The organism is Micromonospora sp. NPDC005172 (assembly GCF_040608555.1).
Classification (GTDB): domain Bacteria; phylum Actinomycetota; class Actinomycetes; order Mycobacteriales; family Micromonosporaceae; genus Micromonospora.
This window is the reverse complement of sequence record NZ_JBEXIL010000012.1, coordinates 1-57,476: the sequence shown is the minus strand read 5'-3', so window position 1 is coordinate 57,476 and position 57,476 is coordinate 1. Positions and strand designations below refer to the sequence as shown.

The window sequence follows — 57,476 nt, the reverse complement described above, 5'->3', positions numbered from 1 at the left end:
AGCTGGAACACCCGGCTGGACCCCGGGTCCTCGGTCACCGCGTCGTCCAGCTCCTCGCCCAGATCCGTGCCGTCCTTGATCTCCAACCGGACGCCCATTGCCAGTCGCGCGTCGTTGAGCGCCCGCAGCCACGCCTCGGCCGCCTCGGCGTCCAGCCGCACCTCACCGCCGGCCTCGTCGGGCAGCGCGGCCAGGATGGCCCCGGCCTGGTCGATCTTCGCGGTCTTCAGGTCGCCCTCGGTGTAGCGGCGGAACTCCGCGGTGCTGGCCGTGTCCTCGGGGTACGCCGCCGGGAACAGCCGGTCGACGACCGGGTCGGTGTGGTCGAACCCGTCGGTGAGCAGACCGACCACCTCGTTGGCGACCTTGCGCAGTACCCGCACCTCGTCGACGGCGAAGGTGGCGACGTAGCGGCCCGCCTGCCGCCGGAACATACTCACGAGCGATCCACGGTTGCCCACAGGCCGTACGCGTGCAACTGCGACGCGTCGTGCTCCATGCGCTCGCGGGCACCCGTGGACACGACGGCGCGACCCTTGTGGTGCACGTCCAGCATGAGCTGTTCCGCCCTCTCCCGGCTGTAGCCGAACAGCTTCTGGAAGACCCAGGTCACGTACGTCATCAGGTTGACCGGGTCGTCCCACACGATCGTCACCCATTGCCGGTCGGGCGCCGGCACCTCGTCAGTGGCCGGCGTCTCGACCGGTGCAACCTGTGGAGCCGCCATGCCCCCCATCGTGCCACCGGTTTCCCGGAACCGAAGAACCGGAACGCCGGACGAATACGGATCGCCCGTCGTGCCCGCCGCGAAGCTGCCTCGCACCTCGTCGGATGCGAAGCGCGGAGCGGGGTCGAGCCACACGACTGTCACGCGTCAGGCGAGCAGAATGCCGTGGTCGAGCGCATCGGACAGCACCCCGTGCAGCGAGAGGCGGATCACCTCGAAGCGCCGGGAGATCTCGCGGGAGAGCTCCAACTCGACTTCGCGCAGCGCCCGCTGGGACCAGGCCCGCGCCGCGCTGTGGTTGTCGTTTCCCGGGGTGCGCCACTGCTGCCAGCACCCGCCGGAGAGCGCGACCGCGACCGGCGGAAGCACCTCGTCGCGGGTCGCCGTCGGATAGCCGGCGAGCGCGTCGATCGCCTCGGTGCCGGTCAGCCCGGCGACACCCGCCGTGCTGGTGACCAGCAGGACCCGGTCCAGGTCCCGCCCCGCGCGATGGTCGGCCAGGCCGTACTGCACGGCGGTGACGATCCGACGGCGAACCCCCTCCGCTGGTGCCCCGCCGAGGACCTGGGCGGTGGCGTCGGACACGATGCCCCGCACCGCCTGGTCGCACTGCGCGGTGGCCAGCAGCGACAGTGCCGCCATCTCCCGGTCGAGCAGATCCGGCAGTCCGGCGCGGCCGACCCCGAAGACGATCTCCTGGACGGCCCGCAGATGGATGTTCGCCAGTTCCAGGGCGAGGTGCTGGCGAATCCGCTGGGAGCACGAACGGGTCCGCCGGTCGAGCCGTTCGGACCAGTCTCCCGGGTCGGCGGCCACCGTCACGCGATCGTGCTGGCCAGGGAACACCGGGGGCTCGGCGCTGGCCCGCTGCAACCCCTCCGTCGCCGACCAACCCACCAGCGCCCGACGCAGGTCGGCGGCCGCCTCGGGACCGTCGACAGGGAACCAGCGCGCACCGGCGAGGGACGGGACGGCCGCGAGCAGCGCCGCCCGGTGCGCCTCGACGGTCACCGCGACCGGGTCCACCTCGCCGGCCCGACCAGCCGCCGACGCAACGGACGCCCCCGTGTCGTCCGTCGCCGCGCCGTCGGTCAGAGGAGCCCAACCGGCCGTGCCGGCCGTCACCGCGAAGACGACCTCCACCGGGGCTGCGGCCACCTCGGCGAGCAGGTTCAGCTCCTGGGCGGTGAACGCCTGGTCGGCCGCGATGACGAAGAGCAGCGCGCCGGCCCGGCCGACGGCGTCGCGTAGCACCCGGACGCCGGCCACCCCGAGCGCGCCGGTGTCCGGCGTGTCGATCAGGGTGAAGTGACGCAGCAGCGGCTCGGGCACGCTCAGCTCGACCCGCCGTGGCGGGCGGGCCAACGCCGGACCGGCCGCGTCCCGGTCGGCGCCGTACGAGTGCGGCTGGCGGTAGCCGGGGACGAACGCCGCCCGCGTCGGCACCTTGGCGTGCCGGACCACCAGCCAACTGCCCGCCGGCACGGTGAGCATCACCGGGTCGAGGCCGACGAGGGTGGCGAGCACGGCACGCCGGTCGGCGCCGGCGGGACCGACGGCGACCACGCCGAGCGGCTCGTCCGCCCGGGGACCGGGCACTTCGAGCTCGGTGGGCAGCGGGCCACAGCTGGGCAGATCGGCTGAGCTGGCCATGTCGCCGGACGAGTCGAGCGAGGGGAGAGGGCCCTGCTGCATCGGGTGGCCTCCCGGGGCTGGCGACCGGCGCGCCGGTCGCATGGAAATTCCGGTGACATCAGCCGGATGCCCGAAGAGTACTTTGGGCCGGCCGACCAGGACGAATACCGCAGATACTCACCGGTAATTGTGCGACTACTCAACTTCGGTGCGTGACGATACGGGCGCGGACGGAATTCGATGGATATGCTGCGCGGATGAGTCGATGGAAGTTCGTCGGCCGCACCGATGAACTCAACCGCCTGCTGGCGGCGGTTACCGGCGAGGCCGGCCGGGGGCTCTTCTTCAGCGGCAGCGCCGGCATCGGCAAGAGCCGGTTGTTACGCGAGGGCGTCAACACCCTGCCCACCGATCGGTACGCCATCTGGTCCATCGCGGCCAGCGCCACCACCGCGGCGCTGCCGTTCGGTGGGCTGGTGCAGGTCCTCCCCGCGGAGCAGCCACAGGGCCTCTCCCCCGCCGGGATTCTGCGCTGGGCCTTGGGCGTTCTGCAACAGCAGGCCGCCGGCCGCCGGATCGTGCTCGCCATCGACGACGCACACCTGCTCGACCCGCCCTCCGCCGCGCTGGTGCACCTGGTCGCCCGCGCCGACAACGCCACCGTCGTGGGCACCCTGCGCGACGGCGAGCAGATCCCGCTGCCGATCCGCGCACTCTGGACCGACGATCTGGTCGAGCACGTCGAGCTGACCCCGATGCCACCGTCGGAGACCGCCGGCCTGCTGGCCGCGATCCTGGGCGGCCCCGTGGACGCCAACTCCGCCGACCGGCTCGGCCGCCTGTCGGCCGGCAACCCGCTGCTGCTGCGCGAGCTGGTGCACGCCGCCAACGGCAGCGAGGAGCTGAAACGCACCTACGGCCTCTGGAGGTGGACCGGGCGGCTGGAGCTGGCGCCCAGCCTCACCGACCTGATCGACACCCGTGTCGGGAAGCTCACCGACGGCGTCCGTACGGTCGTCGAGCTGGTCGCCTTCGGCGAGCCACTCGGGCTGCACCTGCTCAACCAGGCCGCCGAGCAGTCCGATGTGGAGTTCGCCGAGGAGCGCGGACTGATCAGCGTGGTCCAGCACGACCGACGGACCAACGTACGCCTGGCGCACCCGCTCTACGGCGAGGTGATGCGCCGCCGCTGCCCGGTCAGCCGCACCCGACGTCTGCAGGCGCACCTCGCCGAGCTGTTGGAGCAGGTCGGCAAACGGCGTCGCGACGACCTGCTGCGGGTGGCGGTCTGGCGACTCGACTCGGGCACCGCACAGGACGCCGCCCTGCTCGTGGACGCCGCGATGCAGGCGTTCACCCGTTACGACGTACCGTTGGCGACCCGGCTGGCCCGAGCCGCGCTGCACGCCGACGGCGGCCCGGACGCGGCGGAGCTGCTGGCCACCATCCTGATGTTCGCCGACCGCCCGGAGGAGGCACTCACCGTCCTCGACGCGGTGACCCTGGAGCCGGACGACGAGCACCGCCTGTGCCGGTGGCTGACCGTCCGCGGCATGGTCAGCTACTGGGGGCTCAGTCGAGAGTCCACGGTGGAGGAGATCGCGAGCCGGGTCGAGCAGCTCGGCGACTCCGCCGACCGGGCCCGGGCGCACGCCTTCGAGGCGATCATGCGACTGCACCGGCTCGACACGGCCACCGCCGTGCGGCTCAGCCAGGCCGTGCTCGATCGGCCCGCGGCCAGCATCGCCGCCCGCGAGCTGGCCCGCAGCACCATCGCGTACGTCCAGGCCGCCGAGGGTCAGCTCACGCGCAGCGGCGCGGCCATCGCCCAGGTGCACTCCGCCGCGGCCAGCTGGCGCACCGACATGCCGTACCTGCAACTGGCCCTGGAGCTGGCCCGTGGCACCCGGCTCATGCTCACCGGCGACCTCGTCGGGATCGACGCGATCGTGGCCGACGAGTTCGCCGACCTCGCCGGCGCGGGTGACTTCCGGCTCGGCACCGGATACCTGGCGATCCTGCAGGCGTACGCCGCGCGGCTGCGCGGGCAGAGCGACGCGGCGATGCGTACCTCGTTGGGCGCCTGCGCGGTGCTGGCCACCAGCCGGGTCTACGCCGGCCTGGCCCAGGCCGAGCGGGCCCAGGCGGCGGCGCTGCGCGGCGACGCGGCGCAGGCCACCGAGGCGATGGCCGAGGCCGACCGCACCCACGCGCCGGGCATGGCGGTGCTCTACCCGTGGCTGGAACAGGCCCGGGGGGCGGTGCTGGCCGCCTCGGGTGACCTGCCGGGCGCGGTCAAGCAGCTCAGCGACCTGGCCGACCGTCTGCGCGCGGACGGCTTCGCCGGGCACGAGGTGCACGTCCTGCACGACCTGGTGCGGTTGGAGCAGGCCGGCTCGCCGGTCGGCCCCACCTGCTCCGACGGCGGTCGGCGTACGGTGGCGCAGCGCCTCGCCGAGCTGTCCGAGCGGGTGGACGGCGTGCTTCCCCCGCTGCTGGCGCGGCACGCTCGGGCAGCGGTGACCGACTCGGCCCCGGATCTGCTGTCGGTGGCCGACGACTACGCCGCGCTGGAGTTGACCGTGTACGCCGCCGAGGCCACCGCCCAGGCCCTGCACCGGCTGCGCCAGCAGCACTCGGGGGCCGCCGGCGAGGCGCGCGAACGGCTGGCCGGATTGCTCGGGCGGTGCGACCTGATCCGGACACCGGCGCTACGGGCCGGAGCGCCGGTGCTGACCGAACGCGAGTGGCAGGTGGCGCGCCTCGCCGCCCACGGCGCGACCAGCAAGGCCATCGCGGAGCGGCTGTACCTCTCCGCCCGCACCGTCGAGAACCACCTGCAAAGGATCTACACCAAGCTCGGCGTGACCGCCCGGACCGAGTTGTGGGCCGCGTTGCGATCGATCCCGGGCCACGACGGCGGCGACTCGGGCTGAACCTTAGGCTGGGGCGGTGAGCACCCTCCGCCCCGCGCTGCTGACCGACCACTACGAGCTGACCATGGTCAGCGCGGCACTCAAGGACGGCACCGCCGACCGCCGCTGTGTCTTCGAGGTGTTCAGCCGTCGGCTGCCCACTGGCCGGCGGTACGGCGTCGTCGCCGGCACCGCCCGGCTGATCGAGCTGATGCGCGACTTCCGGTTCGACCCGGCCGAGGTCGACTTCCTGCGCCGCACCGGAGTGGTCGACGAGGCGGCGGCGGCCTGGCTCACCAACTACCGCTTCACCGGTGACATCGACGGGTACGCCGAGGGTGAGCTGTTCTTTCCCGGTTCGCCGATCCTGACGGTCTCCGGCGGTTTCGCCGAGTGCGTGGTGCTGGAAACGGTCGCGCTGTCCGTCCTCAACCACGACTGCGCGGTGGCGGCCGCCGCAGCGCGGATGGTCACCGCCGCCCGAGGTCGTGCGCTGATCGAGATGGGGTCGCGCCGGGCACACGAGGAGGCGGCCGTGGCGGCGGCGCGAGCCGCGTACCTGGCCGGCTTCCGGTTCACCTCCAACCTCGCCGCCGGCGAGCGCTACGGCATCCCCACGGCGGGCACGGCGGCGCACGCGTTCACCCTTCTGCACGACGACGAGCGGGCGGCGTTCGCCTCGCAGGTCGCCACGCTGGGCAGGGACACCACGCTGCTGGTCGACACGTACGACATCTCGCAGGGCATCCGCAACGCCATCGCGGTGGCCGGACCGGAGTTGCGGGCGGTCCGGATCGACTCCGGCGACCTGGCGGTGATCGCGCAGCAGTCCCGGGAACTGCTCGACTCCCTGGGTGCCACCGAAACCAAGATCATCGTCTCGGGTGACCTGGACGAGTACTCGATCGCCGCCCTGGCCGCCGAGCCGGTCGACATGTACGGCGCGGGTACGGCGGTGGTCACCGGCTCCGGAGCGCCCACCGCGGGCCTGGTCTACAAGCTCGTCGAGGTGGACGGCCGGCCGGTGGTGAAGCGCTCCGAGCACAAGGCCACCATCGGGGGGCGCAAGGTGGCGGTCCGCCGGCACAAGCCCACGGGCACCGCCACCGAAGAGATCATCGTCCCCCAGGGCGTGCCCGACCGGCAGGCCAACGACCGGACGCTTCAGCGTTCGTACGTGGTCGATGGCGAGCCCGTGGCCCTGCCCACCCTCGACGAGTCCCGGGAGCACCTGCGGGAGTGCCTCATCTCCATCCCGTGGGAGGGGCTGAAGCTCTCCGCCGGTGACCCCGCCGTGCCGGTCACCGTCGTACCCGCCGGCTGAACCGGGAGCACGATCGAGCCCTTGGGCGCATCCCGTCGTTAGGCAGAACGGAGCTTCCAGCGACAGGTTAGGGCGGGCCACCATGCCATCGACGCGGCGCGTACTCATCGCGATGCTGCCAATCTTGACGATGGTGAGCACGCCGGCGGCAGCGCAGTCGCACAGGCCAGTGGTCCCGGCAGAGGTTCCTCCCTGGCCGGTCGTCACGAGCATCGACCCCTCGGAGGGCCCCGAGTCGGGCGGGCAGCAGGTCCTCATCCGGGGGGCAAACTTCGGGAACGGCACCTACCTGATCGTGACGTTCGGCGACACACGGGCGCCCGATCCGCAGTACAACCCCGACGGATCGGTGAGCGTGCTGACACCACCGCATCCAGCCGGGGTGGTGCTGGTGAGGGTGGACACCGGGATACCGAACGGCTCCGGCAAGTCCTACACCTACCTGCCGGACACCGACGAACCAGAGGCCCAGCCGCCACCCGCCAACCCCGGGCCGGCACCGAGCGTCCAGCCGCCACCCGCCAGCCGTCCGGGCGCGTAGGCTTGCCGGGCGACCCGGCCGGGCCCGCGCTCGTTTGAGGCCCCGGCAGCCGACCCCCGAAGGAGCGCTCCGGTGGGCACTGCCCTGATCATCGTGGACGTGCAGAACGACTTCTGCGAGGGCGGCTCGTTGGCCGTCGCCGGCGGGGCGGGGGTGGCCTCGGGCATCTCCCGGCTGCTCGCCAGCGAGCCGGACCGGTGGACACACGTGGTCGCCACCAAGGACTACCACGTCGACCCGGGTGCGCACTTCGGCGATCCGCCGGACTTCGTGGAGTCGTGGCCCCGGCACTGCGTGGTCGGCACGAGCGGCTCGGAATTCCACCCGGAGCTGGAGACCGGGCCGGTCGAGGCGATCTTCCACAAGGGCGAGCACGCCGCGGCGTACTCCGGCTTCGAGGGGCACGCCGACGACGGCGAGTGCCTGGCCGACTGGCTGCGGCGGCACGACGTGGACCGGGTCGACGTGGTCGGCATCGCCACCGACCACTGCGTCCGCGCCACCGCGCTCGACGCCGCCCGCGAGGGCTTCGCCACTACGGTCCTGCTGGAGCTGACCGCTGCGGTCGCCCCGGAGACCACCGACGTGGCGCTGCGCGCGATGGACGGCGCCGGGGTGGTCCTGCACGGTGAGCCTGTGATCAGGGCCGCATGAGGCGGTAATTGGTTGGCCAACGGTCCGCCATCCGTCGAGGATGTCGCCGGAGGTACGGACCAACGTGAACATCAAGCCTTACCGGACAGCGCTCGCCCTGCCCGGCCTGCAGTCACTGCTGCTGGTCGCCGTCCTCGCCCGCATTCCGCTCACGGCCACCGGGGTCACGCTGACCTTCCACGTGGTGCTCGACCTGGACGGGAGTTACGGCGCGGCAGGCCTCGTGGGTGCCGCGATCACGGTGGGCGCGGCGATCGGCGGGCCACTACTCGGCCGTCTGGTCGACCGACGCGGCCTGCGTCCCGTGCTGGTGCTCACCGGGATCGCCGAGGCGGTGTTCTGGACCACCGCGCCGTCGTTGGCGTACCCACTGCTGCTGCCGGCCGCCTTCGTGGCCGGCTCGTTGGCCCTGCCCATCTTCTCGGTGGTCCGCCAGTCGATCGCCGCGCTGGTCCCGGAAGATCAACGGCGGCCGGCGTACGCGTTGGACTCCATGTCCGTCGAGCTGTCCTTCATGATCGGCCCAGCGCTGGCGGTGGCCCTGGTCACCGCCATCTCGGCGCAGACCACCATGTATCTCGTCGGTGGCGGCATCGCCGCCGCAGGCACCGCCCTGTGGTTCCTGAACCCGCCGATCCGTGGCGCGGCCGAGCCGGTCGGCCCACGACGCCAGGTGCCCCGCCGGGAGTGGCTGACGCCCCGCCTGCTCGCCGTACTGGCGGTCAGCACCGCCGCCACCCTGGTCCTCGGGGGTACCGACGTGGCGGTGGTCGCCGTCCTGCGCGCCAGCGGCGAGGTCGGCTGGACCGGCGTGGTGCTGGCCTGTTGGGCGATCGCCTCGTTGGTCGGCGGCTTCGCCTACGGCGCCGTGCACCGCTCGCTGTCGCCGCTGGCGCTCACCGCAGCGCTCGCGCTCTGCACCATCCCCGTCGGGCTGGGCGGCGCACACTGGTGGCTGCTCTCTCTCGCGCTGATCCCGGCCGGTGCGCTCTGCGCGCCGACCATCGCGGCCTCCGCCGACGCCGTCAGCCGGCTCGCCCCGCCCGAGGTACGCGGTGAGGCGATGGGCCTGCACGGCTCAGCCGTCACCGTCGGCATCGCAGTCGGCGCGCCACTCGCCGGCGCAGTGATCGACGCCAGCGCCCCGCTGTGGGGCTTCGTGGTGACCGGGGCGCTCGGCGCTCTGGTCACCCTGGCCGTGCTCCCCATCGAACTGCGCCGCCGACGCAACGCCGACGCGGTCACTCCACCTCCGGTCGAGGCCGACCTCACCCCCGTCAGCCACTAGCCAGGCGGATCAGACCCCCGAGCGCGTTGGCTGCTCGCCAGCCCGCCCGCCCGCCGACGAGACTCCGTGGCCAGTCCCACCCCGACACCCCGACACCCCGACACCCCGACACCCAGCACCAAGATCCGAACAACTTCCCTGATGTTGCTGCTTCACGGGCATGAGAGGCAGCAACATCCCTGATGTTGCGTGGATCTTGCCGGCAGGGCACACCCACGAGCCAGAAAGCCCCACGTTCCGCGCGCCGATCTTGCACAAACTGTCGCCGATTCGCCAGCTTTGACCCGTTTGGTGATGACAGAAAGTGCAAGATCGACGCGGAGCATGGGTGCGCGCGGAGCATGGGTGCGCGCGGAGCACGGGTGCGCGGAGCACGGGTGCGCGGAGCACGGGTGCGCGGAGCACGGGTGCGCGGAGCACGGGTGCGCGGAGCACGGGTGCGCGGAGCATGGGTGCGCAGGGCACCCAGGGCCAGGGTAGGCACGGGGTGGGGGTAGCGCGACGGGCGCCGCTCCCGGTGTTCCGGGGGCGGCGCCCGTCGTACAGGCTCAGTCGAGCGTCAGTGCCGGTCGATGTTGCTGGCGGTGTCCTCGGTGTAGGTGGCGCCGCCGTCCGACTCGCTGGTGAGCGGCTTCGCGCCACCCTCCGGCGGGCCGGCCACGCTCTGGCCGGCGGCCAACTCCGGGAACTTCATGTCGAATGCCGGGCGCTCGGAGCGGATTCGCGGCATCCGGTCGAAGTTGCGCAGCGGCGGCGGGCTGCTGGTCGCCCACTCCAGCGAGTTGCCGTGACCCCAGGGGTCGTTGACCTCGACCACCGGGCCGGTCTTGTACGACTTCCAGCAGTTGTAGATGAACGGCAGCGTGGAGATACCGGTGACGAACGCGCCGATCGTGGAGATCGTGTTCAGCGTGGTGAAGCCGTCGCCGGGCAGGTAGTCGGCGTACCGGCGGGGCATGCCCTCGGCACCCAGCCAGTGCTGCACCAGGAAGGTGGTGTGGAAGCCGATCATGGTGAGCCAGAAGTGCACCTTGCCCAGGCGCTCGTCGAGCATCCGGCCGAACATCTTCGGGAACCAGAAGTAGATGCCGGCGAAGACGGCGAACACGATGGTGCCGAAGAGCACGTAGTGGAAGTGCGCGACCACGAAGTACGAGTCCGACACGTGGAAGTCGAGCGGCGGGCTGGCCAGCAGCACACCGGTGAGACCGCCGAAGAGGAAGGTGACCAGGAAGCCGACCGCCCAGAGCATGGGCGTCTCGAAGCTGATCTGGCCCCGCCACATGGTGCCGATCCAGTTGAAGAACTTCATGCCGGTCGGCACCGCGATCAGGTAGCTCAGGAAGCTGAAGAACGGCAGCAGGACCTGACCGGTGGCGAACATGTGGTGCGCCCAGACGCTCATGGAGAGCGCGGCGATCGCGACGGTCGCGGCGACCAGGCCCTTGTAGCCGAAGATCGGCTTGCGGGAGAAGACCGGGATGATCTCGCTGATGATGCCGAAGAACGGCAGCGCGACGATGTAGACCTCGGGGTGCCCGAAGAACCAGAACAGGTGCTGCCAGAGCATCGGTCCACCGGTCGCCGGGTCGTACACGTGGGCGCCGAGGATGCGGTCCGCGGCCAGCGCGAACAGGGCGGCGGCCAGCAGCGGGAAGACCAGGATCACCAGGAGGCTGGTGACCAGGATGTTCCACGTGAAGATCGGCATCCGGAACATGGTCATACCGGGCGCACGCAGGGTGAGCACCGTCGTGATCATGTTCACCGCGCCGAGGATCGTGCCCAGGCCGGAGATGGCCAGACCCATGATCCACATGTTGGCGCCGACGCCGGGCGAGTGCTCGACGCTGCTCAGCGGCGCGTACGCGAACCAGCCGAAGTCGGCCGCGCCGCCCGGAGTGAGGAAGCCGGCGGTCGCGATCGTGCCGCCGAACAGGTACAGCCAGTAGGCGAAGCTGTTCAGGCGGGGGAAGGAGACGTCGGGCGCGCCGATCTGGATCGGCACGATGTAGTTCGCGAAGGCGAACACGATCGGCGTCGCGAAGAACAGCAGCATGATCGTGCCGTGCATCGTGAAGAGCTGGTTGTACTGCTCGGGCGACAGGAACTGCAGCCCGGGTCGGGCCAGCTCAGCCCGCATGACCAGGGCCATCAGGCCACCGATCAGGAAGAACGCGAACGCGGTGACCATGTACATGATCCCGATCTGCTTCGCGTCCGTGGTACGCAGCAGCCGCGCGATGGCCGACCCCTTGACCGGCTCCCGGACCGGCCAGGGCCGGGTCACGACCGGCTTGGGTGCGACGGTGGTCACGAGTGGCCTCCGGTTCTCGGTTGTCCCGCTCGGCTCACGCTGGTTATTCGGCGGGCCGTCATCCGCAAGGAGGATAGTCCCCGGCAGGTCGCAGCGCCGCGTGGGGTGGCGTGACACGATCTACAACGGGCCTACAGCGGGCCGACCAGTAACCGGTAGTGCTCCCCGAAGATCCGTCCGCCGCGTCCGCGCAGCAGCGGGTCGCGCAGCGCCGGCGGCACGTCCCTGGTCCGGTCGCGGTCCCGGGTACGGTCGGCCACCCATCGGGTACGCGGGCGACGACGACTCTCGTACGCCATCAGCGCTGCCTCCACGCTGCCGGCCGCGCGCAACGATTCGGCCAGCACCACGGCGTCCTCGAGAGCCATCGCCGCACCCTGCGACAGGGTCGGCGCGGTGGCGTGCGCAGCGTCGCCGACCAGCAGTACCCGCCCCCGGTGCCAGCGACCCAGCTCGACCTCGTCGGTGATCCCGACGTGCACCTGGTCGAGCGTCTCCAGCACCTCGGGCACCGGACCGCGGTAGTCGGCGAAGAGTTCCCGCAGCCGGGCGAGGGGGTCGGCGGGCGGCTCGTTGCCCGCCTCGTCGGCGTAGCAGTGCAGTCGACCCTCCCCGATGGGCACGAGCAGCAGGCCGCAACGCTGCCCGAGCAGGGCGGTCCAGTCGGTGACCGTCGGCCCGTCCCGGAGGACGGCCCGGTAGACGACGTGCCCGGTCGGGCGGGGCGGCCCGCCGAGCGCGGCCAGGGTCCGGACCGACGAACGCGGTCCGTCGGCACCGATGACCAGGTCGTACTCGGTGTGGGTGCCGTCGGTGAAGGTGACGCCGACGGCGCCCGGGAGCAGCTCGAGCGTGCGGACCTCGGCGCCGTGCCGGACGGCGCCGCCGGCGCCGCTGAGCAGCACCCGGTGCAGGTCGCTGCGGGGCAGCGCCCGGCACTCACCGACGCCGGCCCAGAGCACGTCGAGGTCGACCTCGCAGAGCGGGGCCCCGGCGGCGTCGAAGAAACGCTGCCGGCGGATCACCTGCCCGAGGGGGCGGACCGGATCGTGCAGGTCCAGCCGGTGCAGCGCGCGGGCGGCGTTGCCGGGCAGGTAGAGGCCGACCTCTGTCGACTCCCCCACCGGCAGCTTGTCGGTCACGTCCGGCCGGAAGCCCGCCAGGCGCAGGGCCCGGGCCACGGCCAGGCCGGCGATGCCCGCGCCGACGATGAGAATGCGCAGGGGGGAGCTACGCATGGTGGTGTACGCCTCCGGAGGGGAACGGCACGCGTTGGAGGCAACACGCTACTCGGAGCGATCGGTGCGCACCAGAGCCTGATTGGCCCGCCCGGACGGCTCCTCAGCCGTCCGCGTCGCTCAGCTGGCCGGCCGTCGACGCCCATTCGGCGGGTGCGTGGCATTCCTCACAATTCACCAGTTTGTCGCGGACGTTATTCAGTGCCCTCGATCCATGCCCGGGGGCAGGGCGCAACCGCCAAGTGGCGGGTCGGAGACCGTCCGACCCGCCACTTGGGCGTCTACCCCGAGGTGCTCATCCGCAGTCGCGGGCTGGTACTGCTACGACACGGGCTCCTTGACGACCTGGGAGTTGTACAGGGCCAACACCTGCGCGTCCGTCATGGCGCCCTGGTAGGTGGCGACATCGTCGACCCGACCGAACATCGGGTTGAAGTTGCCCCAGCCACTGCCCACCCGCAGTGGACCGTTCGCCTGCCAGGGCTGCCAGGCCGCGCTGAACGGAACAGCAGACGGCTTCTGGCCGCCCGGAGCCACATACAGATCCCCGTCGACATACAGCCTCAGCTGGCGCTGGCCGACGTCCGACACACCGACCAGATGGTGCCAACTCGTGTCCACGTCCAGAGCGGGCGTGACCGCGATGGTGGGATCAGCACCGCCGTCGGGCGTAGCGGCGTCCTTCAGAATCTTGAACTTCCACTCGCCGCCGTTGGCGGGCAGGTAGTAGAGGTAGAAGCCGTTGTTGACGGTGGCTTCCTGGGACAGCACGAACTGCGTCACGTCGGTCCGGTCCAACTTCACCCACGCCGACACCGTGAACGACTGGTCGGTCCGGACCACCGGCGTCTGCTGCCAGACCGTGTACTGGTTGCCCTGCGAGTCCGGCGCGGTGACCCCGCTCTTGTACGCCGACCGGGCCCACTCCCGCGTGACCTCGGTCGACCCGGTCTGCTCCGGGTAGAACGAATCGTCGAGGCCGAGGCCGAGGCCGTTGTCCCTGTTGCCTGCGACGTCCACGTCAGCGCCTCGTTGCAGAGCCAGGTAGCGATTGAAGCCGGTGCTGTCCGGGGCTTCGCACGCGTCAGCGAGGTCCTGGATGAAGCACACTGCGGCCCCTGCGAAGCTCCACTGCCCGACCAGGACCGGTGCCAACATGCCCGGCTCGTCGACGCCACCGGAGTTGCCGTCCGAGGCGAGCTGGCCGGTGAAGTCACCGCTCACCACCACCCGGTCGAAGATCTGCACATCGGCCAGGTTGCCCTGCCACCACGTGCTTCCCGACCGGCCGACCAGGACGGGCCATGCGGCGTCGTTGAAACCTGTGACGCCCGAAACCGTCGCCTCCGCCTTGCCGTTGACGAAGAGCGTCAGAGTGTGTTCTGCGGCGTCGAAGGCCGTCGTGAGGTGGGTCCAGACTCCGACCTGCGGAACTGAGCTGGACCGGGCGTTCCACCAGGTGACTGAGCTCCCCGACGTGGCCGAGGGCATCTGGGCCAGCCATCTGTCGGTGCTCTTCTGGTACTGGAAGTACAGCGAGGCATTGCCGACCGCGTCCTTCGTCAGGACCGTCCGGTCCGCAGACTTGTCGGTCAGCCGGACCCACGCGGCGACGGAGAAGCTCTTCGCGGTGTTCAGTGCAGCAGCCGTCGCGATGAGGGACGACGACGTTCCGTTGAAGCCGGCGGACTCTCCGCCGAGCAGCCGGACGTCCCGAGTCCAGCCGATGTTGGTGGGCGTGAGCGGTGTGTCACCACCGAGCGCCGGTTGACTGTCCGCGACCGCCTGCGACTGATTCTGCCCTGGATAGCTCTCCAATCCCCACCGGGCGACAGCCGGACTCGCCCGTCCGACGAGGAACTCCCTGCTGCCATAACCCTCGTTGAAGGTGGCGTCGACCGCGGACACAAAGAGAACGTTCCGGCCGTACTTCGGCGCGGTGAGCGTGATCGTGGCGCTCTTCGGCGTGCCACTGGCCGCGATCGTGGTGGTGGGCCCGGTCCAGCCGTACTTGAAGGTGGTCACGTCGGTGGCACTGGACTCGATCTTGAAGGTTCCCGGCTGGCCCGGTCCGGTCGGCGCCGAGACGACCGTGACCGTGACCGGCGGCACGGTCGTGTCGACCTTGAACTGACACCAGGCCGACCACGGACTCCACTGCCAGTACGGCGAGGGATCCTGCACGGCTACCCGGAACGCGAACGTCTTGTTCTTGGCTGCGCTCACCGCGGCCGTGGTTCCCCGACCGTTGGCCGGCGCGGAGACCTTGGGTGGAGGGGTTAGTCGGGCAGGGTAGGTGTCCGTGAGCGTGCCGACGCCCCCTGCGGGCACCTCGACCCATTCATAGGTGCCGACCAGCGCCTGCGTGGTGTCGGCATCAGGGTGGATGGCGGAGAAAGTAGGTGTCAGGGTGCCGGTGGTCATCACGCCCGATGCCGGGCAGGCCACCCCGGCGAGCTGGAGGTTGCTCGGCGTACCCGGCCGGGAGTCGTAGTCCACGATGAGCTTCGCCTTGCTCGGCAGGAACTTCTTCCAGCGGTCCTGGGCGGTCTCCCAGGCGCCGTCCTGGTTGCAGGCGCAGAAGCCGATGGTGATGCTGTTCCAACTGCCCGTCGCGGCGGTCTGCACCTGACTGGTGACGATCGAACCGGTGAAGTTCATGGTCATGTCGGGTTGCGGCGAGTCGGAACAGCCGCTGCCCTTGTTGGCGTGCCCCTCGGCCGAGTCCAGCCAGGTCTTGAGCTTCATGGACGAGAACGACGCCTTCATCGTCGCGTTGATCACCGGAGTGAGGTACATGTGGGTCCAGGTGTTCCCGCACGACCACGAGTGGTACAGGCTCATCTGCACGTAGGCCGACTCGATGTGCTTGCCCTTCAGGGACACCACGCCGTTGGTCGTGGGGAACTCGAAGAACGAGCGGAACCGCGACCCGACACACGGTCCGTCGGGGCTGTACCCGACCCGTGCCACCCCGTAGTCGGTATTGGTGCAGCCGTCACTCGTCGCGTAGGCCCACTTCGACTTCCCCACCGACCATGTCGGGTCGACATAGACGGGGTAGGTCGCGGAGCGGAGCAGATCGGCGTCCGGCACGAGCGTCAGCCCGCGGCCGTCCATCCGAACCACCACTGGCGCGGTACGAGCACCGTCCCCGGCTGCCACCGCATCGGACTTCAGCAGCGCTGACTCCTGCGCGGTGGACGTCGTGCGGGCCGGGCGCGACGAGTCCCACATCACGGCCCGTTCCGCGGATGCGATCGGAGTGGTTCCGACGGAAGCGCGCAGCGAGCCGTTGTCCAGCAGGGAGATCTCCGCGTCCCCTCCGGATTTCAGCGCGATGGCTCGTACGGCCGGATTGGAAGCGGCCTCCGGGGTCTTCAGCACCAACACGTGCGTGAAGCCGGTGTGGGTGGCGCGGACGACGAGGTCGACGTCCGGCAACACGCCCGAATAGGTTGCGGAGTCGCCGGTCACCACCGGCGCGGGCAGGCGGCCGGGCCAGGAGAGCGTCATCGTGCGGCCAGCCCGCCGCAGAGTCACGAGTGGTGTGCTGCCACCGCCGGAGAAGGCCACGTCCGCCACTGACGCGGCCGGTCGCAGCAGGCCGTCACCCGCCTTGCCCAGCCGTAGATCCACCTCGGCCCACCGGCCGTCGGCACGGCGGGTGCGCTGCGGTTCCACCGCCGTCTCCAGCCGCAGCCGGCCATCCGGCTGCGCCACGACCTGGGTGTACTCCGAGCGTGAGGCATCGACCGCGACCGGTCGACCGCAGGCCATCGCGGTCTTGACCGCGTCCTCCTCGGACGTCTTCGTCGCCGCACAGGCTGGTGCGGCGTGAGCGGGTGCTGGCGCCGGGCCGCCGATGGCCACCACGCCGGTCGCGGCGGTCATCGCCACGACGGCGATACCTGCCACTTCACCGCGTATCCGCCGTGGCCGAATTCCTGCCCACCCGAATCTGGGCAGCGTCCATTGTCTCGCCATCGCAGCACTCCCCCGTGTCCGTTGGTGATCAGCGGAACGCATAGAGGCGCGGGCAGGCCAACAATCAGCCGTTCAGCGCTGCGCCGGGGCACGGTTCGGCAGGGACCGGACAACCTGTGGCGGTCAGTTCGGCACCCCCTCACCCGGCATGCGCGCGCGCTCGACGTGAACGCCGCCGTTGCGGAGGGCTTCGATTCATGTCAATGTAAGTTGAGCGTGGGAGCGCTCCCGCACACCACCCCACCACCCTGAGACCCGCCTTCGGAGTCAAGGAGCATCATGCGCCGTCCCTTAAGGTCCATCGTGGCCGCTGGCCTGCTGGCCGCCGGCACGATCGTCGCCGTCGCCGTCGGCGGCAGCGCCTCCGCCGACACACAGATCTGCGAACAGTACGGCTCGACAGTCATCCAGGGTCGCTACGTCGTGCAGAACAACCGCTGGGGCACCACCGCCCAGCAGTGTCTCAACGTCACCAGCAACGGCTTCGAGATCACCACGCAGAACGGCAGCAGCCCCACCAACGGCGCGCCCACGGCGTACCCGTCGATCTTCCTCGGTTGTCACTACACCAACTGCTCCCCCGGCACGAACCTGCCGATCCAGGTGAGCCAGATCAGCAGCGCTACCAGCAGCATCTCCTACCGGTACGTCGGCGGCGCCACCTACGACGCGGCGTACGACATCTGGCTGGACCCGTCGCCCAAGCGCGACGGGGTGAACCAGATGGAGATCATGATCTGGCTCAACCGGCAGGGTCCGATCCAGCCCATCGGCTCGGTGGTCGGCACGACCAACCTGGCCGGCCGGACCTGGGAGGTCTGGCGGGGCAGCAACGGCTCCAACAACGTCATCTCGTACGTCGCGTCGTCGGCGATCTCCAGCCTGAACTTCAGCGTCATGGACTTCATCAACGACACCCGCAACCGGGGCGCGATCACGAACTCCTGGTATCTGACCAGCATCCAGGCCGGCTTCGAGCCGTGGCAGGGTGGCGTCGGTCTCGCGGTGACCTCGTTCTCGGCCAACGTCAACGGCGGCGGGGGCAACCCCACCAACCCGCCGCCGACCACCCCGCCGCCGGGCGGCAACTCGGGCTGCGCGGTGAAGTACACGGCCAACTCGTGGAACAACGGCTTCACCGCCGACGTGCAGATCACCAATACCGGATCCAGCGCGATCAACGGCTGGACGCTCAGCTACAGCCTGCCCAGCGGGCAGACGGTCACCAACGCCTGGAACGCCACGGTGAGCCAGAGCGGGTCCGCGGTAACCGCCCGGAACGTGAGCCACAACGGGTCCCTCGCCCCCGGCGGTACGGCCAGCTTTGGCTACCAGGGGACGCTGAACGGGTCGTACTCGTCCCCGAGCAGCTTCTCGCTCAACGGGAGTACCTGCTCGCGTAGCTGATCCGACACCCCGACGGCGGGGGCGTGACCTGGACGGTCACGCCCCTGCCGGAGTGAAAGAATCACGCTTAACTATGCATTAATATTATCTCAGTACCTTCCGGAAGATGTCGGCTATAGCGTCATTTCGGCACGATGTCCCCTCGTCGATCGTCGTCTTCCTGATCGCGATCCCGTTGTCCCTGGGCATCGCCGCCGCCTCCGGAGCGCCCCTGCTGGCCGGGCTGGTCGCCGCCGTCGTGGGCGGGATGGTCGCCGGCGCGCTCAGCGGCGCGCCGCTCCAGGTCAGCGGGCCGGCCGCCGGGCTCACCGTGATCGTCGCGGGCACCATCGCCGAGTTCGGCTTCGCCGGCACCGCCGCGATCGTGACCGTCGCCGGGCTGCTGCAGATCCTGCTGGGCATCACCCGCCTCGGGCGGGCCGCGCTCGCCCTGTCGCCAACTGTCGTACACGGGATGCTGGCCGGCATCGGCCTGGTCATCGCGCTGAGCCAGGTGCACGTCGCGCTCGGCGGCGAGCCCCAGAGCTCCGCGTGGGCGAACCTGCGTGACCTACCCGGCCAGGTCGCCGACTACCACAGCGTGTCCGTGCTGCTCGGTGCTCTGACCATGACGCTGTTGCTGCTCTGGTCACGTCTGGTCAAGACCACCCTGCTGCCGGCGACCCTGGTGGCGGTGGTGGTCGCCACCGTGGTCGCGACGGCCGTGGGCGCCGACGTGGAGCGGGTGGATCTGCCCGCCGACCCGTTGGGCGCGCTCACCTTCGCCCGCTGGCCCGACTCACCGCTGTGGGAGGTCGTCCCGGCAGTCGTCACCATCGCCCTGGTGGCGAGCGTCGAATCTCTGCTCTCGGCGGTGGCCGTCGACCGGATGCACCACGGCCCACGGGCGAACCTCGATCGGGAACTCATTGCGCAGGGTGCCGCGAACGCCGTATCCGGGACGCTCGGCGGCCTCCCGGTCACCGGCGTCATCGTGCGCAGCTCGGCCAACGTCGCGGCCGGAGCACGCACCCGCGCCTCGACCATCCTGCACGGACTCTGGATCGCCGGATTCGTGATGGCCGGCTCGGTACTGCTGGAGATGATCCCGATGGCCGCGCTCGCCGCCGTCCTCGTGGTGGTCGGCCTGCGGCTGGTGAGCCTCGCCCAGATCCGCACGTACGCCCGGCACCGGGAGCTGCCCATCTACGTGGTCACCGCGGTCGGCGTGGCCGCGACCGACCTGCTCATCGGGGTCGGACTGGGCATGGCGACGGCGGCGCTCCTCATGGTGCGACGGCTGGCTCGGTGTGACATCCAGGTCACCGAGCCGAAGTCCGGCACCTGGCTCGTGTCGATCACCGGAACACTCGCGTTCGTCGCCTCCGGACGGCTCACCCGCCGACTCGCCGCACTGCCCCCGGGGCAGCAGGTCGAACTCGAACTACACCTGGACTACCTCGACCACGGCGCCTACGAGACCATCCGCGACTGGCAGGCGTCCTACACGCGGGCCGGTGGCACCGTCCAGGTCAGCGAGGTGCACGGCTCGTGGTTCCATCGCGCGGGCACCGACGGGCTCGGCACCGGCAAACGCCTCGTTCGGTGCCCGACCCAGGAGATGGTTCGGCACGAGTTGCCGCCGCCTCGATCCACTCCGATTCCGTGAGGTCGGGGCATTTCGCGCCGGGGACACCCCGACTTTCATGAAGTCGAGTCGATCAACCAGAGCCAGAGCCAGAGCGGGTCAGCGGAGGCCGCCTCCGTAGCCGAGGGCTTCGCGCAGGAGCGCGAGGACCGTGGCGCAGAAGGTGTCCTCGGTCGGAGCGGCATGGGAAACCAGCGTGAGGGTGGTCGCCACCGGCAGGGCCAGTTCGACACCGGTCCATCCCGACAGCGGACCATCGTCCGGGCCGCCCTCGCCTGCGACATTCACCTGCACCACCAGACTCCGATGAATCTCGTAGAAGAGTGCGACTGGCCCGGGGCCGTCCGACATGGGGGCGTATCCGCACTCCTGCCAATGCTCGTCCATCGACCCGTCGCGCGCGAACGTCAGCTCTCCGTGCGCCGGAAAGCTGGTGGCGTCGGCTAGGTCGGTAGTCGTCGTCCCCTCGCCGTCGTCGAAGCCGACGAGGGCGGACGGCCACAGTCGCCGCATGAGGTCGACGAACGCGGCCACGGCCGGCCGCGCGTCGAACGGCACCACGACGGGCGTGTCCACTCCAGTGATCTCCACGCACCACCCCGTTCATCCGCCGGCCCCGGGAGATCCTCCACCCTGCCGAGATCCACTCGGGATCCTTGACGTCGGGGCATCCTCGCAGAGGGACACCCCGACTTCCGGGAAGTCGAGTCGATCATGCAGGAATCCTCAAACCCGGGTCAGGCGTACGGCGTCGGCGATGACCAGGCCCGTCGCGTTGCTCCACCTGCTGACAGCCACCCGGTTGGCGTCCCCGGCCGGCAGGGTGAACGCGCCGAGGGTGCGCCACTGCCCGCCGGTCACCCGCTGGTCCACGTACACGGTCCTGTTGCCGGTGGTGGTGGCGACGATGTACGGGGTGGCGCTGTTGTAGCCGGTGTTCGTCGGCCACCACGCATCGACCCGGTAGGTGCCGGTCGCCGGCACGTTGAACCGGTACCAGGCCGGATCGCTGGCCGCGACCGGGTCGGCGTAGCGGTAGTCGGCGCCGTACCGCTGACTGGAGAACGTCGACACGCCCCAGTTCGCGCTTGCGGTGAAGCGGCCGGAGGTCGTGTTGTCAACGGTGGACGACCATGCCGTGCTGCCGCCGGCCATCTTCGTCGCGACGTCGGCGCGCATGACGTTCAGGTCGATGAAGGACGGGTCGATCTTGCCGGTGGTGCTGGTCTCCCGGTGGCCCCGGGCGTAGCTGCTGTCCCGGCCGAGGCGGGTGAGTACGGCGGCCGTCGCGGCGATCGACGAGTTGTACTGTGCGGCCGTCATCTCCTGGTCGACGCCGTTGTAGTCGATCTCCCACCCGATCATCAGGGTGTTGCCGTCGCCCGCGGGGATGGGCCCGCTGCCGCCGCTGACCCCGGCGTGGTTGCAGCGGCCGGCGGAGATGACGTGGAAGACGCCGTTGTAGTCGACAAGCGCCTGGCAGAGCGGGCCGGCCAGGTCGGAGCGACCGTTGATGCAGATGCCGAGCGCCGGGTGCGGGTTGCTGGCGCTGGAGGTCGAGGCCGTGTGGTGCCAGAGCACCCCGATCGGGTCGAAGGAGCCGGGCCGCATCCGGTTGAGCCAGTCACCCTCGACGACGACCTGGACCCCGGCGCCGCGCAACACGTCCACGAGCCACGGGATCGTGGCCATCAGGATTCGCCGAGCAGGTCGGCGAGGCACTCGGGGGCTTTCGGCGCGGCGCTCGCCGGGGTGGGCCGGACCACGACGGTGAGGGCGGCGGCCACCAGCGCGGGGATGCCGAGCACCCCGCGGCGGCGCAGACGGATGGACGGTGGTCGGGCCATGGCGATCCTCCAGCGAAGGCGGGTTCGAAACGGATCGACGAACGTGATGACGGCACGCTATACCGTCACGTGTGTCGATGTCGATAGCCTTCGCCGACAGGTCGCTGCTTGAAGGAATTCGCCGTATCAGGCGTCGCCGAGTGCGTCGATGTCGCGCATCTCCTCCGCCGTCAGAGAAAAGTGGAAGACGTCGAAATTGGCGGTGATCCGCTCCGGGGTCACCGACTTGGGGATCACCACGATCTCGTGGTCGATGTGCCAGCGCAGCACCACCTGCGCCGGAGACACGCCGTGGGCGGCGGCGATCCTGGTCAGCACCGGATCGCTGAGGTCGCTGGTCTTGAACGGGCTGTACCCCTCCAGCACCACCCCACGGTCCCGGTGCTCGGCGTGCCGCTGCCGGTCGTACAGCGCGGGACTCCACCGGATCTGGTTCACCGCCGGGTTCTCCTCGGTCGACTGGATCAGCTCGTCGATCTCGCCCGTGCTGTAGTTGCTGACCCCGACAGCCCGGGTCAGGTTCTCGTCCCGGGCGGCCAGCAACTCACGCCACAGCGGAATGCTGTCCGCTGGCGACGACGGCGGCCAGTGGATCAACCAGAGGTCCACCTGGTCGACGCCGAGCGCCTCCAGGCTTGCCTCCAACGTCTCGCGCTCCCGGCCGATCCGGTCCGGCGGGAGCTTCGTGGTGAGGAAGATGTCCTCCCGACGCAGCCCGCTCTCCCGGACCGCCCGGCCGACCTCGCGTTCGTTGCCGTAGACGGTGGCGGTGTCGAGGTGCCGGTAGCCGGTGTCGAGCGCGGCCAGCACGGCGTCGTAGCCCGCCTGACCGGTGGCCTGCCAGGTGCCGAAGCCGAGCAGGGGCATCTGCACGTCACCCGGGAGCGGGGCGGTGGGCTGGTCGCTGAGGTCCATGGGATCCGTTCTACCCCTCCGGGCCCCCGTACGCCGAGCGAACCGGACACTCCGGCAGCCAGCGCGATGGCCCGAATTGCCGGAGAATACGGGTGTGACGGACCGGCTGGACGAGTACCGACGCCGGCGCGACGCGGCCCGTACGCCCGAGCCGGTGCCCGCCCGGAGCCCCACGGCAGCCGATGCCGGCGGCGACACCGCCCGCTTCGTCATCCAGCAGCACCACGCCCGCAGCCTGCACTGGGACCTGCGGTTGGAGCACGAGGGCGTGCTCGCGTCCTGGGCGGTGCCACGTGGCCTGCCTCGCGACCCGGGCCGCAACCACCTCGCCGTGCACACCGAGGACCACCCGATGGAGTACCTCGACTTCTCCGGCGAGATCCCCGCCGGCGAGTACGGGGGCGGCCGGATGGTCATCCACGACCGGGGCACGTACCGCTGCGAGAAGTGGCGCGACGACGAGGTCATCGTGACGCTCTCCGGCGACCGCACCGACGGCCGGTACGCGCTGTTCGCCACCGGCGGCCGGGACTGGATGATCCGCCGCACCGATCCCGCGCCGCCGGGGTGGACGCCGATGCCCGAGCTCGTCCGCCCGATGCACGCCACGCCCGCCGCCAGGCTGCCGCGCGACGGCGCCGCCTGGGGGTACGAGCTGCGCTGGGACGGCGTCCGGGCACTGGCGTACGTCTCGGGTGGGCGGTTGCGGCTGCTCTCCGAGACCGACGAGGAGATCACCGGCGGGTACCCGTGGCTGCGCGCGATGGCCGAGGCCCTGGCGCCGACCGAGGCGGTGCTCGACGGCGTGCTCGTCCGCATCGACGGCTCAGCAAAGGTGCGTCCGGCCCGCCCGACCAGCGGGACGCGGGTCCCGACCGGTGCGCAGTTCCTGCTCGTCGACCTGCTGTGGTTGGAGGGCGTGAGCAGCGTCGACGTCCCGTACGCGCAACGCCGGGAACTGCTCGATGGGCTGGCGTTGGCCGGTACGCACTGGCAGACTCCGCCGTGGTTCTCCGGTGCCGGCGACGAGGCCCTGCGCACCGGGCGGGAGCAGGGGCTGCCCGGTGTGGTCGCCAAGCGGCTGGACTCGGTCTACCAACCGGGCCAGCGCAGCCGACGGTGGCTGAGCATCGACGCGGCCTGACGGCGAGGAGCGACGTGTACCTGACCCACCTGGACTGCCCGCGCTGCGGCCTGGAGTACGCCGCCGACACGGTGCAGAACCTCTGCGACTGCGGCTCCCCGCTGCTGGCCCGCTACGACCTGCCGGCTGTCGCGAAGGCAGTCACCCCGGAACGTTTTCCGCTGCGCCCGGCCGACCTGTGGCGGTACCGGGAGCTGCTGCCCGTCGCCGACCCTCGGCACGTCACCACGCTCGGTGAGGGCTGGACGCCGCTGCTGCGGGCACCCGCGTACGGCACCGAGATCGGCATCGCCGATCTGATGGTCAAGGACGAGGGGCTGATTCCGACCGGCTCGTTCAAGGCGCGTGGCGCGGCGGTCGGCGTGAGCCGCGCCCGCGAGCTGGGCGTGCAGCGGATCGCGATGCCGACCAACGGCAACGCCGGGTCGGCGTGGGCGACGTACGCCGCGCGCGCCGGGATGGGCGCCACGATCGTCATGCCGCTGGCCGCGCCGACCATCTGCCGGCGCGAGTGCGTGGCCGCCGGCGCCGACCTGCGCCTGGTGGACGGGTTGATCAGCGACGCCGGCCGGCGGGTGGCCGAGCTGATCGCCGAGTCCGACGGGGCGATCTTCGACGCCGGCACGCTGCGCGAGCCCTACCGGCTCGAGGGCAAGAAGACGATGGGGTACGAGATCGTCGAGCAGCTCGGCTGGCAGGTGCCCGACGTGATCATCTATCCCACGGGCGGCGGGGTCGGCCTGATCGGCATCCACAAGGCGCTGCACGAGATGCGCGAGCTGGGCTGGGTCGGCGACAAGCTGCCCCGGCTCGTGGCGGTCCAGTCGACCGGCTGCGCGCCGATCGTGCGGGCCTTCGCCGCCGGTGACTCCCGGGCCCGCCCGTGGGAGGACGCGCACACGGTGGCGTTCGGCATCACCGTGCCGTCGCCGCTGGGTGACGAGCTGATCCTGGCGGCGCTGCGGGCATCAGCCGGCACCGCCGTCGCCGTCGACGACGCGGAGATCCTGACCGACCTGCGGGACTTCGCCGCCCGGGAGGGGCTGCTGCTCTGCCCGGAGGGCGCGGCCTGCCTGACCGCCGCACGCCAGCTGCGTGCCGGTGGCTGGATTCGGGCTGGGGAACGGGTGGTGGTGCTCAACACCGGCGCGGGGTTGAAGTATCCGGAGACGGTCGACGTCTCCGGCGTACCCGTGCTGGCCTGAGCCGGCATCCCGCGTGGCGCGGGATGCCGGCGGGCCGCGCTACTGGTAGGTGATGTCGGACGGCGCGTAGAAACAGTTGACGCCGTCGGCGCCCTCGCCGATCTTGGTCGGCTCGCTGCCCTTGGGTACGCCCTTGTACTTGACGCAGATCGACGTCTCCCGGTCCGGGTCGCCGACGATCGTGACGCGGCTGAAGCGTGCGGTGTCGCCCCAGTTGGTGTTGATGCCGGCGATCGTGTCGGTGTCGCGGACGACCACGTTGTCGATCACCACGTGCCGCTGGTACGACGTGGAGCAGTTGCCGCAGGCCCGGTAGAGCTTCCCGGAGTTCTCCACCCGGAAGTTCCTGATGTAGACAGTGCCCGCGCCGTTGTGCTGGAAGACCTTGTCGCTGGCCGACCGCGCCCCGCCGCCGTCGACGGTGTACGTGGTGCCGCCCCGGAAGGTGGCCGCGTCCTCGCCGACGTCCTCCCACCACACGTTGACGAGCGTGCAGTTGCCCTCGCAGTGCACGCCGTCACCGGCGGGCGCACCGATGATCACGTTCCGCAGGGTGGCGCCGGCGGCCAGCTCGAACATCGGGTCCTGGCTTTCGCTCTGCCCGCCGTCGCCGATGCCGTAGTAGCGCCGGAGTCCACCGTCGAAGGTGCCGGAGACCGCAATCGTCGCGTCCACCTTCTGGCTGCTGGTGGGTGTCGGCCAGCCCGAGGGCGGCGGGGTGGTCGGGCCCGACGTGGTGGGCGGTGGGGTGCTGGTGGCCGGTGGTGTGGTCGGGGTGCCACCGCCGGACGAGTCGACCACCACGTCGTCGAAGCCGCCGCTGGCGTACGCGGTGACCAGACCGATCCGACCGGCGCCGACCAGGCTGTTGCTGCCGGAGGCGATCTGCGTGCCGTTGACGAAGCCGCGGATGGTGCTGCCACTGGCCTCGATGCGCAGGGTGTACCAGGTGCCGGCGGCGACGCCGAGCGACGCGGAGCCGATCGCGGTGATGCTGCTGCCGTTGACGGCCTGGAGTTCGGCCCGTCCAGAGCCGAGCAGGGCCAGGCGATACATCTTGGTGCTGCTGCTGGCCCGGGCGGCGAGCCCGACCAGGCCGCTCGACGAGCCGAAGCTCGTCGGCCGGACGCGGGCCTGCACGGAGTAGGTGGTCCACCCGGCGTCGCCGGCGAACTGCCGGGCCAGCTCACTGCCGGCGTTGGACTGGTTGAACACCCCCGCGCCGTCGACCGCCCAGGTGCCGCCGGACTTGGACCAGCCGGAGGCGTCGCCGTCGGTGAAGGTGTCGGTGAAGATGGTGGCCGCGAAGGCCGAGGTCATGCTGGCGGCGAGGGCCGCCACGGTCACGCCGGCGCACACCGCCAGCACCAGTGGTCGTCGTCTCCTGTGCACGGTTGTCCTCCTTGACGCGTGTGGTGGCGATCCGTGGATCCGAGCGCGCGGGGACGTGCCGGCACGGCGCGCGGCCTCGAAGGCGGGATCGGTGTGCCCCATCGGATGCCCGGATCCGACAGCGGGGTGAAGCGGGACGAAAGCCGTGGGAAAGGGCTTTCCCCGCCTCTTCGAGGCTAGGACTGGGCACGCATCAGCGTCAATGCCTGGCGCTTGCAGGTCTGTTGCAGGATTTCGGCGGGCCGATCAGAAGCTGTTCGGCTCGGTCAGCCGCCAGGCCGCGTTGATCAACCCGATGTGGGACAGCGCCTGCGGCATGTTGCCGAGCTGCGCGCCGGTGGACAGGTCGATCTGCTCACTGAACAGGCCGACGTCGTTGGCGTGGCCCACCACGCGTTCGAACAGCTCCTCGGCCCGCCGTGGCTCACCCGCCATCACCAGGCACTCCACCAGCCAGAACGAGCACAGCAGGAACCCGGCCGGGTCGCTCGTCCAGCGTCGGACGAGCCCGTCCTCCGTACCCAGCTCGCGCTCCACCATCTCGATGGTCGACCGCATCCGCGGATCGGTCGCCGGCAGGAAGTGCGCCACCGGCAGGGCGAGCACCGAGGCGTCCAGCTCCGCCGAACCGAACGAGCCGGTGAACGCACCGATCCGGTCGTTCCACCCCTCGCGCAGCACCGCCTCGCGGATCTCGTCGCGCACCGCGGCCCAGCGACGCGGGTCGGCCCGCTCACCGAGCCGGTCGGAGAGTCCGACGGCCCGATCCAGGGCCAACCAGCAGGAGACCTTCGAGGAGAGGTAGTGCCGCTCCTCCTCCCGGGTCTCCCAGATGCCCCGGTCCGGCAGGTGCCAGGTCGCCGCCACCTGCTCGGCCAGCCCGAGCACCATCTCCCGCAACTCCCCGTCGAACGTCGTACCGAGGTGGTCGCGCAGCCTCCACACCGCCGACAGCACCTCGCCCGGCACGTCGAGCTGCCGCTGCTTCCAGGCGTCGTTGCCGACGCGCACCGGCCGGCTGTCGTGGTATCCGCGCAGGTGGTTGCAGTGGTGCTCGGAGATGTCCCGTTCGCCCTCCAGTCCGAAGAGCACCGGCACCGGTTCGTCGCCGAACTGGCCGATCGAACGGGCCACCCAGGCGAACAGTCTCGACGCCTCGTCCGGGCAGGCAGCCACCCAGAGCGCCCGCATCGTCAGCGAGAAGTCCCGCAACCAGGAGTAGCGGTAGTCGTAGTTGCGGTCGCCGCCGATCTGTTCCGGCAACGAGCTGGTCGACGCCGCCGCCACCGCGCCGCTGCGGGCGTACGTGAGGCCGGACAGCACCGTGGCACTGTGTCGGACCAGCTCCGGGTACCGCCCCGTGTACCGGTGCGACTGCCGGAACGCCTCCCACGCTCGCGTCGTGTCCGCGAGCACGGTCAGCGGGTCCAGTCGGACCGGCGGCTTCCCGTACGACTGCCCGAACGCCACGTCGATCCCCACCACCTGACCGGTCGAGACCTCGAACTCGTGGGTCACCCGGTCGCGGCCCGCCCGCAGTGGCATACCTCCGACGCGCAGCACCAACGTCACCGGGCCGGCATCGGCCACCACCGCCCCGTCGGGCTGCTCGTGCAGGTACGGCGTGAGCAACCCGTACTCGGGGCGGGGGGCGAAGTCCAGCGCCATCCGTACCCGCCCGGACAGTCCCTCGACCACCCGGATGAGCACGGCGGGCGAGTTCATGCCCAGTTCGTGCGCACGGGCGCCGTCCTCGGCGGCGAGCGCGTCCGTCACCGACACGCTGCCGTGCGGCGTGTGGTGCACCGTCCGCAGCACGAGCGTGTCCGGTCGGTACGCCCGCTCGACGCGGTAGCCCGGGCCACCGACGCCGACCGGCGCCAACCGGAAGTGCCCGCCGTCCGGGTCGAGGAGCCGTCCGAAGACGGACGCGCCGTCGAACCGGTCCGGGCACCACCAGTCGATCGAGCCGTCGAGGTCGACCAGCGCTCCGGAACGGGAGTCCGAGAGGAACCCGTAGTCGGAAATCGGCGGCTGCGTCACCAGCCGCGCGTACCCACAGCGACCCGGTTCAGGCCGGCGTCACGCGGTGGGCGGCTCGTCCTCGCCGGCCTCCTCGGCCCTGTCGGCCTCCTCCTTGGTGTGGTGCACGGCCTGGTCGGCGTGCTCCGGAGGACCGTAGACGGTGTAGAGGACGAGCGGATTCGGGCCGGTGTTGACGAAGTTGTGCTTCGTGCCGGACGGCACGACGACCAGGTCGCCTGCGACGACCTCCCGCTTCTCACCGGCGACTCGGGCCTCACCCGTCCCGCTGACGAACGTCAGGATCTGGTCGATGCCCTCGTGCACCTCCTCGCCGATCTCCCCGCCCGGCGGGATGGTCATGATCACCAGCTGGGTGTGCTCGCCGGTCCACAGCACCCGCCGGAAGTCGGGGCTCTTCTCGGCGACGGTCGCGATCGTGAAATGCTCCATGGCCCGGTCATACCCCGTTCGATCACGCGTCACGCCGGGACTGGCAGATGGTGGAATTCCCCACGCTCGACAGGTTTGAGTCCGCGCCCAGCGGGGATCGTCAACTCCGACCGGCGCGAACGGCCGGTCGAGCCAGGTCCCCGCTGGCGTACCGCCGAACGGCTGCGGTGGTGGGAGACGGCCAGAGCGCGGCGACGTTGCGACCACGGTCGAAGCGGCGCCGCGCGCTCGTTTCCGCGTATGCCCCAGAGGTCGCGGTGTACACGGCAGGCGTCGCGGTGTACGTCTCAGGCGTCGCGGTGCAGCCAGGCGAGAAGATCCGGTGGGGCCAGCGCCCGCGCCCGCTCCTCGTAACGGGCCAGACCGGCCGGGTCCAGCAGGTCGCGCCCCTGACCCGAGCCGCCCCGACGGAAGAACGCCCGGCGGTCCCGCAGGACGCCCAGCGTGTCCGGGGCGAGCTGATCGGCACGCTCCCGCATCCGGCCGAAGGTGGCCGCCTCGACCAGATCGGGCCACCGCCCGGCGGGCACCGCGACACCCCACCGGTCGGCCAGAAGGCGCATCTGGCCACCCAGGTCGGCGCGAAGGTCGTCGTAGTGCACCAGTTCGACGTTCGGCTCGTGCCGGCGCGCCCAGGCGTCGCCCAGGTGCCAGAACACCCCGGGCAGCGAGTCCAGCTCGACGCGCGGGTCCACCTCGTGGTCGATCCAGCTCGGCAGCCACGCCGCGAGCGGCGGACGGACCCGCGGCGGCCCCGCCGGCGCGGGCTGGCCGGTCAGCTCGGCGACACGGGCACGGTCCAGGTTGCCGGCCTGGTGATAGAGGGAGACCGCCATGTCCAGCGGATGCCGCGCCACCACCACGTAGTGCGCCCGGGGATCGAGCGGTACCCCGTCCAGCGGAGTGTGCGTCTTGACGAACCGGCGGTGCGGCTGGGCGGCCAACCGCTGATACACCACGTCACGTGGCTCACCGAGCCAGTCCAGCCAGGGCGACAGCTCGGACAGCGGCGCCGGCAGCTCCGGGGTGCCCAGCACCAGCAGCGCGCAGATCATCTGCATCCAGGTGGTGCCGCTCTTGGAACGGGTGCTGATCACGATGTCGCCGGCACGGAACGGAAAGCCGACCCAGCGGGCGCTGTCCTCGTCGTCGGAGCGGTAACGGTGGGGCGACGTGGACATCGGGCGAGCGTAGTCGCCGAACCGACAGCCAGACAGCAGATTTTCGGTACCAGAAGTGGGGAGGCATGCGAATGCCTGACTAGATTGAAGTATGGTGCCCGCCCACGGGGGCCGGGCAGTGGCACCGGTCTACCGCCCCATCCTCGCCAGCCGCCGACGCGGCGAGCTGGAGGCGTTGAATCACCTCGATCCGGCGGCTGCCCCGCTCGTCGCCCCGATCCTGGAGGTCAGCGCGGTCGACCGTTCCATCTCCGACGCCCTGCGTCGGCTGCCGACCGGCCTGCTACCGGCCGTCGACGTGACAGCCCTGCCCGACTCGACCGACACCGAGCTGGCCCGGTGGGGCGTACCGCTGATGCCCGTCGTGGGGCTCGCGGAGAGCGAGCGGCGGCTCATCGCGCACGGTGCGGCAGCCCGGGCGTACGCGCGGCGGGCGCTGGTCCGGGTGCGGGTCGCGCACGACCGGGCTGGTCCGGACGCGGACACGACCGCCGTGGAGCGGATCTGGCGGTACACCGGCCTCGCGCCGGAGGAGTGCGATCTTCTGGTGGACGCGGGTGACGTCTGCTGCCCGGCGGACGTGCGGGTGGCGGAACCACGGGTACGCCGGCTGCTGGACTGGGCCCGTCGCCACGCCTGGTGCTCGGCGACGGTGGCGGCGGGCGGTATGCCTCCGACGCTGTCCCGGTTGCCCACCGACGAGCCGGTGCGGCTGGGACGCTGGGACTGGCAGCTCTGGCAGCGGCTGGCGGACGTCGGCGTCGACTACGGCGACTACGGCGTCGGCTCGGCGCTGCCCGACTCGGGCGACGCCGGCGACCGACTGCCCACGGTTCGCTACACCGCCGAGGACGGTTGGTGGGTCTACCGCTGGTCGCGCCGGGGCGGCCGGGGCGACGAGCGCTTCGCCGACCTGTGTCGCACGCTGGTGGCGACATCGCACTGGTCGAGCGCCGGAGCGGCGTTCTCCTGGGGCGACCACGAACTGCTGCGGCGCGCACGCCGCGGGGCGGGGGCCGGGTCACCCGCCAACTGGACGGCGTGGAGCACGTCGCACCATCTGGCGCACGTGCTCGCCGCGCTGCTCCGGCCCGACGACACCGACGGGCCGGGCTGGCGCCCGCCGCCGGGCCCGCCGCAGCGAGGGCGATCGCTGCGGTGAGACCCCTTCGGGGCGCGTGTCTACTGCTTCTCGGTGAAGCCGAACTGGATGATGCCCTCGTCGTCGACGGTGGCATCCACCGATGCTTCGCCGAGCAGTTCGGCGGCGTCGGGGTCGAGGAAGATCCGCGCGCCCTGGTTGTCGACGACCTGGTCGCCCTGCTCCGGCTCGGGCACCAGCTCCACGGTGAGCGATCCGGCGTCGGTGTCGGCCGCGATCCGTACGCCACCGTCCTGGGCCACGTCCTGTTGGCTGGCGAGGTCACGGATGACGAGCACGGCGTTGTCGGTCATGGTGAGCATTGGTGGAACTCCTCGTGGTTTCTCGGCTCGCGGTCGGTTGTCGCGCAGACCGGACAATCGGCCCGCGTGCGAGCACGCGTGGGAGGCGACGGGAGGGACGGACGGTCATCGCCGTCGCATCGAATCGGGGCGGCTGAGAGGCCCCTTCTCTGCCCACCGTGCCCCGTGCCCGGCGATCCGTCAAATAGAGCGGAGTCAGTCGAGCGCTCGCTCCCTGCCTGGTCACGAACCTGATTTGCCCGCTAGCGGGCGGAACTATCCTTACGCTGAGTACATGGATGACGCCCGTCGCGCAGCCGCGGAATTTCTCGGCACGCTGTTGCTGGTCTTCTTCGGCGTCGGCGCTGCGGTCGCCGCGCGGGTCCAGGGTGGTGTGGTGGTCGTCGCGCTGGCCTTCGGGTTCGTCATGCTGGCCCTCGTCTACACGATCGGTCCGCTCTCCGGTAGTCATGTCAACCCGGCGGTGACGCTCGGTGTCCTGCTGTCCGGCAAGATCTCGGTGATCGGCGCTGTCGCCTACTGGATCGCGCAGTTCGCCGGGGCGACGGTGGCCGGTTTCCTGCTCTGGGCGCTGACCCGTTGGGGTGACGTAGCGGACCAGACCGGGGCGCTGGGCTCGAACGGGTACGGCGCTCACATCAACCGGGGTGGCGCGGCCGTGGTGGAAATCGTGCTGACCTTCCTCTTCGTCCTGGTCGTCCTGGTGGTCACGAGCCGTACCGAGAATCCGGGCACCGCCGGGTTGGCCATCGGACTGGCCCTGGCCGCCACCCAGCTCGTCGGCGTGACGCTGACCGGCGCGGCGGTCAACCCGGCCCGAGCCTTCGGTCCGGCCGTCTTCGAGGGTGGAACAGCGCTCCGCCAACTCTGGGTGTTCATCGTCTTCCCGCTGCTGGGCGGTGCGCTCGCGGCGCTGGTGGCACCGCTGGTGATGGGCGCGCAGCGGCACTACTGGGGCGGACACGAGCGAGCGGTCGGCAGACCGGGACACCACGAAGGGCAATAACCTTCGTCCGGGGCTCTTTTCCGGCGATTACCTTCGTGGCAGCATCGACGCATGCATCGTCGTCTCTTTCCGCGCGCCGTCGCGCTGCTCGCGCTGGTCGCCACCGTGGCCACGGTCGGCGCGTCCGGCGCCACCGCCGAGTCGCCGACCCCCGCGACGACCCGCCTGCGCGCCACCATCGACGCGATCCTCGCCGACAACCGGCTGACCGGCGCGCAGACCTCGGTGGTCGTCGTCGACACCAGCACCGGCGAGACCCTCTACGACCGCAACGGCGACCGGCGGCTGATCCCGGCCTCCAACACCAAGTTGCTGACCTCCACCGCCGCCCTCGGGCTGCTCGGTTCCGGCCATCACTTCAGCACCGACGTGCAGGCCACCGGAGCGCGCCGCGCCGGGTTGCTCTCCGGCAGTCTCTACCTGCGGGGCGGCGGTGATCCGACCATGCTCGCGGCCGACTACGACGCGCTCGCCGCACGGGTGGCCGCCGCCGGCGTCCGGGTCGTCACCGGCAACCTGGTCGCCGACGACACCCGCTACGACCGCACCCGGCTGGGCCCCGACTGGACGTGGGACGACGAGCCGTACTACTACGCCGCGCAGGTCTCCGCACTGACGGTCGCTCCGGACACCGACTACGACGCGGGCACCGTGATCGTGCACGCCGCTCCCGCCGACCGGGCCGGCGCCCGCCCGGTGGTCACCACCACGCCGCCCACCAGTTACGTCCGCATCGACAACCGCGCCGAGACGGTCAGCGAGGGTGAGACGTCGATCTCCATCGAGCGCGAACACGGCGGCAACACGGTCGTGGTGACCGGCCAGATCGTCGTCGGCGACGAGCCCGCGAGCGACTGGGTGACCGTTTGGGAACCCACCGGCCTCGCAGCCGAGATCTTCCGGGCAGCGCTGTACCGGCACGGCGTCCGGGTGCTCGGCCGGACCGTGCTCGGCGAGCCCACCCCGGAGACGGCCCACCCGGTGGCCAGACACGACTCGATGAGCCTCGGTGAGCTGATGACGCCGTTCCTCAAGCTTTCCAACAACGGGCACGCCGAGGTCCTCACCAAGGAGATCGGCCGCGTGCTGTCCGGCACCGGCACCTGGTCCGCCGGTCTCACCGCGATCAGCGAGTACGTCGCCGACACCGGAATGGACACCGGAACGCTGCGCCAGCGCGACGGCTCGGGACTGTCCCGCCGCAACCTGGTGCCGGCGGCCGAGTTCGTCGACCTCCTGGCCGCCGTGCGTACCCAACCCTGGTTCGCCGCCTGGTACGCGGCGCTGCCCATCGCGGGGCAACCGGAGCGTTTCGTGGGCGGCACGCTGCGCAGCCGCATGGCCGGCACCCCGGCGGCGGGCAACGTCCACGCCAAGACCGGCAGCCTGACCGGCGTGTCCGGGCTGTCCGGCTACGTCACCAGCGCCGACGGTCACCTGCTGGCCTTCTCCATCCTGCTGAACAACTACCTGACGGCGTCGGTCAAGGCGCTGGAGGACCAGATCGCCGTGACGCTGGCCGGTCACCGCGAGGACGCCGCGAGCACGGCACGGATCGCGCGGCCCGAGGTGCCCCAGGCGCCGCGTACGCCCGAGGGCGTGGAGTGCTCCTGGGTCAAACCGATCACCTGCTGAGCGGCGGAGGCGGGTCAGGCCGGGTGCTTCGGTGTGGGGGGCACCGCCGCAGGGTCGCCGCGCTCGATGAGGGCGGCGATCTCGGCGGCGTGCAGGCCGCGGAGCGTCAGGACGCGGGTGCCCCAGCGGTGCAGCCGGCAGGGGTGCGGGCTGGCGTCGTTGCGACAGACCACTCCGCCGGACCAACGGCGGGGCGCGTGCACGACCACCGCACGCACCGCGAACTGGGCATCCTCGCCCGTCACGTACGGCGGCAGGGGAATGTCGCGGAGCGCCTCCGGCTCGTCGGCGCCGGAGGAGACGGCGGGACGGAGGCGGTGGGCGGTACTGCTGCTCATCTGCACTTCCTCCACAGTGGAAGGTGAGACGGGGACAGCAGAAAGCTACGTCGACGTGGCCGGAGGGCGACGGACAAACTGTCCCGCTCAGCGCAGCGCGACAGCCTGGAGGCCGACGTTGCCGCAGTGTTCGGTGAAGACCTTCTCGACCGTCCAGGTCACCACCAGCCGGGCGTCCTTCGGCGCCGTGAACCGGATGACGAACTGGGCGCTCTGACTGGTGTACGGGTCCTCCAGACGCACCGTGCTCACCGGCCCTCCGGTCGACAACCGCACGTCCAGCCGGCCGCGTGCCATCCAGATTCCGGCGTAGACCTGGACGGTGCGCGACGTGCCGCTGCCGGCGACCGACAGGCTGAATCCGTTGCCGACGCCGCAGGTGTAAACGCCGTCGGAGCTGCCCCGATCCCACCGCTCGGGCGCACCGTCGGACCAACGGACAACCTCCTGGTTGCCGTCCCAGCCGACCCGGCGGCCCTTGCCGCCCCCGTCGACGATCTCCCCGGAGCCGGAGCGCTTGCGGACTGTCGAGTCACCGCCGCGCAGCCCCCAGTGCATCCAGTCGCGGGTGCCCACGGCGGTCAGGTCGACCTCGGCGGGCACCTCGGCGCGGCTCACCGACAGCAGCGACGTCGACGGTTTCTCCGCAGGAGGGGTCGTGGGCGGGCTCGTCGACGGGGTCGGCTCGGGCGAGGGTGGGCGCTGACGGGGCCGCAGACCCGGCAGCGCCGGGCCGGCATCGGTGCGCCCGTCGGCGCCCGGCAGACCCGTCGGACGGACTGCCCCGGCGGGCACGCCACCCGAGCCGCCGGCCCTGCCGTCACCCGAGTCCGGGTCGGACCGGGTGCCGAGGTACGCGACGAGCACCACGAGGCAGACGGCCGCGCCGGCGCCTTCCAGCGCCCAGCGCCGCCGCTGTCGGGCGCGCGTGAGTCGGCGCAGCGCGCGGTGGTTCAGACCGGCGGCGTCGGTTCGCGGCCGGTGCGACGCAGGTCGGTCTGCCGGGTCGTCTCCGGCCCGCGAACCATCCCGCGTACGGTCCTCGTCCGCCACCGACCCCTCCACGTTGCCGCCCGACCGCCACCGCACCTGACGGATCGACCGTCCACTGTGGGTCGTTCACGATTGCACCGGCGTGGTCGACACGCTAAATCGGGACAGCATGACGTGTCCAGTCCGGATCGGGACGGTATGGGACAGGGGTTGGTCGATCCCAGCTCAGCCGATCCGGAAGCCCAGCGCCTGGGCGATGACGAGAGCCTGCTCGGCGTCCACGATCGCGCCGGCGCACTCGGCCGACGTCGGGTCGAGCGCGGTGAGGTCGCTGCGCCGCAGGTCGGCACCGCCGAGGCGGCAACGCTGAAGCTGCGCGCCGGAGAGGTCGACACCGGTCACGGCGGCTCCGCCGAGGTTGGCGCCGGTGAGGTCGGCCTCGCGCATCCGCACGTCGCTGAGCCGGACGGCGCGCAGGTCCGCGCCGGGTAGCGCGACGAACGACCAGTCGCCGCCGTCGACGCGCAACGGGCGCAGCTCGCACTGGACGAAGGTGCTGCCCACCAGCTTGCAGCCGGTGAACTCGGCCTCGAAGAAGTTGCAGCGCTTGAAGACACAGCGGGTGAACGCCGAGTCGAGGTGCCGGGACGCGTTGAACCGCACGTTGCCGAACGTGCAGCCGGTGAAGACCGCGCCCCGGGTGACCGCCTCGGTCAGGTCCACGTCGTAGAACTCGCAGGCCACGAACTGACGATCGGTCAGCTCCTCGCCGTACCAGTCCTCGTGGCGGAAGGTCACGTCCTCGGTCAACTCCGGCATCCGGCCAGGCTAACGACGCCACCGGGGGCGGCCTCTTCCGGTAGCGGCGTACCGGCGAGTAGTTTCGGCGGCGTGAGTGTGGCGCGGAGCAATGACCCGGATGAGATCGGCTTCGACCCGGCGCGGCTGGCCCGGATCGACGAGCACTTCGGCAGGTACGTCGACGACGGCCGGCTGGCCGGCTGGCAGGTGGTGGTCACCCGCCGCGGCGAGGTGGCGCACTCCTCGACGTACGGCGTTCGGGACCGCGAGTCGGGGGCGCCGGTCGAAACCGACACGCTCTGGCGGATCTACTCGATGACCAAGCCGGTCACCTCGGTCGCGGCCATGATGCTGTGGGAGGAGGGCCGCTTCGAGCTGACCGACGAGATCAGCCGCTGGCTGCCCGAGTTCGCCGACATGCGGGTCTACTCGAAAGGCTCGACGCTCAAGCCGTACACGGTGCCGGCGACCGAGCCGATCCGGGTCTGGCATCTGCTCACCCACACCGCCGGCCTGACGTACGGCTTCATGCAGACGTCGGTGGTCGACGGGCTCTACCGGGCCGCCGGCTACGACCTGTACCCGCCGGCGGACGTCGACCTGGCCACGGCCTGTGAAGTCTTCGGCGGACTGCCGCTGCTCTTCGAGCCCGGTACGGCCTGGGGTTACTCGGTCGCCACGGACGTGCTCGGTCGACTGGTCGAGGTGGTCTCCGGGCAGAGCCTCGACGCCTTCTTCGCGGACCGGATCTTCGCCCCGCTGGGCATGACGGACACCCGCTGGTGGGTCGAGGGCGACGAGGCCGAGCGGCTGGCCGCGCTCTACGCGCCCGATCCGCGCAACGGGCGGGCGACCCGCTACGACCGGCTCGGCACCCTCGCGCACCACAAGCCCGGCCTGCTCTCCGGTGGCGGTGGCCTGATCTCCAGCGCGGCCGACTACCACCGCTTCACCCAACTGCTGCTGCGCGGCGGCGAGTTGGACGGCGTACGCCTGCTCGGGCCTCGCACGGTGCGTTTCATGACCCGCAACCACCTGCCCGGCGGGCAGGACCTGGGCACCCTGTCCTCCGGTGGCTTCGCCGAGAGCACCCTGGACGGGATCGGCTTCGGCCTCGGCTTCGCGGTCGTCGAGGATCCGATTCCGAGCCGGGTGCCGAGCAGCGTCGGCGAGTACTACTGGGGTGGGGTCGCCAGCACCGCCTTCTGGGTGGACCCGGCCGAGGAGATCACCGCGCTCCTGTTCACGCAGCTCATGCCGTCGAGCACCTACCCACTGCGCTCCCAACTGCGCCAGCTCGTCTACGCCGCCCTGGTCGACTGACCGGGATCGCCGTTTGACGGGCGGGCGGCCGGCCCGGTCCCTAGCCTGGGCTGGTGAGCACCATCGTCGTGTTTGGCGCGGGCGGCACCGCCGGATCGCGGGTCGCCGCCGAGGCGGCCGACCGGGGGCACCGGGTGATCGCCGCGGTCCGTCGTCCGGAGGCGACCTCGTACCTGCCGGACGGCGTGCGGACGGTCACCGGCGACGCCACCAGCGAGCGCAGCGTCCGGGAGCTGGCACCGGACGCGGACGCCCTGGTGGTGGCCATCGGTGGTGGCGAGCGTGGGCTATGGCGCAGCGCCGCCGAGACCCTGGTGACCACCCTGCGGGCCATGCCGGCGGCGCCCCGGATCATCCACCTGGGTGGCGGTTCCACCCTGCTCACGCCACGCGGCACCCGGTTCCTCGACGAACCGGACTTCCCCGAGCAGTACCGGGAGTCGGCGATGGGCCAGGCCGACGCGCTGGACTACTACCGCAGCTCCGCCGACGGGGTGCGCTGGACCTACGTCTCGCCCCCACCGCTGGAATTCCACCCCGGCGACCGCACCGGGCACTACCGGACGGGCACCGACGAGCCGATCACCGACGACCAGGGCCGCTCGGTGCTCACCTATGAGGACCTCGCGGTCGCGATCGTCGACGAGATCGAGCAGCCCCGGTACGTCAACACGCGGTTCACCGCCGCGTACTGAGCGACAGCGCGATCAGTCGGCGAGGCGGGCCGGGAAGCCGCCGGTGGCGATCGGACCCCAGGCGTCGATGGTGACCCGGATCAGCGACTTGCCCTGACGCACCATGGCCGCCCGGTAGTCGTCCCAGTCCGGGTGCTCGCCGGAGATGCTGCGGAAGTACTCGACCAGCGGCTCCAGCGCCTCGGGCAGGTCCAGCACCTCGGCGGTGCCGTCGAGCTGCACCCAGGGGCCGTTCCAGTCGTCGGAGAGCACGCAGGCCGAGACCCGGGGGTCGCGGCGGATGTTGGTCACCTTCGCCCGCTCGGGGTAGGTGGACACGACCAGCCTGCCCTCGCCGTCGATGCCGGCGGAGACCGGGGAGGACTGCGGGCGGCCGTCGGCCCGGGTGGTCATCAGCACCACCCGGTGTCGCGGGCGGAGGAAGTCGAGCAGGGCGTCCCGGTCGACCCGGGTGTTCTTCGCGATGCTTGGCGCCATCTCTCGTTCCTACCAGGGCGGCGGCGGGTCCGGGGGCGGTGGGGGTCAGCGGGGGCGGGCAGCGGTGGGTGGCACCGCCTGGCTGGGCACGCGAGGTCGCCCGGCCGGGCGCCAGGCCCGGCCGTTGGCGTAGATCACCCGAAAGCCGAGGTACGAGGCGAGTGGCGCCCAGTGCGCCGAGCCCATCCGCAGTTCGGCGGCGTTGTGCCGCTGCCCGTTGGCCAGCACGTCGAGCAGGACGGTTTCGAAGGCGGCCGATTCGACCCAGTCGACGTCCCGGGTAAAGCCGCAGATCAGCGCCGCGCCGGTGACCTCCAGGAACTCGCGCAGCACCGCGTCCGACGCGCGCAGCACGGAGCAGCTGCCGAAGTAGAGCCTGCGCCCCTCGCAGCGGCCGGCCATCAGCTCGGCCACCTCGTTCAGCTCCACGGACTGCCAGTCGGTGAGGCAGAGGCGACTCGGCTCGCCGTGCATGGCGAAGAAGCCGACGCGGTGGTCGGCGTACTGCTTGAGCAGCCAGCGGTCCAGGAAGTAGAACAACTCGTCGCGGGTGGCCGCGTCCTTGTGGATGAACCGGATCTTGCCCAGCCGCTCCAGCAGTTCGAGGGTGGGCAGCACGGAGCCGCGTTCGTTGAGGTCGCGGTGCCACTGACCCTCGACACAGAAGACGCCACCGCGTGCCACGTGCACCTCCGCCCGTCCGCCGCCCGAGGCTGACGTTACCGGCTGCTCGTCGGCGAGGAACATCACCCTGGGTGTGGCTGATTGCGACGTTCGGTGCAGTTCTCGCGCTACCTGCGCGATCGGGGGAAATGGCTGTTTCACAAATCAGCCGAATTCACAGGCGACGCCCAGGAACGGGCGATTCGTGAGGACAATTCTCGTTATTGCCGCCAAGCGCCCTGATCAGTGCGAGGGTGGAAATCACGGGACGTCCCGGTCGATGTCCCAGAGCCCACCCCATTCGCTCTCCTATCGGGAGGACTTCTGTGCGCGTAAACACCTTGAAGCGAGTCGCAGTCGCTTTCGCCCTGGCACTGCCCGGGGCAGCGATCGCCGCGGTGGTCGCCGCGCCGGCAGCGTACGCGGACGGCTGCTACACCTGGAACCGCAACCTGTACCAGGGACGCTCGGGCGACGACGTCCGTCAGTTGCAGATCCGCGTCGCCGGCTGGGCCGGCTCCCGGGACATCGTGGAGAACGACGGCCGCTACGGACCAAAGACCGCCGCCGCGGTGAAGCGGTTCCAGCAGGCGTACGGGCTACGCGCCGACGGCATCGCCGGCCCGCAGACCTACGCCAAGCTGTACCAACTCCAGGACAACGACTGCACCCCCGCGCACTTCAGCTACGGCGAGCTGGACAACGGGTGCGGCGGCAGCGGCTGGAGCGGCGGCCCCCTGTCGGCGGCCCAGACGAAGCAGAACGCGCTGCGCACCATGTGGAAGCTGGAGGCGCTGCGCAAGAGCCTCGGCGACAAGCCGCTGAACGTGTCGAGCGGTTACCGCAGCCGCGCCTGCAACAACCAGGTCGGCGGCGCGTCGGACAGTCAGCACCTGTACGGCAACGCGGCCGACGTCACCTCACGGACGTCGTCGCTGTGCCGGGTGGCGAAGGACGCCCGTAACCACGGCTTCAGCGGGATCTACGGGCCGGGCTACCCCGATCACGACGACCACGTGCACGTCGACTCACGGCGCGAGAACAACAGCGACAACAGCTCGAACACGACGAGCTGGTCCGCGCCGGACTGCGGGATCGGCGGCTGACGACTGGACCAGCCGGTCGGCGTGACGTCGGCCCGGCGCGGGTGGGGAACCCCGCGTCGGGCCGGCGTCGTGTCGTCCCCTAAAGGGCGGCTCGGGGTAGGCCGTTCAGCTCGCCCGGGGCCAGCGCGGCGCGGTGACACCGGGAGCCGCCGGTCGGCCGGCAGCGGCAGCAGGTCGTACCCCCGTGGGGGTGACCCGCGCGGCCTGGTGCCGCGCCGGCAGTCCGGCCCGGCCGGGTGGCGGCGCCGCGTGGCCGGCGGTCGTCGCCGGCCGGACGCCGGTCGGCCGCGCGGACGACGGCCCGGTCGCGGTGAACGGGAAGGGCACGTGCACGAACGGGTTGCCGTGCCGGATCAGCGCCTCGATCTGCCGCTCGTTGAGCCCGTGTGTCTCCAGGACCCGCCGCCCCCACCGATGCAGGCGGCACGGATAGGAAGCGCCGTCGTTGCGGCACAGCGGCCCGGTCGGCCACTCCTCGGCGGTGTGCACGACCACCGCCCGGACCGCGAGCCGGACATCCTCGGGGGTCAGTGGCGCCGGCATTGGCACCTCACCCAGCACCTGGTCGATGGGATCCGTCGACTGCTCACCAACTCGCACGGCAGGCCTCCCGCAGTTCGGCAGCGGTACGGCGGACCCACCGCACCGACATCCTCGGGCAGTGGTACGGCCGGCATCGGACGAAAGTTCAATCCCGGTACGCGCTGAGCAGATCCTCTGGCGACAGCACGTGGATTCCGTCGACGGCGGTGCCGCTGCGCGACACGGCAACGGTCGGCACCGATTCGTCCGCTCCGGGCAGCCGGGACCGGTGCAGAAGCAGTCTGCCCAGGTCATGGGCATCGAAGGGGCGGTTCTCCTGCCACTTCACCGAGCCGACGAAGCAGATGCGCTGAGCGACCGGCCCACGATCGGCACCGACGATGTCGATCTCGGGGTCGTTCGTACGGGTCCAGTAGCCGCCGATCACCGATGCTTCGGCCGGCAGCGTGCCTCCGGGCAGCCGGCGCATCGTCTCGCGGACGACAGGTTCGATCGCCCGACCTCGCCAGGACGTCCACGATCGCAGAATCCGCTCCAAGGTCAGGTCACCTCGCCCACGCTCGATCTCGGCCAGGTGGGGCCCCAGGAACGACAGCCAGAAACGCAGGTACGGATCAGCCACCGCATACCTCGTCTCCCGCGACGGCTTGGTCGACAGCGGGACGGCGACCTCCACGGCCCGCTTCTGGGTCAGCAGACCCAGGGCGCGGTTCAGGGACGCCTGCGGTAGATCCCCCGCCGCGCGGGAGATCAGCGTGAAGGTCCGCTCACCGGTGCCGATGGCTCGCAGCACCAGGCCCGCCTGGGACTGGGGTGGGAACTCCGCCGCGAGCGCGCGTTCGCCGCTGACCAGCAGGGCCGAGGTCGGGTCGCGTACCGCGTCGGCCAGATATTCGTGCACCGACGCGCCGGTCGGCCACTCGTCGAGGATCAGCGGCAGACCGCCGGACACCAGATAGGCGTCGAACGCGTCGGCGGCGGCCAGATCGAGCATGTCGCGGACGTCGGCCGGGCTCAGCGGAGGGATGACCATCTCGGTGGCCCGCTGGTGGAACGGCCGACCATAGTCGTTCAGGGCTTCCATCATGGCCAGGTCCGAGCCGACGCAGATCAGCAGGACCGGCCGCCGGGACAGCTCGCGATCGAAGACCTTCTGGAGCGTGCCCTCGAAGCCCGGATCGCTCGCGATGAGATACGGCATCTCGTCCAGGACGACGACGCTCGGCCGGTCGGTCGGCAGCGCGGCGGCGAGGAGGGTGAGCGCGGCGTCCCAGGTCCGTGGATGCTGCTCGCTCAACAGGTGCGCTCCGGGCAACGTGGAGGCGGCCGCCGCTTCCACGAAGAGGGCGAGATCGGCCGCGGCGGTCGGCTGCGCGGAGGCGGTGAAGAAGAGGTGTGGGACCTCAGCTCGCTCGACGAACTCCTCCACGAGCCGGGACTTGCCGACCCGTCGGCGACCGCGCATGAGCAGGGCGCGACCCGGGCGACCAGCCCGGCCGCCTCGCTGCACACGGGAGAGCATGCCGCTCAGGAGGTCGAGTTCCCGGTCCCTCCCCACAAAGCCGTCCACGATCACCCCTGATACTGCCAACGATGGAACAACCAGAAATGAGTGTAACCTCATCCGTGTTGTTCAGACGAGGTCGGCGTCGTGCACGAGCAGGGCCACCTGGACCCGGTTGTTGAGGTCGAGTCGGGTCAGCAGGCGGGAGACGTACGCCTTCACCGTCGCCACGCTCATGAACAACTCCCCCGCGATCTCCGCGTTGGTGCGGCCCCGACCGAGGGCGATGGCGACCTGCCGCTCCCGTTCGCTGAGCCCACCGAGCAGGCGCAGCGCCCGCTCCTGACGCGGATCGGGGCCGGGCAGACCCGGATTGGCGGCGGTCACGTGCTTGATCAGCGTGCGGGTCACCGTCGGAGAGAGCATCGCCTCGCCCGCGGCGACACGGCGTACCGCGTGCACGATGTCCGCCGGCGGGGTGTCCTTGAGCAGGAAACCGGCCGCGCCCGCGCGCAGTGCCCGCAGCACCTGCTCGTCGGCGTCGAAGGTGGTGAGCACCAACACCTCGGGCGGGTGCGGTTGCGTGCGCAGCGCCTCGGTGGCGGCCAGCCCGTCCACCCGGGGCATCCGGATGTCCATCAACACCACGTCGGGGGCGTACGCGGCGACCGCAGCGGGCACCTCGCCGCCGTCGGCCGCCTCGCCCACCACCAAAAGGTCCGGCAGGCCGCCGAGGATCATCGAGAGCCCCGCCCGGACCAGCGCGTCGTCGTCCACGATCAGCACCCGTACCGGCTCCGCCCCGCCGGCCGGGCCGGACCCGTCGCGGGCGCCGCGCACGTCAGGAGAGCCAGGCCCGCCGGCCGGCCCGGTCACGCCGGCCACGGCAGCCAGGCTGCCAGCCGGAAGTCGCCGGTGTCGTCCCGACCGTAGGCGAGTCGCCCGCCGGCCAGGGTGACCCGTTCGCTGATGCCGACCAGGCCGGTGCCCGCGCCCGGAAGTGTGCCGCCGACCGGAGCGCCCACCGGCCACCGGTTGGCGATCGCCACGGTCAGCCCGGTGCCCGGCCCGCCCGCGACGTCCACGGTGACGGCCGCGCCGGCCGCGTGCTTGCGGGCGTTGGTCAACCCCTCCTGGACGATCCGGTACGCGGCCCGCCCCAGCGCCGCTGGCACCTCCTCCGGCCGGGCGACGCTGTCGCTGACGTTGACCCGCACCCCGGCCGTCCGCGACTCGTCCACCAGGGCCGGCAGGTCGGCGAGGGTGGGCTGCGGCGGCTCGGGCGCGTCGCCGGTGGCGTCGCCCTCGGCCCGGAGCACCCCGATGACCTCCCGCAGGTCCTGCAGGGCGGCGTGCGCGCTGGCTCGGATCACCCCGGCCGCCCGCCCGACCTCGTCGGCCGACGCGTCGGGGCGGAACTCCAGCGCGCCCGCGTGCAGGCTGAGCAGGGAGATCCGGTGGGCCAGCACGTCGTGCATCTCCCGGGCGATGCGGGTGCGTTCGAGGTGGCGGGCCTGGGCGACCCGCAACTGCTGCTCGGCCTCGGCACGCTCGGCGCGCTCGCGCAGCGACACGATCAACTGCCGCCGGGCCCGCACGAACATCCCCCAGGCCAGCACGGCGAACGTGATCACCACGCCCCACGACACGGTGGCCCAGTACGGCCAGCTCGGATCCGGGCGTGCCCAACTGAAGATCAGGTTGGTAACGAGGCCGGCACCGGTTAACGCGATCGCGACGGCGGTGCGGCGGTGCACCACGACGGTGAAGTACAGAATCAGCAGCGGGACGGCAGCGGCCAACGAGAAGGCGCTCAGCGGCAGGGTGGCCACCGCCAACCCGAGCGGCCACCGTCGCCGCACCCAGAGCAGCCCGCAGGAGGCCAGCCCGAGCAGCGCGTCCACGCCGGCCATCCAGTCGTGCGGCAGCGGGATCGCCGTCTCCGGAGCGGGCGACAGGGCGTCCACGGTGGCGAACAACACCCAGAGCAGCCCAGCCAGGAACGCAAGGCTGTCCACGATCCAGTCGCGGGTGGTGCGGCGCGGGTGTGCCCGGTCACGTTCGCCCGGCACGACCAGCTCCCCTGGCAGCAGCCAGGGGTGTTCCGGGACGGCGAGGCTGGTCACGCGCCCATGCTAGGCAGCAACGGGCACCGGCAACCAGCTACCAAAGTATCGTCCGGAGCGTCGACCAAGGTCGACGCGACGCCGACCGGTGGCCGCAGCGGATGACCGGACGGCGCGGGCAGGCTCGACCGCATGATCAGCGTGGAGAACCTCACCAAGCGGTACGGGCCGCACCCGGCGGTGGACGACGTGTCGTTCCAGTGCGAGCCGGGCACCGTCACCGGCTTCCTCGGCCCCAACGGCGCCGGCAAGTCGACAACCATGCGCATGATCTGCGGGCTGACCACACCGACCGCCGGTCGCGCCACCGTCTCCGGACACCCCTACCGGGAGCTGCCCAACCCGGGACGGGAGGTCGGCGTGCTGCTGGACGCCTCCGCCCAGCACGCCGGGCGCACGGGCCGCGAGGCGTTGACGCTGTCCGCGTACACCCTGGGTCTGGACAAGCGCGAGGTCGCCGCGAAGCTCGACCTGGTCGGGTTGAACGCGGTGGCGGCGAAGCGTCGGGTACGGGCGTACTCGCTGGGCATGCGCCAGCGGCTCGGCCTGGCGCAGGCGCTGCTCGGTGACCCCCGGGTGTTGATCCTCGACGAGCCGGCGAACGGCCTGGACCCGGAGGGGATCTTCTGGATGCGGGGTCTGCTGCGCGACTTCGCCGACCGGGGCGGCACGGTGCTGCTCTCCTCCCACCTGCTCCGCGAGGTGGAGGCGGTCGCGGACCGGCTGGTGGTGATCGGGGGTGGCCGGATCGTGGCCCAGGGCAGCAAGGACGAGTTGCTGGCCGGTGGCGGCACGGTGGTGCGGGCGCGCGACGACGTGGCGCTGCGTCGGGCGCTGGAGGCGGCCGACCTGACCGCCGCCGACAGCGCCGACGGCCTGCTCGTGCAGGCGGACGCCGAGACGGTCGGCCAGGCCGCGTCCGACGCCGGAGTCGCGCTGACCGAGCTGCGCCCGGCCGGCAGCGGCGGCCTCGAACAGCTCTTCCTCACCCTGACCGCCGGCGAATCCACCAGAGAGGCCGTCCGATGACCACCACCACCGCGCCCACCGCCGGCGCCGTCGCGCCCCGGCACCATTCCCCGGTACGCCGACCGTCACTGCTCCGGCTCACCGCCGTGGAACTGCGCAAGCTCGTCGACACCCGGGCCGGCCGCTGGTTGCTGATCACCATCGGCCTCGTCGTCGTCGCGGTCGTCACCCTCCTGCTGATCTACGCGGAGGACGCCGAACAGACCTTCGGCACCTTCTTCGTGACCTCGCTGCTGCCCGCCAACGTGCTCCTGCCGGTGCTGGGCATCCTGTCGATCACCAGCGAGTGGTCGCAGCGCACCGCCCTCACCACGTACGCGCTGGTGCCCCGGCGGGAACGGGTGGTGGCCGCGAAGCTGATCGCGGTGGTGCTGGCCGCGGTCGCCTCTGTGCTGGTCGCCGTCGCCGTCGCCAGCGTCGGGACGCTCGTGGCGTCGGCCACGGGCGGTGCGGGCACCTGGCAGGTCGGCGCGACGCTGATCGTCAACGGGGTGATCGTCCAGGTGGCCGTGGTGCTGATGGGTGCCGCCTTCGGCCTGCTGCTGCTCAACACGCCGTTGGCGATCGTCGGCTACCTGCTGCTGCCGACGCTCTGGTCGGTGCTCGGCGAGATGGTCCGGCCCCTGCGCGGTCCGGCCGAGTGGCTGGACACCAGCCGGACCATGGAGCCGTTGTTCAGCAGCGATGCGCTCACCGGTGGACAGTGGGGGCGGCTGGCGGTGTCCCTGCTCGTCTGGATGGTCCTTCCGTTGGCCGCCGGCCTGGTCCGGACGCTGCACCGCGAGGTGTCCTGACCATGGACGCGGCCGACTGTCGCCCCCACACGGTGGTCACCGGTGGTCCGCTGGAACTGGTCGTCCTGTGGGGTGGCTTCCCGCTGCTCGGCGCGGGCGCCGGTTGGCTCCTCGCGGCGTCGACGGGGTGGCTGGCCCGGTTGTCGTGGGTACCGTTCGGCGACCTCGTCAGGTGGTTGGACCGGCTGCCCGAGCCGCAGGCGACCCTCGGCGCGATCGCCGTGGGCGTCCTCGCCGGCCTGGTCGTCGCCGGCGTCGGCACCGCCGAACGGCTGATCGTCACCGTGGACGGGGTGCAGGTCCGGCTGCGCCGCGCCGACCAGATCCGCACCGCCGCGCGGGCCGACACCCGGGTGGTCTTCCTGGCCGACAAGCACCTGGTGCTGCTCGACGGCCACGGCGCGGAACTCCTGCGGGAGTCGACGGACCTGCCGGCGGTCCAGTTGGCGGAGGCGTTCCACGCGCACGGCTGGGCCTGGGCGGACGACGACCCGCACCGGTCCGCGTACCGGCTGTGGGTGCCCGACCTGCCCGGCCTACCGGCCGGCGCGGACGCGCTGCTGCGCGCCCGCGACCGGGCTCTCGGACGGGACCGCCGCGACGACGTGCGGGAACTGCGCCGTGAACTCGGCCGGCTCGGGGTGGTGCTGCGCGACGAGGGTGGACGCCAGTACTGGCGGACCGTCGCCCCCAAAGCGGGACAGCCGACTTCGGCCGAGCGGGAGCCCGAGGGCAGGTAGCGTCAGTCCCAGGAGATCCTGGGAGCGCACGATGACCGAGCAGCAGCCGTACCGGGTGGTGTCCCGACACCCCGGCTTCGAGTTGCGTCGTTACCCGGCCCACCTGGTGGCCGAGATGCAGGTCCAGGCGTCGTTCACCCGGGCGCCGATCGAGGCGTTCCGGCCGCTGGCCGCGTACGTCGGTGGCGCCAACCGGGCCCGGCACCCCGTCGGGTCCGGCGTGCCGGCGACGTCGACGGCCAGCGACTCGGAGAAGATCGCGATGACCGTGCCGGTCGTCCAGATCGAGGGCGAGCGGCCGGGCGCGTACCTGATCCAGTTCGTCCTGCCGGCCACCGTCACCACCGCGACGGTGCCCGAGCCGGTGGACGCCCGGGTGCGGATCCGTGCGGTCGGGGCCCAACTGGCGGCGGCCGTGCGCTTCTCCGGTCGGTGGACGGAGCAGGCGTTCAGCCGGCGGGCCACCCTGCTCGGCCGGTCGGTGACCGCCGCCGGGCTGCAACCCACCGGGGCCATCCGGTACGCGCGCTTCGACCCGCCGTGGAAGCCATGGTTCCTGCGGCGCAACGAGGTCGTGCTGCCGGTCGTGGAGTGAACGGGCGGTGGCCCGGCAGGCGGTCATCCGACCGTGCCGAGCGGGGACCGCGCGGGGCGGTGCCGCAGTGCCCGCCACGTCGGCAGCACGCTCGCGAGGACGGCCAGCAGCAGGCACAGCCCCACCACCGCGCCGACGACCGTCCACGGCACCACCAGGTCGACGGGTGCGCCCACCTGCTCGGCGAGGCCGGCACGGATGCTGAGCAGACCGACGAGCGCGACCGTCCCACCGAGCAGCGCGCCGATCAGCACCACCAGGGCGGATTCCGCCGTGACCAGCCAGACGACCTGCCTCCGGGTCGCCCCGGCCAGCCGGATCAGCCGCAGGTCCGCGGCCCGACCGGCGGCGGCCAGCAGCAACGTGTTGGCGACCGCGATGGCCCCGTAGCCGGCGGACACCCCGATGAGCAGCAACGTGAACAGCCACACCAGGCGTTCCTCGGCGGCGTCCGCCTCGGCAGCCCAGGTGGCGACGTCGACGACCCGCCCACCGACGGGTGGTCCGATCCGGTCCCGGACGTACACCGTGGACGTCAGGGCCGACGGGTCGTGCGCCCGCACCACCGCCCGGGGCACCAGCAGGTCACCGGGGAGCGAGCCGTCGGTGACCACGGCGACGACGCGTAGCGACACCGTCCTGCCGTCGGCGAAGACCACCTCGTACGGTGCGGACGGGCGCAGGTTCGTCGCGGCGGTGACCACCACCGTGTCGTCGCCCCGCAGGTCGTCCAGCGAACCGGCGACGACGGTGAGCACCCGGTTCGCGGCGGCGAAGCCCACCGGGTCCACGCCGAGAGCGGTGAGTGGACGGTTCGCCGGCAGCGCCCGGGGGTCGGTGCGGTAGACCGTGGTCGGCAGGAGGGCGGTCCCGCCGGTCTCGGCGACTGCCGCGTCCGACAGACCCGGTCCCCGCTCGGGCACGACGATCCAACCGGCGTTCACGTTGTCCGCCCGACCTGCCGCGTACGCGGCGGTCGTGGTGCGCACCATCCCGGACACCAGCACCGCGAACGCGACGGTGAGCAGAACCGGCGCGGCGATGGAGGCGGTCCGTCGGGTGGCGGTCAACGCCCCGCCCCGGACCAGCATCCCGATCGCGCCCCCGGGCCGCCGCACCGGTGACCGCAGCAGCCGTACGACCGGCCCGACCACCGCCGGCGCGAGCACTGTGGCACCGGCCACCAGGGCCATTACCGCGTAGAGGGCGTACTGCGCGGCGATCCGGGCCTCGTCGGCCGTCGCCGTTCCGACGCTGAGCGCGAACCCGGCCGCGACCAGGAGCACACCGGTGGCGACCCGCACCCGCCCGATCGGCCGCTGCTCCACCGCGGCCTCGCGCAACGCCTCCAGCGGGCGGACCCGTGCCGCCCGTCGGGACGCCGACCAGACGGCCAGCAGCGCGATCACCGGTCCGGCGACGAGCGAGACCGCAACCGGCCAGAGGCTGTAGCGGACCGCGAAGGTCGCCGGCTCCAGACCGGCGTCGACCAGCAGCCGACCCAACGCCGGGGCGAGCGCCGCGCCGACCAGCAGGCCGACGACTCCACCGCCGGCCCCGACGGCGAGCGCCTCGGCGTACACCAGGCGGCGGACCTGACGCCCGGTGGCGCCCACGGCGCGGAGGAGACCCAGCTCGCGGCGGCGCTGCGCGACGGTGAACGCGAAGGTGGAGGCGACCACGAACACCGTGACGAAGCCGGCGAGGGCCGCCGTGGCGGTGAGCACCTGCATGCCGATCCACCGGGTGCGGGCGTCACCACGAGGCTCCAACGCGCCACGCGCGTCGCCGGTCAGCACCCGTCCATCGCCGCCGACGACACCACGCGCCGCCAGGGCGACCTGTTCCGGGTCGGCGTCGGGCGCGAGCAGCAGACCGATCGCCCGGACGCCGGGCGCGAGCACGGCGGCCACCTCGTCCGCGACGTGGACGCCGGGTGCGGCGACCAGACCGCGCACGGTGTACGGCTCCGGACCCGAGGCGGTGAGGAGGGTGATCGACGCGCCGACCGGCAGCCCGAGCGCACGGTCGACGGCCACCTCGCCGGCCCTGCGGGGCGGACCGCCGGCCGTGGTGCGCAGTCCACCGAGCTGGGCGCTGGACCACCCGTGCCCCTGGTGGGCGTCCTCGCGCCGACTGTCGACGGCCACGGGGTGACCGTCGACGAGCGGCTGGGCGTAGAAGGTCCGGTCCGGAACGGCCGCCACGACGCCCGGCAACTCGGTCAGCTTGCCGACGAGGTCCGCCGCGACCTCGGCGGACCAGGGGCGGGTCGGCACGAACGAGTCGGGAGAGGCGCCCGCCTCCGGGCTCTGCACCACCACCGCCGCCCGCGCCAGCCGGTCCGGCACCTGCGGCCGGCCGGAGGCGAGCAGCAGGGTCGCCGCCGCGACCAGCGCGACCCCGAGAGCGACGGCCACGAACGCGCTGGCCGAACGCCGGACGCTCACCACGACGGCTCCCCGACGGTCTCCCGCTCGGCGATCCGGGCGGCGACGACGGCGGCGGTGATCCCGTCGGTCAACTCGTGGACCACGCGCCCGTCGGCGAGCAGGAGGACCCGGTCGGCGTACGCGGCCGCGCCCGGATCGTGGGTCACCATCACCACGGTCTGCCCGTGGTCGTCGACAAGCGCGCGCAGCAGCCGGAGCACATGACGCGACGCCCCGCTGTCCAGCGCGCCGGTCGGCTCGTCGGCGAAGAGCACCGCCGGACGGGTGATCAACGCTCGGGCCACGGCGACGCGCTGCTGCTCGCCACCGGACAGCTCACTCGGCCGGTGCCCGGCCCGGTCGGCCAGTCCGACGGCGGCGAGCGCGGCGGCCACGTCCCCGGCCGGTGGACGGCGACCGGCAAGGCGGGACGGCAACTCCACGTTCTGCGCGGCGGTCAGTGTGGACACCAGGTTGAACGCCTGGAACACGAAGCCGATCCGGTCCCGCCGCAGTCGGGTCAGCTCGTCCTCGCCGAGGTCGTCCAGTCGGACACCGTCGATCGTGACGGTCCCCTCGGTCGGGGTGTCCAACCCGGCCGCGCAGTGCAGCAGGGTGGACTTCCCCGAGCCGGACGGGCCCATCACCGCCGTGAACGTACCGCTCGCGAAGCTGGTCGTCACGCCGTCGAGCGCCGTCACCGGCCGTCCCGGGGTGCCGTACACCGCGCGTAGTCCCGTCAGGGTCACCGTGTCTGTGGTCATGGCCGTCACAGTGCCGCTTCCGGCCGGTGTCAGGCGTCGTGCCAGCGCGGACACTCTCTCGCCCGCCCCTGGGCGGACCTCGGGAGCGGGAGGCGACCCGGAGTCGTACCCGGGGATGACGGCCCACGGGTGGACGCGCCCGCCGCCGCTTGTCGATAGCGTTCGTGGCGTGATCGCTCACCTGCTGTCCCGGCGACTGCGGCCGGCGGACCTGTACGTCGTGGACGCCGTCCTGGCTGCGGCGGTCGGCGGGCTGCTCTGCCCGTACGCGGCGTTGGAGTCGCCGCTGCACGGCGGCGTCCGCGAGCCACTCTGGATTTCCGTGCTGGTCGGAATGGCCCTCGGGCTGCCGTTGGCCGTCCGGCGACGCTGGCCGGTCGCCGTCGCCGCCGTCATCAGCGCGGTCACCACCGTCGCCCTGATCACCGGCGTGATCCCCAACTTCGCCGCTGCCGCGCCGGCCCTCGCCATCGGCCTGTCCTTCTACACGGTGGCGGTGTCGACGACCACGCGCCGATCGATGCTCAGCGCCGCCGCCTGCCTCGCCCTGGTGAGCGTCGCGCTGGTGGTGACCGCGGGTGACCTCTGGTCGCGGACCGGGGCAGTCGTCTACGCCCTCGTCATGATCGCGCCGGCCTGGCTGATCGGCTGGCTGGTCCGGGAGCGGCGTGCCCTGGCCGCCCGGCAGAGTGACCACCTGGTCCGTCAGGCGGCCACCGAGGAACGCCTGCGGGTGGCCCGCGAGCTGCACGACGTGGTGGCCCACACGCTGAGCCTCATCGTGGTGAAGGCCGCCGTCGCCAACCACGTCGCCGAGGCCGACCCTCGGGAGGCGGGTGCCGCCCTACGGGTGATCGAGGAGACCGGCCGTGGCGCGTTGACCGACGTACGTCGGGTCCTCGGCGTCCTGCGCGACGGCACCCCGTACGCCCCGACGCCGGGGTTGGACGAGCTGCCGGTGCTCGCCGAGCAGGCGGCGATCGGCGGCGTCGACGTACGGCTCGACGTACGGCGGGAGGAGCCGGCCGCCACGGTGCCGGAGTCGGTGGGCCTCGCGGTCTACCGGATCGTGCAGGAGGCGGTGACCAACGTGGTGAAGCACGCCGCTCCGGCCGCCTGCCTTGCCACGGTGACCGTCCTGCCCACCGAGGTGCGGGTGGAGGTGACCGACGACGGCCGGCGACCGGTGTCGACGGTCGGCGAGGGGCACGGGTTGATCGGCATGCGGGAACGGGTGGCGCTGCACGGCGGGGAGTTCCGGGCCGGTCCCCGCTCCGACGGTGGCTTCGCGGTGAGCGCCAGCCTGCCCTACCGGGTGGCCGCGTGATCCGCGTGCTGATCGCCGACGACCAGGCGCTGCTGCGCGGGAGCTTCCGGTTGCTGGTGGACCTCAGCGGGGACTGCACCACCGTCGCCGAGGCGGGCAACGGGGTGGAGGCCGTGGCGTTGGCCGGGCAGCACCGGCCGGACGTGGTGCTGATGGACGTCCGGATGCCGGAGATGGACGGCATCGAGGCGACGCGTCGGATCTGCGCCGACCCGGCCACGGCCGGCAGCCGGGTCATCATCCTGACCACGTTCGACCTCGACGAGTACGTCTACGGGGCGCTGCGCGCCGGTGCCAGCGGATTCCTGCTCAAGGACACCCCGCCGGCGGACCTGTTGGCCGGAATCCGGGTGGTCGCCGCCGGTGAGGGGCTGCTCGCGCCGACGGTGACCCGCCGGCTGATCGACGAGTTCGCCCGGCGGCCGGAGCCGAGCCGACCCCTGCCCCGACAACTCGACGGGGTGACCGAACGGGAACGGGAGGTGCTCACGCTGATCGGCCGTGGTTTGTCCAACACCGAGCTGGCGGGGCATCTCAACCTCAGCCAGGCCACGGTCAAGACCCACATCGGGCGGTTGTTGACGAAGTTGGCGGTGCGCGACCGCGCGCAACTGGTCATCGTCGCGTACGAGACGGGACTGGTAGGGCCGGGCGGCCTACGCTGAGCCGGTCGGCCGTACACCCAGGAGGAGCCATGACCCGGTACGTCGCCCTGCTGCGGGGGGTCAACGTCGGCAGCACCGCCTCGCGATGGCCGACCTGCGCCGGATCGTCACCGACCTCGGGCACGACGACGTCACGACGTACCTGCAGAGCGGCAACGTGGTCTTCGGCAGCAGTGTGCGCGACGCGGAGAAGCTGGCCGCCGGCATCGAGCGGGCGCTCACCGACGAGCTGGGGCTCACCGTGCCGGTGCTGGTGCGCAGCGGCCGGGAGTTGGCGGCGGTGGCGGGCGGCAACCCGTACGCCGAGATCGACGACGACCCGAAGCGGCTGCTGGTGGCCTTCCTCGCGGTAGCGCCGAAGAAGTCCCTGGCCGACGCGCTCACCGTGCCCGGTGGTGAGAACGCGGCGTTCACGGTGACCGGCCGCGAGGTCTTCCTGCACTTCCCCGACGGTGGCTACGGCCGGACGAAGTTCACCAACGCGTACCTGGAGAAGAAGCTCGGCGTGGTGGGCACCACCCGCAACTGGAAATCGGTGCGCACCCTGGCGGAGCTGGCGGCCGGCTGACCGGGCGGGCGCGGACGCCCGCCCGGGACCGGTCAGAAGTGGTACGCGGTCTCGTACTCGGGCACCAGCACCCGGCTGCGGGGCGAGATCCGACGCACCGCCGCGATCATGTCGTCGAGGCGGGCGCGGTCGGCCGGCGCGACGACCGGCGGGTTCCGCAGCGGCGTCTCGAAGTTGTCCCAGTGCACCGGCACCACGACCTTCGGGTAGTCCAGACCGGCCAGCAGCCGGGGCAGGTAGTCGGCGGTGGTGGTGGCGCTCTGCATGGCCACCATCGCCACGTCCGGCGCCAGGCCGGTGAGGTTGCGCTCGGCGACGTCGCTGGCCCCGGTGAGGTAGACCGACGGGCCGCCCTCGACCCGCAGCAGGTAGCCCAGCGTGTCGCCCTCCGGCAGGTCCGCGATGGTCGCCGGCTGCGCCGGCTGGCTCACCCGCACCCCGGGAAAGGCCACCGAGTACGACGCGTTGCGGCTGTGCAGCGAGCCGACCACCTCGACGGTGTGGTCGCCGAAGTCGAGCACCTCCCCGCCCCTGACGGCGCTGAGCTGCGCCGACGGCACCCCGTAGGCCAACCCGAGGTGGTACGCGGTGAGCGTGCCGAACACCCGCGCGCCGGTACGCCCGGCGATGTACGGCACGTCCATGAAGTGGTCCCAGTGGGTGTGCGTGACCAGGACGGTCGTGGCCTTGTCGACGCGCGGGTCGATCACGTCGGTGCGCACGGCCAACGGGGTGTCCGTCTTGAAGGCGCCGGCGAACAGGCCGGCGTCGATCCGGCTGAGGAACGGGTCGACCAGGATGGTCCGGTCGGCGATGTCGATGCGCCAGCCGGCCGTACCCCACCAGCGGAAGCTGACCGCGCCCCTTGGACGGCCGGTCGGCGTGGGTGCGGCGGGCGGAGGCGCGGCCTGGGCAGGGGTGGTCGAGGCGGCGAGGCCACCGGCGGAGACCAGGGCGGTGGTGGCTGCGGCGTCGCGCAGGAAGCGACGGCGGTCGAGGTTGGGCATGTGGAGCTGCTCCCCGTGTTCGGGTGATCGGTCGAGACGAGCCAACCAGCACCGCCACGCTCCGGTCCAAGATCGAAAGCGCTCACCACCGATACGTCACCGCATATCGAGCCTGCTCAGCGCAGGTTTCCACCGCCGGAGGTCGCGGGAAACTCAGTCGCCGCGCAAGGCCTCAACGGCCGTGCGGGCAGCCCGCCCGACGGCCAGGTCCACGTCGATCCGGCGCGGGGCGAGATCGTCCGCGCGGGCGAAGACGGCGATTCCGTACCGGCCGCCGTCGGGGTATTCGGCGACTCCGGCCTCCAGGTGCAGCCCGGGCAGGGTGCCGGTCTTGCCGGACACCCGCACGGCGGGCGGGAAGCCGGCGGCCAGGCGGGTCCAGAAAAGCTGCCGGGCCATCCAGGCGCGGACCATCGCGCACGCCGACGCCGGCCCGGCCTCGTCCCGCCAGATGAGGCCGAGCAGCCGGGTGATGTCCCGCGCCGTGCTGGACGTGGTGCGCTGGGGGTCGAAGACCCGCATGGCCCGGACCCGGTCCGCCGGCAGGGTCGGGAAGATCCGCGCGAACTCCACCTCGGTACGCGCCCCCACGTCGGCGAGCATCATCTCGACCAGCTCCCGTGGGCCGCCGAGAACGCGGGTACGGCCGAGGCCCAGCTCGGCGGCGAGCATCGGCAGCAGGTCCGGGCCGACCCGGCGCAACAGCAGGTCGGCGGCCGTGTTGTCGCTCACCGACATGGCGAAGTACGCGAGGTCCCGCAACGACACCTCGGCGTCGTCGGCGCAGCCGGCCAGCCCCCAACCACCGAGCCGGTCGGCGGCGGTGACCAGGACGCGTTCGGTCGGGTCGACCTGGCCCGCCTCGACCTGCCGGGCGAACTCCAGCACCAGCAGGATCTTGAAGATCGACGCGATCACCACCTGCTCGTCGGCCCGCACACCGACCTCCCGGCCCGCCGCGTCCAGGTCCACGACGTGCAGGCTGGCGGTCACCCCGGCGTCGGCGAAGATGGCCTCGATCCGCTCCCCCACGTCCACCCCGGCACGGTATCCACTGGCGGTGCCCCGCCGCTGGCGTAGGGTCCGGCCGTGGACCTGCTCCGACATCTGCGGCACTTCGTGGTGGTCGCCCACGAGCTGCACTTCGGACGGGCCGCCGACCGTCTCGGGATGGCCCAGCCGCCGTTGAGCCAGTCGATCCAGCGGCTGGAACGGGAACTGGCCGTCGAACTGTTCGACCGCTCCCGCCGACAGGTGCGACTCACCACCGCCGGTGGTCTGCTGCTCGCCGAGGCGGAGGAACTCCTCGCCGGGGAGGGCCGGCTGCGCAACCTCATGGTCCAGGTCCGCGCGGGTGAGCTGGGCGTCCTGCGCGCCGGTGTGCCGCCGGAGACTCCCGCGGTGACGCTGCGGGCTCTGCTGGACCAGCTCGCCACCCGTGCGCCCGGCCTCGACCTGGAGCTGCACGAGCTGACCACCGCCGAGCAGGTGCGGATGCTCACCGAACGGAGCCTGGACGTGGGGCTCGTGCACCACCCGGTCGACACGGACGGGCTGCGCTTCGGCGCCCCTGTCGACGTACCGCTGGGGGTGCTGCTGCCGCGGACCTCGCCGCTGGCGCGCGGCCGGGAGGTACCGCTCGCCGCGCTCGCCGGCCTGGACCTGGTGGCCGCGCCCCGGGCCACCGCGCCGGGCTGGCACGACCACCTGCTCGCGGTGTGCCGGCGGCACGGGTGGCAGCCGACCCGGGTACGGCCCGCCCGCAACCCGGAGTTCCTGTTCGGGTTGGTGCTGGCCGGCGGTGGGGTCGCCGTGGAGCCGGCGACCCTGGCCCGCCGGGAACCCCGGATCGCCTGGCGACCGTTCGCCGACGCGTCGCTGACCAGACGCACCTCGGCGGTCTGGCCGCAGCGGTCGGCCCACCCGGCGGCGCCGATGGTCGGGCAGCTCGCCGCCGAGGTGCTGGCCACCGCCGAGCCGGCGCCACCCACGTCGCCGTCGGTGCCGGCGGCACGGCCCTGGCCGGTGCTGTTCGACACGACCGGGTGAACCGAATCGCCGTTGCGCTCGTCACTTCGCTTTGGGCGGTGAATCGTCCACCTGCCCGGGTATGGATAACGGATAACGAATACGCAAAGGAGCCGCAGTGGCACTCACGATTCCTGACATCAGCCTGAACGACGGCACCACGATCCCGCAGCTCGGCTTCGGGGTGTTCCAGATCGAGCCGAAGGACACCGCCGCGGCGGTGACCACGGCGCTCGAGGTGGGCTACCGGCACATCGACACCGCCGAGATGTACGGCAACGAGGCCGAGGTCGGCGAGGCCGTCCGCACGTCCGGCCTCGACCGCGGCTCGGTGTACGTGACGAGCAAGTTGAACAACGGTTTCCACCGCCCGGACGACGCCCGCAAGGCGTTCGACTCGACGCTGTCGGCGTTGAAGATGGACTACATCGACCTATTCCTGATCCACTGGCCGCTGCCGACCCTGTACGACGGCGACTACGTCTCGACGTGGAAGGTGCTGGAGGAGTTCCAGCGCGACGGTCGCGCCCGCTCGATCGGCGTGTCGAACTTCCAGGTGGCGCACCTGCAGCGGCTGGCCGACGAGGCGAGCGTGGTGCCGGCGGTCAACCAGATCGAGGCGCACCCGTACTTCACCAACGACGAGGTCCGCGCCTACGGTCGCGAGCACAACATCCTCACCGAGGCCTGGTCGCCCATCGCGCAGGGCAAGGTGCTCAACGACCCGACGGTGGTCGACATCGCCGGGCAGGTCGGCCGTACGCCGGCGCAGGTGGTGCTGCGGTGGCACGTGCAGCGCGGCGACATCATCTTCCCGAAGTCGACCACCCCGAAGCGGATCGAGGAGAACACCGGGATCTTCGACTTCGAGCTGGACGACGCGGCGATGGAGCGCATCACCGGGCTGGACAAGGGCGAGGCCGGGCGGCAGGGCCCGAACCCGGGTCGCCGGTGGCTCCACCGCGGAGGGCGCCGCCGTTCAACTGGCTGACTGCTCTGGCGCCAGTTCGCAGAGGTTCAACCTGAACAAGGCC

General features: G+C 71.7%; 52 protein-coding genes (1 of these 52 running past the window's edge). 24 read left to right on the top strand and 28 right to left on the bottom strand.

The window, feature by feature from the left end; translation table 11 throughout:
- From ABZV06_RS10895 to ABZV06_RS10885, 3 genes are all read right to left on the bottom strand, one after another.
- Positions 1-434, bottom strand: the 5' portion of a protein-coding gene (locus tag ABZV06_RS10895; RefSeq protein WP_355233076.1) for a DUF2017 domain-containing protein. The gene continues 67 nt to the left of window position 1, outside the view; 434 of the gene's 501 nt are visible here — the first part of the coding sequence; the start codon lies at positions 432-434; the stop codon falls past the left edge of the window.
- 2 nt (positions 435-436) lie between these two features.
- Positions 437-727 (bottom strand): ATP-dependent Clp protease adapter ClpS, encoded by a 291-nt coding sequence (clpS, locus tag ABZV06_RS10890; protein ID WP_234581506.1) that lies wholly within the window; start codon positions 725-727, stop codon positions 437-439.
- Positions 728-874: 147 nt separating this feature from the next.
- Positions 875-2,422: a hypothetical protein gene (locus ABZV06_RS10885; protein WP_355232836.1), complete on the bottom strand. Its 1,548-nt coding sequence runs from the start codon at positions 2,420-2,422 to the stop codon at positions 875-877.
- A 197-nt stretch (positions 2,423-2,619) separates the two neighbouring features.
- Between ABZV06_RS10885 and ABZV06_RS10880 the strand changes: the two genes are divergently transcribed.
- The 5 genes from ABZV06_RS10880 (at position 2,620) to ABZV06_RS10860 (ending at position 9,084) form a co-directional block, all read left to right on the top strand.
- Complete coding sequence (locus ABZV06_RS10880; protein ID WP_355232835.1) at positions 2,620-5,298, top strand: LuxR C-terminal-related transcriptional regulator; 2,679 nt, start codon at positions 2,620-2,622, stop codon at positions 5,296-5,298.
- 16 nt (positions 5,299-5,314) lie between these two features.
- Positions 5,315-6,601 carry a nicotinate phosphoribosyltransferase gene (locus ABZV06_RS10875; RefSeq protein ID WP_355232834.1) on the top strand — a complete coding sequence of 429 codons (1,287 nt, stop codon included), beginning with the start codon at positions 5,315-5,317 and terminating at the stop codon, positions 6,599-6,601.
- A 112-nt stretch (positions 6,602-6,713) separates the two neighbouring features.
- The gene (locus tag ABZV06_RS10870) at positions 6,714-7,142 is read left to right on the top strand and encodes an IPT/TIG domain-containing protein (protein ID WP_355232833.1); all 429 of its coding nucleotides are present in this window, start codon (positions 6,714-6,716) and stop codon (positions 7,140-7,142) included.
- A gap of 72 nt (positions 7,143-7,214) precedes the next feature.
- Positions 7,215-7,796, top strand: a complete 582-nt coding sequence (locus ABZV06_RS10865) for an isochorismatase family protein (protein WP_355232832.1) — start codon at positions 7,215-7,217, stop codon at positions 7,794-7,796.
- Between the two features lie 40 nt (positions 7,797-7,836).
- Entirely contained in the window at positions 7,837-9,084 is a 1,248-nt protein-coding gene (locus ABZV06_RS10860; RefSeq protein ID WP_355620413.1) for an MFS transporter, read from the top strand.
- A 559-nt stretch (positions 9,085-9,643) separates the two neighbouring features.
- On the opposite strand, the gene ctaD is transcribed toward ABZV06_RS10860, so the two are convergent.
- The 3 genes from ctaD to ABZV06_RS10845 form a co-directional block, all read right to left on the bottom strand.
- A complete protein-coding gene (ctaD, locus tag ABZV06_RS10855) occupies positions 9,644-11,401 on the bottom strand; it encodes a cytochrome c oxidase subunit I (protein ID WP_355232830.1) in 1,758 nt (585 codons plus the stop codon).
- Positions 11,402-11,532: 131 nt separating this feature from the next.
- Entirely contained in the window at positions 11,533-12,639 is a 1,107-nt protein-coding gene (locus ABZV06_RS10850; RefSeq protein WP_355232829.1) for an FAD-dependent monooxygenase, read from the bottom strand.
- A gap of 321 nt (positions 12,640-12,960) precedes the next feature.
- Positions 12,961-16,533, bottom strand: coding sequence for a LamG domain-containing protein (locus tag ABZV06_RS10845; RefSeq protein ID WP_355620410.1), 3,573 nt, complete (start codon positions 16,531-16,533; stop codon positions 12,961-12,963).
- Between the two features lie 372 nt (positions 16,534-16,905).
- Between ABZV06_RS10845 and ABZV06_RS10840 the strand changes: the two genes are divergently transcribed.
- The gene (locus ABZV06_RS10840; protein WP_355232826.1) at positions 16,906-18,033 is read left to right on the top strand and encodes a cellulose binding domain-containing protein; all 1,128 of its coding nucleotides are present in this window, start codon (positions 16,906-16,908) and stop codon (positions 18,031-18,033) included.
- Positions 18,034-18,139: 106 nt separating this feature from the next.
- A complete protein-coding gene (locus ABZV06_RS10835; RefSeq protein WP_355620407.1) occupies positions 18,140-19,681 on the top strand; it encodes a SulP family inorganic anion transporter in 1,542 nt (513 codons plus the stop codon).
- Between the two features lie 78 nt (positions 19,682-19,759).
- Here the strand turns inward: ABZV06_RS10835 and ABZV06_RS10830 are convergent, their stop codons facing one another.
- The 4 genes from ABZV06_RS10830 to ABZV06_RS10815 all read right to left on the bottom strand — a co-directional run bounded on the left by ABZV06_RS10830 (position 19,760) and on the right by ABZV06_RS10815 (position 22,422).
- Complete coding sequence (locus ABZV06_RS10830) at positions 19,760-20,236, bottom strand: hypothetical protein (protein WP_355620404.1); 477 nt, start codon at positions 20,234-20,236, stop codon at positions 19,760-19,762.
- A 150-nt stretch (positions 20,237-20,386) separates the two neighbouring features.
- The gene (locus tag ABZV06_RS10825) at positions 20,387-21,352 is read right to left on the bottom strand and encodes an N-acetylmuramoyl-L-alanine amidase (RefSeq protein ID WP_355620401.1); all 966 of its coding nucleotides are present in this window, start codon (positions 21,350-21,352) and stop codon (positions 20,387-20,389) included.
- The gene (locus tag ABZV06_RS10820; protein WP_355232822.1) at positions 21,352-21,507 is read right to left on the bottom strand and encodes a hypothetical protein; all 156 of its coding nucleotides are present in this window, start codon (positions 21,505-21,507) and stop codon (positions 21,352-21,354) included. The genes ABZV06_RS10825 and ABZV06_RS10820 overlap by 1 nt, the downstream gene beginning before the upstream one ends.
- Before the next feature lie 126 nt (positions 21,508-21,633).
- Positions 21,634-22,422 (bottom strand): aldo/keto reductase, encoded by a 789-nt coding sequence (locus ABZV06_RS10815; protein ID WP_355232821.1) that lies wholly within the window; start codon positions 22,420-22,422, stop codon positions 21,634-21,636.
- Between the two features lie 94 nt (positions 22,423-22,516).
- Between ABZV06_RS10815 and ABZV06_RS10810 the strand changes: the two genes are divergently transcribed.
- Complete coding sequence (locus tag ABZV06_RS10810) at positions 22,517-23,566, top strand: DNA polymerase ligase N-terminal domain-containing protein (protein WP_355232820.1); 1,050 nt, start codon at positions 22,517-22,519, stop codon at positions 23,564-23,566.
- Positions 23,567-23,580: 14 nt separating this feature from the next.
- The gene (locus tag ABZV06_RS10805; protein WP_355620398.1) at positions 23,581-24,771 is read left to right on the top strand and encodes a threonine synthase; all 1,191 of its coding nucleotides are present in this window, start codon (positions 23,581-23,583) and stop codon (positions 24,769-24,771) included.
- Between the two features lie 39 nt (positions 24,772-24,810).
- On the opposite strand, the gene ABZV06_RS10800 is transcribed toward ABZV06_RS10805, so the two are convergent.
- The 4 genes from ABZV06_RS10800 to ABZV06_RS10785 form a co-directional block, all read right to left on the bottom strand.
- Positions 24,811-26,163: a pectate lyase gene (locus ABZV06_RS10800; protein WP_355232818.1), complete on the bottom strand. Its 1,353-nt coding sequence runs from the start codon at positions 26,161-26,163 to the stop codon at positions 24,811-24,813.
- A gap of 246 nt (positions 26,164-26,409) precedes the next feature.
- Positions 26,410-28,206: a glycoside hydrolase family 15 protein gene (locus ABZV06_RS10795; protein ID WP_355232817.1), complete on the bottom strand. Its 1,797-nt coding sequence runs from the start codon at positions 28,204-28,206 to the stop codon at positions 26,410-26,412.
- Positions 28,207-28,245: 39 nt separating this feature from the next.
- Complete coding sequence (locus ABZV06_RS10790; protein ID WP_355051904.1) at positions 28,246-28,638, bottom strand: cupin domain-containing protein; 393 nt, start codon at positions 28,636-28,638, stop codon at positions 28,246-28,248.
- Between the two features lie 287 nt (positions 28,639-28,925).
- Complete coding sequence (locus tag ABZV06_RS10785) at positions 28,926-29,819, bottom strand: sulfotransferase domain-containing protein (RefSeq protein ID WP_355620395.1); 894 nt, start codon at positions 29,817-29,819, stop codon at positions 28,926-28,928.
- 91 nt (positions 29,820-29,910) lie between these two features.
- On the opposite strand from ABZV06_RS10785, the gene ABZV06_RS10780 reads away from it, so the two are divergent.
- A complete protein-coding gene (locus tag ABZV06_RS10780) occupies positions 29,911-30,981 on the top strand; it encodes a hypothetical protein (RefSeq protein WP_355620393.1) in 1,071 nt (356 codons plus the stop codon).
- A gap of 20 nt (positions 30,982-31,001) precedes the next feature.
- On the opposite strand, the gene ABZV06_RS10775 is transcribed toward ABZV06_RS10780, so the two are convergent.
- Entirely contained in the window at positions 31,002-31,283 is a 282-nt protein-coding gene (locus tag ABZV06_RS10775; RefSeq protein WP_355232814.1) for an adhesin, read from the bottom strand.
- A gap of 274 nt (positions 31,284-31,557) precedes the next feature.
- Here ABZV06_RS10775 and ABZV06_RS10770 point away from each other — a divergent pair, with 274 nt between their 5' ends.
- Both ABZV06_RS10770 and dacB read left to right on the top strand, forming a co-directional pair.
- The gene (locus ABZV06_RS10770) at positions 31,558-32,289 is read left to right on the top strand and encodes an aquaporin (protein ID WP_355232813.1); all 732 of its coding nucleotides are present in this window, start codon (positions 31,558-31,560) and stop codon (positions 32,287-32,289) included.
- Positions 32,290-32,340: 51 nt separating this feature from the next.
- The gene (gene dacB, locus ABZV06_RS10765; protein WP_355620390.1) at positions 32,341-33,924 is read left to right on the top strand and encodes a D-alanyl-D-alanine carboxypeptidase/D-alanyl-D-alanine-endopeptidase; all 1,584 of its coding nucleotides are present in this window, start codon (positions 32,341-32,343) and stop codon (positions 33,922-33,924) included.
- 14 nt (positions 33,925-33,938) lie between these two features.
- Here the strand turns inward: dacB and ABZV06_RS10760 are convergent, their stop codons facing one another.
- From ABZV06_RS10760 to ABZV06_RS10750, 3 genes are all read right to left on the bottom strand, one after another.
- Positions 33,939-34,262: a hypothetical protein gene (locus tag ABZV06_RS10760; RefSeq protein ID WP_355232811.1), complete on the bottom strand. Its 324-nt coding sequence runs from the start codon at positions 34,260-34,262 to the stop codon at positions 33,939-33,941.
- 87 nt (positions 34,263-34,349) lie between these two features.
- Positions 34,350-35,315, bottom strand: a complete 966-nt coding sequence (locus tag ABZV06_RS10755) for a hypothetical protein (RefSeq protein ID WP_355620387.1) — start codon at positions 35,313-35,315, stop codon at positions 34,350-34,352.
- Between the two features lie 165 nt (positions 35,316-35,480).
- Positions 35,481-36,074 carry a pentapeptide repeat-containing protein gene (locus ABZV06_RS10750; protein ID WP_355232809.1) on the bottom strand — a complete coding sequence of 198 codons (594 nt, stop codon included), beginning with the start codon at positions 36,072-36,074 and terminating at the stop codon, positions 35,481-35,483.
- 72 nt (positions 36,075-36,146) lie between these two features.
- Between ABZV06_RS10750 and ABZV06_RS10745 the strand changes: the two genes are divergently transcribed.
- Both ABZV06_RS10745 and ABZV06_RS10740 read left to right on the top strand, forming a co-directional pair.
- On the top strand, positions 36,147-37,379 hold the full coding sequence (locus tag ABZV06_RS10745) for a serine hydrolase domain-containing protein (RefSeq protein WP_355620384.1): 1,233 nt from the start codon (positions 36,147-36,149) through the stop codon (positions 37,377-37,379).
- 53 nt (positions 37,380-37,432) lie between these two features.
- On the top strand, positions 37,433-38,074 hold the full coding sequence (locus tag ABZV06_RS10740; RefSeq protein ID WP_355620381.1) for an NAD(P)H-binding protein: 642 nt from the start codon (positions 37,433-37,435) through the stop codon (positions 38,072-38,074).
- A 12-nt stretch (positions 38,075-38,086) separates the two neighbouring features.
- Here the strand turns inward: ABZV06_RS10740 and ABZV06_RS10735 are convergent, their stop codons facing one another.
- Both ABZV06_RS10735 and ABZV06_RS10730 read right to left on the bottom strand, forming a co-directional pair.
- Entirely contained in the window at positions 38,087-38,551 is a 465-nt protein-coding gene (locus tag ABZV06_RS10735; RefSeq protein WP_355232806.1) for a PPOX class F420-dependent oxidoreductase, read from the bottom strand.
- Positions 38,552-38,596: 45 nt separating this feature from the next.
- The gene (locus ABZV06_RS10730) at positions 38,597-39,235 is read right to left on the bottom strand and encodes a hypothetical protein (protein WP_355232805.1); all 639 of its coding nucleotides are present in this window, start codon (positions 39,233-39,235) and stop codon (positions 38,597-38,599) included.
- A gap of 305 nt (positions 39,236-39,540) precedes the next feature.
- Here ABZV06_RS10730 and ABZV06_RS10725 point away from each other — a divergent pair, with 305 nt between their 5' ends.
- On the top strand, positions 39,541-40,320 hold the full coding sequence (locus tag ABZV06_RS10725; protein ID WP_355232804.1) for a D-Ala-D-Ala carboxypeptidase family metallohydrolase: 780 nt from the start codon (positions 39,541-39,543) through the stop codon (positions 40,318-40,320).
- Between the two features lie 105 nt (positions 40,321-40,425).
- Here ABZV06_RS10725 and ABZV06_RS10720 read toward each other — a convergent pair whose 3' ends face one another.
- From ABZV06_RS10720 to ABZV06_RS10705, 4 genes are all read right to left on the bottom strand, one after another.
- Positions 40,426-40,920 carry a hypothetical protein gene (locus ABZV06_RS10720; RefSeq protein ID WP_355232803.1) on the bottom strand — a complete coding sequence of 165 codons (495 nt, stop codon included), beginning with the start codon at positions 40,918-40,920 and terminating at the stop codon, positions 40,426-40,428.
- A gap of 88 nt (positions 40,921-41,008) precedes the next feature.
- Complete coding sequence (locus ABZV06_RS10715) at positions 41,009-42,433, bottom strand: ATP-binding protein (RefSeq protein ID WP_355232802.1); 1,425 nt, start codon at positions 42,431-42,433, stop codon at positions 41,009-41,011.
- A gap of 63 nt (positions 42,434-42,496) precedes the next feature.
- Complete coding sequence (locus ABZV06_RS10710) at positions 42,497-43,261, bottom strand: response regulator transcription factor (protein ID WP_355233075.1); 765 nt, start codon at positions 43,259-43,261, stop codon at positions 42,497-42,499.
- Positions 43,240-44,493 carry a histidine kinase gene (locus ABZV06_RS10705; RefSeq protein ID WP_355620378.1) on the bottom strand — a complete coding sequence of 418 codons (1,254 nt, stop codon included), beginning with the start codon at positions 44,491-44,493 and terminating at the stop codon, positions 43,240-43,242. Before ABZV06_RS10705 ends, ABZV06_RS10710 begins: the two co-directional genes overlap by 22 nt.
- 132 nt (positions 44,494-44,625) lie before the next feature.
- Between ABZV06_RS10705 and ABZV06_RS10700 the strand changes: the two genes are divergently transcribed.
- The 4 genes from ABZV06_RS10700 to ABZV06_RS10685 are packed head-to-tail and all read left to right on the top strand — an operon-like array spanning position 44,626 to position 47,651.
- Positions 44,626-45,522 (top strand): ATP-binding cassette domain-containing protein, encoded by an 897-nt coding sequence (locus ABZV06_RS10700; protein ID WP_355232800.1) that lies wholly within the window; start codon positions 44,626-44,628, stop codon positions 45,520-45,522.
- Entirely contained in the window at positions 45,519-46,316 is a 798-nt protein-coding gene (locus tag ABZV06_RS10695) for an ABC transporter permease (protein ID WP_355620375.1), read from the top strand. The genes ABZV06_RS10700 and ABZV06_RS10695 overlap by 4 nt, the downstream gene beginning before the upstream one ends.
- Before the next feature lie 2 nt (positions 46,317-46,318).
- The gene (locus tag ABZV06_RS10690; protein WP_355232798.1) at positions 46,319-47,056 is read left to right on the top strand and encodes a hypothetical protein; all 738 of its coding nucleotides are present in this window, start codon (positions 46,319-46,321) and stop codon (positions 47,054-47,056) included.
- 31 nt (positions 47,057-47,087) lie between these two features.
- Positions 47,088-47,651, top strand: coding sequence for a heme-binding protein (locus ABZV06_RS10685; protein WP_355232797.1), 564 nt, complete (start codon positions 47,088-47,090; stop codon positions 47,649-47,651).
- 23 nt (positions 47,652-47,674) lie between these two features.
- On the opposite strand, the gene ABZV06_RS10680 is transcribed toward ABZV06_RS10685, so the two are convergent.
- On the bottom strand, positions 47,675-50,101 hold the full coding sequence (locus ABZV06_RS10680; protein WP_355620372.1) for an ABC transporter permease: 2,427 nt from the start codon (positions 50,099-50,101) through the stop codon (positions 47,675-47,677).
- Positions 50,098-50,847, bottom strand: coding sequence for an ABC transporter ATP-binding protein (locus tag ABZV06_RS10675; protein WP_355620369.1), 750 nt, complete (start codon positions 50,845-50,847; stop codon positions 50,098-50,100). The genes ABZV06_RS10680 and ABZV06_RS10675 overlap by 4 nt, the downstream gene beginning before the upstream one ends.
- A 169-nt stretch (positions 50,848-51,016) precedes the next feature.
- Here ABZV06_RS10675 and ABZV06_RS10670 point away from each other — a divergent pair, with 169 nt between their 5' ends.
- The 3 genes from ABZV06_RS10670 (at position 51,017) to ABZV06_RS10660 (ending at position 53,407) form a co-directional block, all read left to right on the top strand.
- On the top strand, positions 51,017-52,174 hold the full coding sequence (locus ABZV06_RS10670) for a sensor histidine kinase (RefSeq protein WP_355232794.1): 1,158 nt from the start codon (positions 51,017-51,019) through the stop codon (positions 52,172-52,174).
- On the top strand, positions 52,171-52,839 hold the full coding sequence (locus ABZV06_RS10665) for a response regulator transcription factor (protein ID WP_355232793.1): 669 nt from the start codon (positions 52,171-52,173) through the stop codon (positions 52,837-52,839). The genes ABZV06_RS10670 and ABZV06_RS10665 overlap by 4 nt, the downstream gene beginning before the upstream one ends.
- Positions 52,840-52,924: 85 nt before the next feature.
- Positions 52,925-53,407 (top strand): DUF1697 domain-containing protein, encoded by a 483-nt coding sequence (locus ABZV06_RS10660; protein WP_355620366.1) that lies wholly within the window; start codon positions 52,925-52,927, stop codon positions 53,405-53,407.
- Between the two features lie 32 nt (positions 53,408-53,439).
- Here ABZV06_RS10660 and ABZV06_RS10655 read toward each other — a convergent pair whose 3' ends face one another.
- Positions 53,440-54,414, bottom strand: coding sequence for an MBL fold metallo-hydrolase (locus ABZV06_RS10655; RefSeq protein ID WP_355620363.1), 975 nt, complete (start codon positions 54,412-54,414; stop codon positions 53,440-53,442).
- A 153-nt stretch (positions 54,415-54,567) separates the two neighbouring features.
- Entirely contained in the window at positions 54,568-55,521 is a 954-nt protein-coding gene (locus ABZV06_RS10650; protein WP_355620361.1) for a serine hydrolase, read from the bottom strand.
- On the opposite strand from ABZV06_RS10650, the gene ABZV06_RS10645 reads away from it, so the two are divergent.
- On the top strand, positions 55,504-56,463 hold the full coding sequence (locus ABZV06_RS10645; RefSeq protein ID WP_355620358.1) for a LysR family transcriptional regulator: 960 nt from the start codon (positions 55,504-55,506) through the stop codon (positions 56,461-56,463). The two genes, ABZV06_RS10650 and ABZV06_RS10645, sit on opposite strands and share 18 nt — an antisense overlap.
- Positions 56,464-56,560: 97 nt before the next feature.
- Positions 56,561-57,433, top strand: coding sequence for an aldo/keto reductase (locus ABZV06_RS10640; protein WP_355620355.1), 873 nt, complete (start codon positions 56,561-56,563; stop codon positions 57,431-57,433).
- Positions 57,434-57,476 lie beyond the last annotated feature (43 nt).

Coding starts and splice junctions, on each gene's coding strand:
- clpS (WP_234581506.1), bottom strand. CDS start 727: ATGGCGGCTCCACAGGTTGCACCGGTCGAGACGCCGGCCACTGACGAG.
- ABZV06_RS10885 (WP_355232836.1), bottom strand. CDS start 2,422: ATGCAGCAGGGCCCTCTCCCCTCGCTCGACTCGTCCGGCGACATGGCC.
- ABZV06_RS10880 (WP_355232835.1), top strand. CDS start 2,620: ATGAGTCGATGGAAGTTCGTCGGCCGCACCGATGAACTCAACCGCCTG.
- ABZV06_RS10870 (WP_355232833.1), top strand. CDS start 6,714: ATGCTGCCAATCTTGACGATGGTGAGCACGCCGGCGGCAGCGCAGTCG.
- ABZV06_RS10860 (WP_355620413.1), top strand. CDS start 7,837: ATGTCGCCGGAGGTACGGACCAACGTGAACATCAAGCCTTACCGGACA.
- ABZV06_RS10850 (WP_355232829.1), bottom strand. CDS start 12,639: ATGCGTAGCTCCCCCCTGCGCATTCTCATCGTCGGCGCGGGCATCGCC.
- ABZV06_RS10845 (WP_355620410.1), bottom strand. CDS start 16,533: ATGACCGCCGCGACCGGCGTGGTGGCCATCGGCGGCCCGGCGCCAGCA.
- ABZV06_RS10840 (WP_355232826.1), top strand. CDS start 16,906: ATGCGCCGTCCCTTAAGGTCCATCGTGGCCGCTGGCCTGCTGGCCGCC.
- ABZV06_RS10835 (WP_355620407.1), top strand. CDS start 18,140: ATGTCGGCTATAGCGTCATTTCGGCACGATGTCCCCTCGTCGATCGTC.
- ABZV06_RS10825 (WP_355620401.1), bottom strand. CDS start 21,352: ATGGCCACGATCCCGTGGCTCGTGGACGTGTTGCGCGGCGCCGGGGTC.
- ABZV06_RS10820 (WP_355232822.1), bottom strand. CDS start 21,507: ATGGCCCGACCACCGTCCATCCGTCTGCGCCGCCGCGGGGTGCTCGGC.
- ABZV06_RS10815 (WP_355232821.1), bottom strand. CDS start 22,422: ATGGACCTCAGCGACCAGCCCACCGCCCCGCTCCCGGGTGACGTGCAG.
- ABZV06_RS10790 (WP_355051904.1), bottom strand. CDS start 28,638: ATGGAGCATTTCACGATCGCGACCGTCGCCGAGAAGAGCCCCGACTTC.
- ABZV06_RS10785 (WP_355620395.1), bottom strand. CDS start 29,819: ATGTCCACGTCGCCCCACCGTTACCGCTCCGACGACGAGGACAGCGCC.
- ABZV06_RS10780 (WP_355620393.1), top strand. CDS start 29,911: ATGGTGCCCGCCCACGGGGGCCGGGCAGTGGCACCGGTCTACCGCCCC.
- ABZV06_RS10775 (WP_355232814.1), bottom strand. CDS start 31,283: ATGCTCACCATGACCGACAACGCCGTGCTCGTCATCCGTGACCTCGCC.
- ABZV06_RS10770 (WP_355232813.1), top strand. CDS start 31,558: ATGGATGACGCCCGTCGCGCAGCCGCGGAATTTCTCGGCACGCTGTTG.
- dacB (WP_355620390.1), top strand. CDS start 32,341: ATGCATCGTCGTCTCTTTCCGCGCGCCGTCGCGCTGCTCGCGCTGGTC.
- ABZV06_RS10760 (WP_355232811.1), bottom strand. CDS start 34,262: ATGAGCAGCAGTACCGCCCACCGCCTCCGTCCCGCCGTCTCCTCCGGC.
- ABZV06_RS10750 (WP_355232809.1), bottom strand. CDS start 36,074: ATGCCGGAGTTGACCGAGGACGTGACCTTCCGCCACGAGGACTGGTAC.
- ABZV06_RS10735 (WP_355232806.1), bottom strand. CDS start 38,551: ATGGCGCCAAGCATCGCGAAGAACACCCGGGTCGACCGGGACGCCCTG.
- ABZV06_RS10700 (WP_355232800.1), top strand. CDS start 44,626: ATGATCAGCGTGGAGAACCTCACCAAGCGGTACGGGCCGCACCCGGCG.
- ABZV06_RS10695 (WP_355620375.1), top strand. CDS start 45,519: ATGACCACCACCACCGCGCCCACCGCCGGCGCCGTCGCGCCCCGGCAC.
- ABZV06_RS10690 (WP_355232798.1), top strand. CDS start 46,319: ATGGACGCGGCCGACTGTCGCCCCCACACGGTGGTCACCGGTGGTCCG.
- ABZV06_RS10685 (WP_355232797.1), top strand. CDS start 47,088: ATGACCGAGCAGCAGCCGTACCGGGTGGTGTCCCGACACCCCGGCTTC.
- ABZV06_RS10675 (WP_355620369.1), bottom strand. CDS start 50,847: ATGACCACAGACACGGTGACCCTGACGGGACTACGCGCGGTGTACGGC.
- ABZV06_RS10660 (WP_355620366.1), top strand. CDS start 52,925: ATGGCCGACCTGCGCCGGATCGTCACCGACCTCGGGCACGACGACGTC.
- ABZV06_RS10655 (WP_355620363.1), bottom strand. CDS start 54,414: ATGCCCAACCTCGACCGCCGTCGCTTCCTGCGCGACGCCGCAGCCACC.
- ABZV06_RS10650 (WP_355620361.1), bottom strand. CDS start 55,521: ATGTCGGAGCAGGTCCACGGCCGGACCCTACGCCAGCGGCGGGGCACC.